At 60.8% G+C, this 57239-nt stretch carries 49 protein-coding genes and 9 pseudogenes; 39 read left to right on the top strand and 19 right to left on the bottom strand.

Going from position 1 to position 57239, the window contains the following annotated elements:
• Positions 1 to 201 precede the first annotated feature (201 nt).
• The 6 genes from ACSQ3Z_RS35275 (at position 202) to ACSQ3Z_RS35250 (ending at position 6617) form a co-directional block, all read left to right on the top strand.
• Positions 202 to 798, top strand: coding sequence for a NodA family N-acyltransferase (locus tag ACSQ3Z_RS35275; protein ID WP_436175700.1), 597 nt, complete (start codon positions 202 to 204; stop codon positions 796 to 798).
• 128 nt (positions 799 to 926) lie between these two features.
• Entirely contained in the window at positions 927 to 2201 is a 1275-nt protein-coding gene (gene nodC, locus ACSQ3Z_RS35270) for a chitooligosaccharide synthase NodC (RefSeq protein ID WP_436175699.1), read from the top strand.
• 49 nt (positions 2202 to 2250) lie between these two features.
• A complete protein-coding gene (gene nodI, locus ACSQ3Z_RS35265; RefSeq protein ID WP_436175781.1) occupies positions 2251 to 3273 on the top strand; it encodes a nodulation factor ABC transporter ATP-binding protein NodI in 1023 nt (340 codons plus the stop codon).
• 3 nt (positions 3274 to 3276) lie between these two features.
• Positions 3277 to 4065 carry an ABC transporter permease gene (locus ACSQ3Z_RS35260; RefSeq protein ID WP_010913823.1) on the top strand — a complete coding sequence of 263 codons (789 nt, stop codon included), beginning with the start codon at positions 3277 to 3279 and terminating at the stop codon, positions 4063 to 4065.
• A 302-nt stretch (positions 4066 to 4367) separates the two neighbouring features.
• A complete protein-coding gene (locus tag ACSQ3Z_RS35255; protein ID WP_436175698.1) occupies positions 4368 to 6389 on the top strand; it encodes a carbamoyltransferase family protein in 2022 nt (673 codons plus the stop codon).
• Positions 6390 to 6473: 84 nt separating this feature from the next.
• On the top strand, positions 6474 to 6617 hold the full coding sequence (locus ACSQ3Z_RS35250; protein WP_425453796.1) for a nodulation protein NodZ: 144 nt from the start codon (positions 6474 to 6476) through the stop codon (positions 6615 to 6617).
• Here ACSQ3Z_RS35250 and ACSQ3Z_RS35245 read toward each other — a convergent pair.
• The gene (locus ACSQ3Z_RS35245) at positions 6608 to 6844 is read right to left on the bottom strand and encodes a DUF6398 domain-containing protein (protein ID WP_244748460.1); all 237 of its coding nucleotides are present in this window, start codon (positions 6842 to 6844) and stop codon (positions 6608 to 6610) included. The two genes, ACSQ3Z_RS35250 and ACSQ3Z_RS35245, sit on opposite strands and share 10 nt — an antisense overlap.
• The gene (locus tag ACSQ3Z_RS35240) at positions 6845 to 6997 is read right to left on the bottom strand and encodes a PLP-dependent transferase (protein WP_244846079.1); all 153 of its coding nucleotides are present in this window, start codon (positions 6995 to 6997) and stop codon (positions 6845 to 6847) included. It lies immediately after the preceding gene.
• Between the two features lie 318 nt (positions 6998 to 7315).
• Here ACSQ3Z_RS35240 and ACSQ3Z_RS35235 point away from each other — a divergent pair, with 318 nt between their 5' ends.
• Positions 7316 to 8785, top strand: coding sequence for a PLP-dependent aminotransferase family protein (locus ACSQ3Z_RS35235; protein ID WP_436175780.1), 1470 nt, complete (start codon positions 7316 to 7318; stop codon positions 8783 to 8785).
• Positions 8786 to 8807: 22 nt separating this feature from the next.
• Here ACSQ3Z_RS35235 and ACSQ3Z_RS35230 read toward each other — a convergent pair.
• Positions 8808 to 8968: pseudogene (locus tag ACSQ3Z_RS35230) on the bottom strand (LysR family transcriptional regulator); the annotation flags it as partial.
• A 329-nt stretch (positions 8969 to 9297) separates the two neighbouring features.
• Here ACSQ3Z_RS35230 and nodB point away from each other — a divergent pair.
• The 4 genes from nodB (at position 9298) to ACSQ3Z_RS35210 (ending at position 12855) form a co-directional block, all read left to right on the top strand.
• A complete protein-coding gene (nodB, locus tag ACSQ3Z_RS35225) occupies positions 9298 to 9957 on the top strand; it encodes a chitooligosaccharide deacetylase NodB (protein ID WP_069091164.1) in 660 nt (219 codons plus the stop codon).
• 490 nt (positions 9958 to 10447) lie between these two features.
• Entirely contained in the window at positions 10448 to 11071 is a 624-nt protein-coding gene (locus ACSQ3Z_RS35220; protein WP_006328898.1) for an FMN-binding negative transcriptional regulator, read from the top strand.
• Between the two features lie 27 nt (positions 11072 to 11098).
• Positions 11099 to 11749, top strand: coding sequence for a LysE family translocator (locus ACSQ3Z_RS35215; RefSeq protein ID WP_436175697.1), 651 nt, complete (start codon positions 11099 to 11101; stop codon positions 11747 to 11749).
• Positions 11750 to 12042: 293 nt separating this feature from the next.
• On the top strand, positions 12043 to 12855 hold the full coding sequence (locus tag ACSQ3Z_RS35210) for a TIM barrel protein (protein ID WP_161633554.1): 813 nt from the start codon (positions 12043 to 12045) through the stop codon (positions 12853 to 12855).
• Between the two features lie 14 nt (positions 12856 to 12869).
• On the opposite strand, the gene ACSQ3Z_RS35205 is transcribed toward ACSQ3Z_RS35210, so the two are convergent.
• Positions 12870 to 13814: a LysR family transcriptional regulator gene (locus ACSQ3Z_RS35205; RefSeq protein ID WP_436175696.1), complete on the bottom strand. Its 945-nt coding sequence runs from the start codon at positions 13812 to 13814 to the stop codon at positions 12870 to 12872.
• A gap of 76 nt (positions 13815 to 13890) precedes the next feature.
• Here ACSQ3Z_RS35205 and ACSQ3Z_RS35200 point away from each other — a divergent pair.
• Positions 13891 to 14538, top strand: a pseudogene (locus ACSQ3Z_RS35200) (hypothetical protein).
• Positions 14531 to 15652, top strand: a complete 1122-nt coding sequence (nolL, locus tag ACSQ3Z_RS35195; RefSeq protein WP_436175695.1) for a nodulation factor fucose acetyltransferase NolL — start codon at positions 14531 to 14533, stop codon at positions 15650 to 15652. The pseudogene ACSQ3Z_RS35200 and the gene nolL overlap by 8 nt, the downstream one beginning before the upstream one ends.
• Positions 15653 to 15687: 35 nt before the next feature.
• Here the strand turns inward: nolL and ACSQ3Z_RS35190 are convergent, their stop codons facing one another.
• On the bottom strand, positions 15688 to 15843 hold the full coding sequence (locus tag ACSQ3Z_RS35190) for a hypothetical protein (RefSeq protein WP_272481108.1): 156 nt from the start codon (positions 15841 to 15843) through the stop codon (positions 15688 to 15690).
• A gap of 43 nt (positions 15844 to 15886) precedes the next feature.
• On the opposite strand from ACSQ3Z_RS35190, the gene ACSQ3Z_RS35185 reads away from it, so the two are divergent.
• Positions 15887 to 16792, top strand: a complete 906-nt coding sequence (locus ACSQ3Z_RS35185; protein WP_006328916.1) for a LysR family transcriptional regulator — start codon at positions 15887 to 15889, stop codon at positions 16790 to 16792.
• A 119-nt stretch (positions 16793 to 16911) separates the two neighbouring features.
• Positions 16912 to 17023, top strand: a pseudogene (locus ACSQ3Z_RS35180) (nitrogen fixation protein NifQ); the annotation flags it as partial.
• Positions 17024 to 17639: 616 nt separating this feature from the next.
• Here the strand turns inward: ACSQ3Z_RS35180 and ACSQ3Z_RS35175 are convergent.
• Positions 17640 to 18866 carry an MFS transporter gene (locus tag ACSQ3Z_RS35175; RefSeq protein WP_436175779.1) on the bottom strand — a complete coding sequence of 409 codons (1227 nt, stop codon included), beginning with the start codon at positions 18864 to 18866 and terminating at the stop codon, positions 17640 to 17642.
• 56 nt (positions 18867 to 18922) lie between these two features.
• Positions 18923 to 19329 (bottom strand): annotated as a pseudogene (locus tag ACSQ3Z_RS35170) (RNA polymerase factor sigma-54); the annotation flags it as partial.
• Positions 19330 to 20200: 871 nt separating this feature from the next.
• Here ACSQ3Z_RS35170 and ACSQ3Z_RS35165 point away from each other — a divergent pair.
• Complete coding sequence (locus tag ACSQ3Z_RS35165) at positions 20201 to 21319, top strand: DUF3363 domain-containing protein (protein ID WP_436175694.1); 1119 nt, start codon at positions 20201 to 20203, stop codon at positions 21317 to 21319.
• A 49-nt stretch (positions 21320 to 21368) separates the two neighbouring features.
• Here the strand turns inward: ACSQ3Z_RS35165 and ACSQ3Z_RS35160 are convergent, their stop codons facing one another.
• Genes ACSQ3Z_RS35160 through ACSQ3Z_RS35145 form a run of 4 tightly spaced genes read right to left on the bottom strand, consistent with a single transcriptional unit; the run spans position 21369 to position 24320 of the window.
• Positions 21369 to 22928 (bottom strand): E2 ligase fold family C protein, encoded by a 1560-nt coding sequence (locus ACSQ3Z_RS35160; RefSeq protein WP_199201279.1) that lies wholly within the window; start codon positions 22926 to 22928, stop codon positions 21369 to 21371.
• Between the two features lie 3 nt (positions 22929 to 22931).
• The gene (locus tag ACSQ3Z_RS35155; protein ID WP_244748463.1) at positions 22932 to 23408 is read right to left on the bottom strand and encodes a Mov34/MPN/PAD-1 family protein; all 477 of its coding nucleotides are present in this window, start codon (positions 23406 to 23408) and stop codon (positions 22932 to 22934) included.
• Positions 23409 to 23416: 8 nt separating this feature from the next.
• Positions 23417 to 24034, bottom strand: a complete 618-nt coding sequence (locus ACSQ3Z_RS35150) for a putative metal-binding protein (protein ID WP_097577013.1) — start codon at positions 24032 to 24034, stop codon at positions 23417 to 23419.
• A complete protein-coding gene (locus tag ACSQ3Z_RS35145; RefSeq protein ID WP_199201282.1) occupies positions 24027 to 24320 on the bottom strand; it encodes a DUF2604 domain-containing protein in 294 nt (97 codons plus the stop codon). The genes ACSQ3Z_RS35150 and ACSQ3Z_RS35145 overlap by 8 nt, the downstream gene beginning before the upstream one ends.
• A gap of 532 nt (positions 24321 to 24852) precedes the next feature.
• On the opposite strand from ACSQ3Z_RS35145, the gene ACSQ3Z_RS35140 reads away from it, so the two are divergent.
• Positions 24853 to 25746, top strand: coding sequence for a DUF1403 family protein (locus tag ACSQ3Z_RS35140; RefSeq protein WP_436175693.1), 894 nt, complete (start codon positions 24853 to 24855; stop codon positions 25744 to 25746).
• A 2-nt stretch (positions 25747 to 25748) separates the two neighbouring features.
• Entirely contained in the window at positions 25749 to 26453 is a 705-nt protein-coding gene (scpB, locus tag ACSQ3Z_RS35135) for an SMC-Scp complex subunit ScpB (protein WP_436175692.1), read from the top strand.
• A 34-nt stretch (positions 26454 to 26487) separates the two neighbouring features.
• On the opposite strand, the gene ACSQ3Z_RS35130 is transcribed toward scpB, so the two are convergent.
• Positions 26488 to 28194, bottom strand: coding sequence for a peptidoglycan-binding domain-containing protein (locus tag ACSQ3Z_RS35130; protein WP_436175791.1), 1707 nt, complete (start codon positions 28192 to 28194; stop codon positions 26488 to 26490).
• Between the two features lie 70 nt (positions 28195 to 28264).
• Positions 28265 to 28519 (bottom strand): annotated as a pseudogene (locus ACSQ3Z_RS35125) (integrase core domain-containing protein); the annotation flags it as partial.
• Between the two features lie 148 nt (positions 28520 to 28667).
• Between ACSQ3Z_RS35125 and ACSQ3Z_RS35120 the strand changes: the two are divergent.
• A pseudogene (locus ACSQ3Z_RS35120) lies at positions 28668 to 29964 on the top strand (IS110 family transposase).
• 217 nt (positions 29965 to 30181) lie between these two features.
• Here ACSQ3Z_RS35120 and ACSQ3Z_RS35115 read toward each other — a convergent pair.
• Positions 30182 to 30841: pseudogene (locus ACSQ3Z_RS35115) on the bottom strand (leucine zipper domain-containing protein); the annotation flags it as partial.
• 279 nt (positions 30842 to 31120) lie between these two features.
• Between ACSQ3Z_RS35115 and ACSQ3Z_RS35110 the strand changes: the two are divergent.
• Entirely contained in the window at positions 31121 to 31852 is a 732-nt protein-coding gene (locus ACSQ3Z_RS35110; protein ID WP_244748464.1) for an XRE family transcriptional regulator, read from the top strand.
• Entirely contained in the window at positions 31853 to 32461 is a 609-nt protein-coding gene (locus ACSQ3Z_RS35105; protein WP_019856492.1) for an RES family NAD+ phosphorylase, read from the top strand.
• A 23-nt stretch (positions 32462 to 32484) separates the two neighbouring features.
• Here ACSQ3Z_RS35105 and ACSQ3Z_RS35100 read toward each other — a convergent pair whose 3' ends face one another.
• The 3 genes from ACSQ3Z_RS35100 to ACSQ3Z_RS35090 form a co-directional block, all read right to left on the bottom strand.
• Positions 32485 to 32754 (bottom strand): DUF6527 family protein, encoded by a 270-nt coding sequence (locus ACSQ3Z_RS35100; RefSeq protein WP_436175778.1) that lies wholly within the window; start codon positions 32752 to 32754, stop codon positions 32485 to 32487.
• Between the two features lie 143 nt (positions 32755 to 32897).
• Positions 32898 to 34157, bottom strand: a complete 1260-nt coding sequence (locus ACSQ3Z_RS35095) for a HesA/MoeB/ThiF family protein (protein WP_019856493.1) — start codon at positions 34155 to 34157, stop codon at positions 32898 to 32900.
• Positions 34158 to 34292: 135 nt separating this feature from the next.
• Complete coding sequence (locus ACSQ3Z_RS35090) at positions 34293 to 34964, bottom strand: multiubiquitin domain-containing protein (protein ID WP_199201287.1); 672 nt, start codon at positions 34962 to 34964, stop codon at positions 34293 to 34295.
• Positions 34965 to 35095: 131 nt separating this feature from the next.
• Here ACSQ3Z_RS35090 and ACSQ3Z_RS35085 point away from each other — a divergent pair, with 131 nt between their 5' ends.
• From ACSQ3Z_RS35085 to ACSQ3Z_RS35070, 4 genes are all read left to right on the top strand, one after another.
• The gene (locus tag ACSQ3Z_RS35085) at positions 35096 to 35689 is read left to right on the top strand and encodes a hypothetical protein (RefSeq protein WP_019856495.1); all 594 of its coding nucleotides are present in this window, start codon (positions 35096 to 35098) and stop codon (positions 35687 to 35689) included.
• A complete protein-coding gene (locus ACSQ3Z_RS35080) occupies positions 35682 to 36077 on the top strand; it encodes a hypothetical protein (protein WP_020628768.1) in 396 nt (131 codons plus the stop codon). Before ACSQ3Z_RS35085 ends, ACSQ3Z_RS35080 begins: the two co-directional genes overlap by 8 nt.
• 88 nt (positions 36078 to 36165) lie before the next feature.
• On the top strand, positions 36166 to 37602 hold the full coding sequence (locus ACSQ3Z_RS35075) for a hypothetical protein (protein WP_199201288.1): 1437 nt from the start codon (positions 36166 to 36168) through the stop codon (positions 37600 to 37602).
• A 1182-nt stretch (positions 37603 to 38784) separates the two neighbouring features.
• Positions 38785 to 38976, top strand: coding sequence for a hypothetical protein (locus ACSQ3Z_RS35070; protein ID WP_109671438.1), 192 nt, complete (start codon positions 38785 to 38787; stop codon positions 38974 to 38976).
• 16 nt (positions 38977 to 38992) lie between these two features.
• On the opposite strand, the gene ACSQ3Z_RS35065 is transcribed toward ACSQ3Z_RS35070, so the two are convergent.
• Complete coding sequence (locus ACSQ3Z_RS35065) at positions 38993 to 39172, bottom strand: hypothetical protein (protein WP_436175691.1); 180 nt, start codon at positions 39170 to 39172, stop codon at positions 38993 to 38995.
• Positions 39173 to 39475: 303 nt separating this feature from the next.
• Between ACSQ3Z_RS35065 and ACSQ3Z_RS35060 the strand changes: the two genes are divergently transcribed.
• A complete protein-coding gene (locus ACSQ3Z_RS35060; RefSeq protein ID WP_244748465.1) occupies positions 39476 to 40108 on the top strand; it encodes a ProQ/FINO family protein in 633 nt (210 codons plus the stop codon).
• Positions 40109 to 40386: 278 nt separating this feature from the next.
• Here the strand turns inward: ACSQ3Z_RS35060 and ACSQ3Z_RS35055 are convergent.
• Positions 40387 to 40832, bottom strand: a pseudogene (locus ACSQ3Z_RS35055) (Tn3 family transposase); the annotation flags it as partial.
• A gap of 370 nt (positions 40833 to 41202) precedes the next feature.
• Here ACSQ3Z_RS35055 and ACSQ3Z_RS35050 point away from each other — a divergent pair.
• The 13 genes and pseudogenes from ACSQ3Z_RS35050 to ACSQ3Z_RS34990 all read left to right on the top strand — a co-directional run.
• Positions 41203 to 41376, top strand: a complete 174-nt coding sequence (locus tag ACSQ3Z_RS35050) for a hypothetical protein (RefSeq protein ID WP_199201290.1) — start codon at positions 41203 to 41205, stop codon at positions 41374 to 41376.
• A gap of 126 nt (positions 41377 to 41502) precedes the next feature.
• Positions 41503 to 42705, top strand: coding sequence for a cytochrome P450 (locus tag ACSQ3Z_RS35045; RefSeq protein WP_436175690.1), 1203 nt, complete (start codon positions 41503 to 41505; stop codon positions 42703 to 42705).
• A gap of 94 nt (positions 42706 to 42799) precedes the next feature.
• The gene (locus tag ACSQ3Z_RS35040) at positions 42800 to 44086 is read left to right on the top strand and encodes a cytochrome P450 (RefSeq protein ID WP_436175689.1); all 1287 of its coding nucleotides are present in this window, start codon (positions 42800 to 42802) and stop codon (positions 44084 to 44086) included.
• A 1-nt stretch (position 44087) separates the two neighbouring features.
• Positions 44088 to 44369, top strand: a pseudogene (locus tag ACSQ3Z_RS35035) (ferredoxin); the annotation flags it as partial.
• Between the two features lie 18 nt (positions 44370 to 44387).
• The gene (locus tag ACSQ3Z_RS35030; protein ID WP_342216827.1) at positions 44388 to 45212 is read left to right on the top strand and encodes an SDR family oxidoreductase; all 825 of its coding nucleotides are present in this window, start codon (positions 44388 to 44390) and stop codon (positions 45210 to 45212) included.
• Positions 45212 to 46555, top strand: coding sequence for a cytochrome P450 (locus tag ACSQ3Z_RS35025; protein WP_199201294.1), 1344 nt, complete (start codon positions 45212 to 45214; stop codon positions 46553 to 46555). The genes ACSQ3Z_RS35030 and ACSQ3Z_RS35025 overlap by 1 nt, the downstream gene beginning before the upstream one ends.
• A 145-nt stretch (positions 46556 to 46700) precedes the next feature.
• Positions 46701 to 47708: a polyprenyl synthetase family protein gene (locus tag ACSQ3Z_RS35020; RefSeq protein WP_436175688.1), complete on the top strand. Its 1008-nt coding sequence runs from the start codon at positions 46701 to 46703 to the stop codon at positions 47706 to 47708.
• 307 nt (positions 47709 to 48015) lie between these two features.
• The gene (locus ACSQ3Z_RS35015; protein ID WP_436175687.1) at positions 48016 to 49566 is read left to right on the top strand and encodes a hypothetical protein; all 1551 of its coding nucleotides are present in this window, start codon (positions 48016 to 48018) and stop codon (positions 49564 to 49566) included.
• A complete protein-coding gene (locus ACSQ3Z_RS35010) occupies positions 49563 to 50465 on the top strand; it encodes a terpene synthase family protein (protein WP_436175686.1) in 903 nt (300 codons plus the stop codon). The genes ACSQ3Z_RS35015 and ACSQ3Z_RS35010 overlap by 4 nt, the downstream gene beginning before the upstream one ends.
• Positions 50466 to 50550: 85 nt before the next feature.
• Positions 50551 to 51603 (top strand): type 2 isopentenyl-diphosphate Delta-isomerase, encoded by a 1053-nt coding sequence (gene fni, locus ACSQ3Z_RS35005; RefSeq protein WP_436175685.1) that lies wholly within the window; start codon positions 50551 to 50553, stop codon positions 51601 to 51603.
• Positions 51604 to 52008: 405 nt separating this feature from the next.
• Positions 52009 to 53661, top strand: coding sequence for an MFS transporter (locus ACSQ3Z_RS35000; protein WP_436175684.1), 1653 nt, complete (start codon positions 52009 to 52011; stop codon positions 53659 to 53661).
• 1499 nt (positions 53662 to 55160) lie between these two features.
• Positions 55161 to 56906: a type IV secretion system ATPase VirD4 gene (virD4, locus tag ACSQ3Z_RS34995; protein WP_436175683.1), complete on the top strand. Its 1746-nt coding sequence runs from the start codon at positions 55161 to 55163 to the stop codon at positions 56904 to 56906.
• Positions 56907 to 56918: 12 nt separating this feature from the next.
• Positions 56919 to 57239 (top strand): hypothetical protein (locus tag ACSQ3Z_RS34990; RefSeq protein ID WP_436175682.1); only part of this gene is annotated, 321 nt, incomplete at its 3' end.

The raw sequence follows: 57239 nt of genomic DNA, 5'->3' as shown, positions 1-57239 counted from the left end.
ATCGGGCCAATCGAGCACGACCAGATGGTTCAGATCAGGGCCTTTGAAAGGCACGGTTTTAACATCCATAGCGTGGATGCTCGCGATCTAAACAATCAATTTTACCAATCCGGGAGGGTCGTTCATAGACCCATGACATGCACCGCCATTGCTCTACCGCGTGAGGTGCACAAAAGAACCCGAAAAAGAGGAAGTCTTCGCATGCGCCCTGACGTGCAGTGGAGGTTATGCTGGGAAAATGAGTTGCAGCTTCCCGATCACCTCGAACTCTCTGAGTTCTTCCGGAAGACCTATGAGCCGACCGGAGCCTTTAATGGGAAGCAATTCGCAGGCGGTCGAAGTTGGGCCGGTGCAAGGCCGGAGCTCCGCGTAATCGGCCATGATGTGCACGGGATAGCGGCTCACTTGGGCCTGCTGCGCCGATACATCAAAGTTGGCGACGTTGATCTGCTTGTCGCTGAACTCGGTCTATACGGCGTGCGTCCGGATCTTGAGGGGCTGGGAATCGCCCATTCGATTAGCGTGATGTATCCGGTGCTGCAGCAGCTTGGCGTTCCATTCGCTTTCGGCACGGTTCGGCAGGCGCTCCGGAACCATGTTGGGAGGTTCCGCCGCAAAGGCTTGGCGAACATTTTGACAGGCGTTCGCGTGCGTTCAACCCTTCCGGACGTGTACCCCGATCTGCCTTCCACGACGCGAGTCGACGACGACGTGCTCCTCATTGTGCTGCCAATTGGACGCTCAATGAGCGAGTGGCCGGCCGGCACTTTGATCGATCGGAACGGTCCAGAGCTATGAAGAACACCCGCAATGATATCAGTCAGCCCGACCCGGCCCTCATGGCATTGATCGATCTGACTCCAGCATTGGCCGCGGATTTACTATCCGCCCGCTTCCCTCAAATTCACTGAAAAATCTGACATCTCATGACCCTGTTTGCCACAGCCAGTACTGTTGCCATCTGCTCTTATGCGCTGCTGTCGACCGTCTACAAAACCGCGCAGGTGTTTTATACCCTGCCTACAAACGTACCGCCGACCTCGGGCGACCCGCCCAGCGGTGAGCCTTGGCCGAGCGTCGATGTCATTATCCCGTGCTACAACGAGGCGCCTCGCACCCTCTCGGACTGCCTGGCTTCCATTGCAAGTCAGGACTACGCCGGCAAACTGCAGGTCTATGTTGTTGATGACGGTTCTGCAAACCGCGATGCCCTCGTGGGTGTACACGAGGAATACGCGGGCGACCCGAGGTTCAACTTCATTGCGCTCCCAAAGAATGTCGGAAAGCGCAAGGCGCAGATTGCCGCCATTCGCCGCTCGTGCGGAGATTTGGTGCTGAATGTAGATTCGGACACGATACTCGCCCCGGACGTCATCACCAGGCTTGCGCTAAAGATGCAAGATCAAGCGGTCGGCGCCGCCATGGGCCAGTTGGCGGCTAGCAATCGCAGTGAAACTTGGCTGACGCGGTTGATCGACATGGAATACTGGCTCGCCTGCAACGAAGAGCGGGCAGCGCAGGCTCGGTTCGGTGCCGTCATGTGTTGCTGCGGTCCGTGTGCCATGTACCGGCGATCCGCGCTTGTTTCGCTGCTGGATCAGTACGAGACGCAGCGCTTTCGAGGGAAGCCGAGCGACTTCGGCGAGGACCGCCACCTTACGATCCTGATGCTGAAAGCAGGCTTTCGAACAGAGTATGTCCCGGAGGCCGTCGCGGCAACAGTCGTTCCCAACAGCATGGGTCCCTATCTGCGCCAACAGCTTCGCTGGGCCCGGAGCACTTTCCGTGACACGTTGCTGGCGTTCCAACTGCTGCGCGGCCTTAATATTTATCTCACATTGGACGTGATTGGCCAGAATATTGGCCCATTATTGCTCTCTTTGTCGATTCTGGCGGGGCTCGCGCAATTCGTAACGACAGGTACTGTGCCTTGGACGGCATGCCTGATGATTGTAGCCATGACTATAGTTCGCTGCAGCGTGGCAGCGTTTCGTGCGCGCCAACTTCGATTTCTCGGTTTCTCGCTCCACACACTCATCAACATCTTTCTCTTGCTCCCTTTGAAAGCATACGCGCTGTGCACATTGAGCAACAGCGATTGGTTGTCGCGAAGCTCTGCGGCCAATGTGCAAGACACCGGCGGCGCCCTTCCAAAGCCAAACTTGGTGGAATCTGACGCAGCTTGCTGCGAACAGCAATAGTTACTTGATCGCAGGTGGAAGAGTTTTGAGCCAGGACCAGAAACATCAAGTGTTGAAGCGTAAGTTGGGCCCAGAGGATTTGCGGCGATTCGAGACTCCTGCGATCGAACGGGAGTCTCACGGGCAAACAAGCGCGAAAAGCTCCGTGCATGACTCTTTGTCGACGGTGGCAGTCGATTTTGCCGGCGTAACCAAGTCGTATGGGAACAAGATCGTTGTCGACGAACTGTCGTTCTCCGTTGCGTCGGGAGAGTGTTTCGGCCTCCTCGGACCAAACGGGGCGGGCAAAAGCACGATTGCGCGTATGCTCCTCGGCATGACATGCCCTGACGCGGGCACGATCACGGTGCTCGGCGTCCCGGTGCCGGCGCGCGCTCGGCTGGCACGTAGGGGCATTGGCGTGGTCCCGCAATTCGACAATCTTGACCAGGAATTCACCGTACGCGAGAACCTGCTGGTGTTCGGACGCTACTTCGGCATGAGCACACGTCAGAGCGAAGCGGTCATCCCGTCGCTTCTCGAGTTCGCTCGCCTCGAGCGCAAGGCGGATGCGCGCGTCTCGGAACTGTCCGGCGGCATGAAGCGATGCCTGACAATGGCGCGGGCGTTGATCAACGACCCCCAGCTCATTGTGATGGACGAGCCGACCACCGGCCTCGATCCGCACGCGCGCCACCTGATCTGGGAGCGGCTGCGCGCCCTGTTGGCACGTGGCAAGACGATTATCCTAACGACGCATTTCATGGAAGAGGCTGAGCGATTATGCGATCGGCTGTGCGTGCTCGAAAAGGGCCGCAACATCGCCGAAGGCGGCCCGCAGGCGCTGATCGACGAGCATATCGGATGCCAGGTCATGGAGATTTATGGCGGCGATCCGCACGAGTTGCTTTCGCTGGTCAAGCCACATTCCCAGCGCTTCGAGGTCAGCGGCGAAACCCTTTATTGCTATGCGCCAGACCCTGACCAGGTGCGCATGCAACTGCAGGGGCGAGCAGGTCTGCGTCTTCTTCTGCGTCCAGCCAATCTCGAGGATGTTTTCTTGCGGCTGACCGGGCGCGAGATGGAGGAGTGAACGATGATTGAAGGTTTTGCGGCGGCGCTGCCGGCCAATGCGTGGAACTGGGTTGCGGTATGGCGACGCAACTATCTGGCATGGAAGAAAGTCGCACTCGTGTCGCTTCTCGGTAACCTCGCCGATCCTATGATCTACCTTTTCGGCCTAGGCACCGGTCTCGGCATAATGGTCGGCCGCGTCGACGGTGCGTCGTATATCGCCTTTTTGGCGGCCGGCATGGTCGCGGTAAGTGCGATGACCGCATCTACCCTGGAAACATTGTACGCGGCTTTCGCTCGCATGCATTCTCAACGCACATGGGAAGCCATGCTGTATACGCACGTTACCCTCGGCGACATCGTTCTGGGTGAACTGGCGTGGGCAGCCACAAAGGCCTTCATGGCCGGTACGGCTATTACCATCGTCACCGCAACCTTGGGCTATGCCGCCTGGCCTTCCGTCCTCTATGCGCTGCCAATCATTGCTCTGACAGGGTGCGTATTTGCGAGCCTCGCGATGATCGTCACCGCACTTTCGCCCAGCTACGATTACTTCGTGTTTTACCAGACGCTTGTCCTCACACCTATGCTGTTCCTGTCGGGCGCCGTTTTCCCATTGAACCAGCTGCCTGGCGCCTTTCAGCAGATAGCGCGATGCATGCCGCTGTCACATGCGATCGACCTCATTCGTCCGGTTATGCTTGATCGCCCGATCAGCGGCATCGCCCTGCACGTCGGTGTGCTCGGCCTGTACGCGCTGTTGCCATTCTTCCTCTCGATGGCGCTGTTGCGCCGCCGACTAATGCGCTGACGAAAGAGAGTGAGATAAACAATGCGCTACGGACTTCGTGCTGCAAATAAAAACGACATCGCAACGCAAATCGGCATCCAACCCAGGGTCTTCGTGGCATCCACTCAATCTCTCAACGTTATGGAACGCCCGGGACCTCGATCACAGGATCTCATGTTGATCCAGGCGTAAGAGAATTTCTTTGAGGTTGGTGATGTCTGACTGGCGTTCGCGGCGGCGAACGACAACGCAGCCTGTGTTTTTGATCAAACGGCCTTGAGACAGGCCAATTCAGTCTTCCTGTACGATAAACGGAGAGCGAGATGCTGTGTCTAGGATTGAGCGGCGGATTAGACAAAGTCTATGAAAACCGATTCCAGATTGCGAATACATTCATGCACGATGGCGCTGCGGTGCTCGTCCGAGACGGACAGGTCATCGCGGCCGTAGAAGAGGAGCGCCTCAATCGGATCAAGCACTCCAACAAGCTCCCAATCAGTTCGGTTCAATACTGTCTTTCAGCCGCTGGGGTTCAGCTCAGCGAAATCGATCATGTGGCGTACTACGCTACCGAAGCCTATTGCAACGCCATGCTCGAAAACATGCTTGCTTCCGAGCCGGACGCCTCCATTCCGTTGGATGCCAAATTTTTGGTGCAGCAGCTGTTGGCGCAGGAGTTCGGTAGCGAGCTCGACCCTTCGCGTATCTCATTCGTAAGTCATCATCAGGCGCACGCCGTGAGTGCTTTTGCAATGTCGGGCTTCGAGCAAAGTCTGATTTTCGCGATTGATGGCTCTGGTGATTTCCAGTCGGGTCTTGTGGCGGTAGGATCTGGTGCTGAAATTTCGCAACTCGCGACTTTCCCAGAGAACAATTCCCTTGGGCTATTTTATCTCGAGGTGATCCGGTATCTCGGCTACGGCTTGTTCGATGAATATAAGGTAATGGGGCTTGCCCCCTACGGCGATCCCGTTCCCTATCGCGAGCTTTTCGAGCAGTTCTATGAACTGTCTGCAAACGGCGAGTATCGCGTCCACCTGGACCGCATCGGTCCGACTTTGCTTCGCACCATTCAGGTCCGGCAAAAGGGAATGCCATTCACTCAGCAGCACAAAGATGTGAGTGCGTCGCTACAGGAAGCACTCGAACGCATCGTGTTTCACATTCTTCGGCATCATCGTGAGGCCACAGGGATGACGCGGTTGTGCCTGGCCGGCGGCGTTGCGCACAATTGCTCCATGAATGGCAAGCTGCTCTATTCAGGCCTTTTCGAAGACATCTTCGTGCAGCCCGCATCGCACGACGCTGGCTGCGCATTGGGCGCTGCACTCATCGTGTCTGGTGAGCTGGGCCGCCCCGCGCCGCGTGCGCGATTGCAGGAGGTTTATTGGGGGCCGGATCTCGCGAGCGATCATGCTGTCGAAGAGGAACTAAAGGCATGGGCGGGGCACCTGGAGTTTGAACGCACTGAGGCGGTGGCGGATAGGGCAGCCGAGTGGATGGCCGGTGGCGCCGTGATCGGCTGGGTGCAAGGTCGTTCGGAGTTCGGGCCGCGCGCGCTCGGAAATCGCAGCATTCTTGCCGACCCCAGGCCCGCCACAAACAAGGACCGGATCAACGCTATGGTCAAGAAGCGGGAAGGGTATCGCCCGTTCGCCCCATCAGTGCTGGAGGAGGATGCGCGCGAATTTTTCGACCTCCCAGGTAGTGCGTGCGAATTTCCCTTCATGAATTTCGTGGTCCGTGTGCGCGACTCCAAGCGTGGTTTGCTCGGCGCCATCACGCACGTCGACGGTACGGCTCGGCTGCAAACAGTATCGCGCAAGGCCAGTCCGGCCTACTGGGACGTCATCAATGCCTTCAAGCAGCGCACTGGCATCCCAATTCTGCTCAATACGTCCTTTAACAACAATGCCGAGCCGATCGTGGATTCAGTTGCAGACTCGATTGCCACGTTCCTGACGACAGGGTTGGATGGACTTGTGGTCGGGCCGTTCCTCGTCAAAAAACGGGCCGCAACGCTGGAGGATTGGACTGCGCTAGCGGTTTCATTGCCGCCTTATGTATCCCTGTATAAGGTCCGCGCTCACACGGCGCTGGATCGCCAGGAGACCATCTGCGAAATCCGAACGGATCACTCCAGCCGTGACGGTGTGCGTATTTCACCTGAATTGTTCGATCTGCTGACGCGAATCGAGGGCGAAGCCGTGCTCGCGGATCTCCTCGATACAATTACGCTGGATCAGGCCCAGCGCGAGGCTCTCACAGGAGAACTGCGACGGTTGTGGGAGCAGCGCCGCGTTCGGATGCGTCCCTCGCAAGCTGCTCGCGTCCATCAAAACTGATGCCAAAAGCTGGACGACAGATAACAGTTGCCGAAACACCGTTCTGTCCAAGCATCTCCATATGACTGTGCCCAGGCTGCGAGCATGCATAACGCCTATGGCAGTCGAGGATCAGTAATGGATTTGCTTGCCGGTGGCTCAAGACAGCACCAATTCGTCGTTTCTCGACGGCGGACCCGGTTCGGTGACTGCCTATGGTCTCCGGCATCAGCCTGGTGTTACGCATAGCGGACGGGACGTGCGAGCGGGCTGCGCCGCTCGCGGGATAAGGCGGCGGCCCTACGGCGCGCCAAGCCGGCATATTCGTCGTTGAGATGCTTTTGGCAAAATGCGTTGGTGAGGCGACGATCATGTCTTAGCGCGCCTTGACCCTTCGGCCCCCTCGTTGGCGATGCCCGACATCTCCTTTCGGGCAATCGCCTGATCGGGATGCGAGTCGAGGAAGGGGAGCTCACCTAACCCACGGCCGAATGCCCGTCGCGCACCTGCGCGATCGCAAGCGCCGTGGTGCTGTGCCATTCCATGCGAAGCGTGAGAGTCCTTTTCAGCCCGCGCAGAACCAGGAAGGAGGACATGGTCGAGAGCGCCGCGCCGGTGATGTAGCGCAAGCCCGTTTCGTACAGCGTGTGGAGGCTTCCGCGTCGCCGAGGATTGCGCCGCCAAGGCGGCGGCCTCATTCGCCGCAACACTTTCGATCGTAGGTCGAGCTCAGGAAGACGCGTGGTTGACCGGCATTGGGAAAACCAGCCGGATCGTAGCCGTGATGGATGGCGCGGGTAGCGAAGCCGAATTTGGCATCGTTCGCAGATGTGCCACTTTCCGGTCTTGGATTGCGGTCTCGGGCATCGGCTTCAGACGTGCCTTGGCTTTCGGAAGGAGTGGCTGCAAACTGGTTGATATGGAATGTCCAGTTGGCAGGAAAAGAAATGGTCCAGTCTCCAGGTCCCGGTGCTTCAACCCGCTCGCATGGCATGGGCGCGCGCCAGATCTACGAAGCGCTTCGCGAGCAGATCCTCAGAGGCGTTTACGGCACCGGCAGCCAGCTGCCGTCCTCCCGTGGTCTCGCCGAGGAACTTGGAGTCTCGCGAACGACCGTCACCGTCGCCTACGAGCAGCTGGCCGCGGAAGGTTTCATCGACATCCGTCAAGGCGCGCGCCCTCGTGTCGCATCCTCATTGCTGGGACATGAGCTGACCGCCAATCCCCCAAAACGGTTCGGCCCGGTTCACTTGTCAAGCTATGGCGAACGGCTGCGTGGTACTCCGCGCTGGCCGGATTACCTGCCGAACACGCTGAAGGTTGATTTCCGATATGGCGTCCTGGCGCCCTCAGATTTCCCCGCATCGGTTTGGAAGCGCGCGATGAACGCGGCGATGGCGCAGCGGCCGGCACGGCTCGCCTATGACGATCCGTGCGGTTCGAGCCGGCTCCGCCAAGCGCTTCAGGGCTATCTCTGGCGCGCCCGTACTGTGCGCTGCGACCCCGAGCAGATCGTCATCGTCAATGGTTCGCAGCAGGGCCTCGATCTCTGCGCGCGCCTGCTGCTCGACCCCGGGGACAGCTTCGTCATCGAGGACCCCTGCTACAGGATGGCGCGCCAGGTCTTTGCCAGTACAGGTGCCACGCCCGTTCCCGTCGAGGTTGACGATCACGGCATGCAAACGGAGCAACTGGCGGGGGTCGCGGCCCGGCTGGCCTATGTGACGCCCTCGCATCAGTTTCCGCTCGGCGGCGTCATGCCGATCCCGCGGCGGCATCAGCTTCTGGAATGGGCGCGGGATCAGGGCGCCTATGTCATCGAGGACGACTACGACAGCGAATATCGCTACGATATCAGCCCCGTTCCCCCGCTGCATAGCCTCGAGGATCATGGGGCCGTCATCTACCTCGGCACCATCTCCAAGACGCTCTCGCCGATGCTGCGGATCGGTTATCTCGTCGTCCCGGCGGAATTCCTGCAGGTTTTCGAAACCGCCAAGCAGCTTGCCGACCGGCATTCTCCGATGGCGGGGCAGGAGTCATTGGCCTCTCTGATCGAGAGCGGTGGCTATGAAAGCCATGTGCGCCGCGTGCGCCGCATCAACGGCGAGCGCCGGGAGGCATTGCTGACCGCCCTGAAGCGGAGTTTTCAAGGTCGGATCGCCGTCCAGGGGGCAGAGGCTGGACTGCACGTCGTCATATGGTTCAACGACCTGCCGCGATCGCGTGAAACGGCGTTGGTCGAAGCTGCCCAATACGCGGGTCTGGGTCTGCACCCGATTTCGTCGCTTTATCATCGGCAGTCGGGAGCAGGCGAAGCCGACCGCGTCGGGCTTGTCATGGGCTATTCCGCCCTGAGCATCCGGCAGATCGAAAAAGGCGTCGAGATGCTGCGGGACGTCGTCGCTCGACTCTGAGACGCTGACGGTTCCGCACGCGGGTTAGAACGCATTCGCGGCCGCTCATCGTAAACAGTTCATCGTTGAAATAGTCGCGCGGCCGGGCGACGGCCGCGCTCATGGCCGGCTGACTAAGGTTGATGCTGCTGCCGCCGCCGTGAGGTTGCACGCGATCCAAGCCTTTGTCTCATCTATCCGCAACGTGGATGCTTGTCATCGAAACAATCGATTTTGCCGATTCGACAGAACGTCCCATAGGAAGAATTCAAGGATGCAGCTCTAAGGAGATTGTCGATGCATGCGTTGGCTCCGAGGAGCATTTTCTGGTGTGTCCCTCCTGGTCTGCGCCGAACATCAAGCGAGCCGATCCCCTTTTCGACCAGGTACATCGGTGATCGGCGCAAGCTGCATCGCGTCGGCTCTTCGCGACAAGCTCCCCCCGATAGCGTAGGCCCCTACCTCAAGGATCGGGGTTATGCCGATTGCGAATGGCCGACCGGTACAACAATTGACCGCAAGGGTTCGCAGCTATGAGACGTCTCGATGACAGATGGAAGGTGCAGAGTGAATGCGCTGACGGCACCGGGCGTCGAAGCGTTTATCTGACGTTTGACGACGGTCCCAATCCATGTTTCACACCACAGATACTCGATGTGCTGGCGCAAAATCGGGTGCCAGCGACATTCTTCGTCATTGGTGCTTACGCCGCAGAGCATCCGGATCTCATCCAGCGAATGATCGCAGAAGGGCATGAGGTAGGCAACCACACGATGTCTCATCCGGACCTGTCCAAATGCGGTTTGGGCGAAGTGCAACGTGAGGTATCTGAGGCGAACCAGGCCATCATGCTGGCATGCCCGCAGGCCTCGATCCGCTACATTCGCGCGCCATACGGCGCCTGGAGCGAAGAAGTGTTCACTGCCTCAGAGATCGCGGGGCTGGCGGCCCTTCATTGGTCGATCGACCCAAGAGACTGGTCGCGCCCCGGCACCGACGCGATCGTCGATGCAGTGCTCGCCTCGGTACGCCCCGGCGCAATCGTGCTCTTGCACGACGGATGCCCTCCCGACGAGTCGACACGGAGCACTCAAGCCAGTCTGCGCAACCAGACCGTTATGGCGCTGTCCAATCTGATTCCTGCATTAGATGCCTGCGGATATGAAATTCGCTCGCTTCCAGAACATCACTGAAATGCGAGATCCCATGGACCTGCTTTCCCAGCCAGTACCTGTGTGGTCTCGCTTATGAAGGCTTACAGGCCGTTTACGCCCTGCGAACAAGCACTTCGTCGACATCGGACGAACTGGTCGGCTCCGACAGTTGGCTAGACGTCTGTTGTCACCTGCTACGATGAGGACCCGCGCACGCTCTCGGCATGGCCCAGCACCGCCGGTAGGTTCACTCTTCGACGATTGTTGAATGTATGGTTCACTTCGCGTTGGATCGATTTCATTGGGCTTGTCACAGGCTCACATAGCGCGACCCTGCGGGATCGCTGGCTGCGTCCAAAAGGTTTGGCAGGCAATTCGCATACCGTGACCGGCACCGGGGATTCCGGTGCTCTGATCCGGCGCGCGATGCCATCTTTCACCAACTGGACTACCTCAATAGCTTCTGACTGGCTGTTTCCAACAGGCCAGCTTGCCGATACCTGACTTGGGTAACGCAAGGAGTTTCGCGATGTACATCCCTCCCGCTTTCCGCGACGACGACAAGGAATGCCTGCGCGCGACCATTCGCGCGGCGCTGCTGGCGAACTTCGTTACCGTCACGGCGGAAGGGCCGCTCGCAACGCCACTGCCCCTCTTCCTTGACGAGAGCGAGGGCGAGCACGGCGTGATCTACGGGCACCTGGCGAAGGCCAATCCCCAGTGCCGTGTTCCGCCGCTGGGCGACGGCTTGGCCATCTTCATGGGGCCGGACGCTTACGTGACGCCGGCATGGTATGCGACCAAGCGGGAAACCGGGAAGGTCGTCCCGACCTGGAATTACGTCGCCGTCCACGCCTATGGCCCGGTCGAGTTCTTCGAGGATGCGGGAAGACTGCTGGACGTCGTGAATCGGCTGACCGACCACCACGAGGGCGAGCGCGCCTCGCCTTGGGCCGTGTCGGACGCGCCGCCGGATTTTGTACAGGCGCAACTCCGCGGTATCGTCGGCCTGCGCATGCCAATCACGAGGTTGGAGGGCAAGCGCAAAATGAGCCAGAACCGGAACGCGGCCGACCGCGCTGGCGTGGCGGCGGGCCTTGCGGCGAGCGAGCGGGCATCTGACCGCGACGTCGCCGCTCTCATCCCAAAATAATCATGAACTTCGTCGGAATCGACCGTCATGCCAGAACTGACCCCACTCGCCCTGTACCTCGCCGCGGCCTCCGTGCTCGCCATCACCCCCGGTCCGGGCATCTTCTACGTTGCCGCGCGCACGCTCGCCGGTGGTCGTCGGGAAGGTATCGCTTCCAGCTTCGGCACGGGGTTGGGGGGCATGATCCACGTCCTCGCCGCAAGCTTAGGTATTTCCGCGATCGTGCTCGAGAGCTCGGAACTGTTCTCCGCATTAAAGCTGTTCGGCGCGGTCTACCTCGTCTGGCTCGGCTTTCGCACCTTTCAAGCCGCCCGCCTCAAGGGAGCGACTGGCGGCGATGACGGCGCCGCAGTGGGTCCAGTCGGACCCCGGCGGGCGTTTCGTGAAGGGGTACTGGTCGAGGCGCTCAACCCGAAGACGGCAGTCTTTTTCCTCGCCTTCATTCCGCAGTTCGTGAATCCGAGCGCAGGGCTCGTGGCTCTGCAATTCGTGGTGCTTGGCTCCGTGTCCATTGCGCTCAACACGCTCGCCGACATCGTGGTTGCCGTCGTGGCCAGCGGCATTCAAGACGGCGCGGCAGCGCGTCCCGGGTTGATCCGCCGCCTGAGGGTGGCGTCAGGTGGCGCGATGATCGCGCTGGGCGTCGGCCTCGCTCTGGCGAAACACCCTGCTGCCTGACTTTGAATCTGATCGATTGGGCATCTTTCAGGGTTGGCGGGTACCTTGCGGAAGCAGTTGGATGGCTGCGAGTCAGTTCGGTCATTGCACCTATTCAAGTTGTCTCAGGAGGCGCGGCACCGCCGTTTGGGTGAACGTCGGCTCATAAATGAGAGAAAAACATAGCGTGAGAGAAACGTGAGTACGACTGCCTCGCCTCGCTCATGCCCATCATTTCGGCCCTCGCGAATCAACGCACGGTAGAAGCCAGTCAGCCGAGAATGACGCCCGTTTCATGGAAGGAAAGCCAAGCCATGCGCCAAGCATCGCCCCGCTTTGCACTCGATTATTTGGCGACGCCCGGACTTGACGTAAGGGCACTTTTCGCTTTTGCCCGCGACCAGGGCCTAACCGATGTCCAGATCCGCAGCCAACCGGGCAGCAATGCTATTGCACGCGGCATGCCGGCGGCGGACGTCCGGTCTGCGGCCGCCGACACAGGCGTTGGGATTATTTCCGTCAATGCCCTCCAGCGCTTCAATGAGTGGACCCCCGCCCGCAGGGCCGAGGCGAGCAAGCTCGCCGATTATGCAGCGGCCTGCGGAGCCAAGACGCTCATGCTGGTGCCGGTCAACGACGGCTCCTGGCCCGCCAATGTCGAGCGCCGGGGCGATCTCCGCGTCGCCTTGAAGGCGCTCAAGCCGATCCTCCAGTCGCGCGGTCTGATCGGTCTCATCGAGCCGCTGGGCTTCCGGACCTGCTCGCTTCGATCGAAGAACGAAGCGGCTAAGGCCATTGCCGCCATTGATGGCCAATCCGTCTTCCGCCTCGTGCACGACACGTTCCACCACACGCTTGCCGGGGAGACGTTCTTCTCCTCCGAGCTGACCGGTCTCGTCCACATTTCAAGCGTGAACGATCCGATCCACTGGATTTACCCGGATCGCGTCCTAGTCGGTTCCGACAATGGCAGCCAGATCCGGGCGCTGCTTGATGGCGGCTATGGGGGGCCCTTCTCATTCGCACCGTTTGTCGACGCAGCCCACCCGCTGGACGACCTCGCAGGCGCACTTGCCGCGAGCATCGCTCTCTTCCGACACGGGCTATTGACGCGAGTGCCGGCGTGAGACGCGGGAGTAAATTAGGGCTGCCTGGGGCGCCTTTTGGCGTCCCCCGGAGAAGTCATTCGAGACGCCTCCTGTAGCAATATCTCTCGCAGCCAGATGCTTGCCGGATCACTGTTGTGAAGGGCGGGCCATTGAACGGCCTCGGTGAACGTGGGTAGTGGCAGCGGAAGGTCGATGATCCGCAGGGGAAAGGTTTTTTTGAAATGCTGAACCAGCCGGAAGGGCATGGTCGCTATACGAGCTGTGCCTGAGACCATCGGCGGGATCATGCTAAAGGCCTGCACAACGATCTCGACACGTCTCTTGAGACCATGCTCAAGAAAAAACTGTTCCTCGATGGAGGGCTTCAGCGTCCGCCCGAACTTGACCGCAACGTGCCTCATCGACATGTATCTCTCGAATGTAAGCTGCCGTGGCAGCTGCTTGTTCGTGGAGCAGCCCACGCACACGAGCGTGTCGTCGAACAGCGCCGCTCTTGGATGGGCACTTGACATGAACAATTCTGGAAAAATCAGAAAATCGACGTCACCGCGCCGGAGAAGCTCATCGGGGTCGTCGTCGATAGGCAACAATTCGAAGCTGACGGCGGGTGCTTCGCGTGCAACCCGCTCCACGACCTTTTCAAAAAACACGAGTGTGGCGAAATCGGAAAGAATGATCCTGAAACGGCGATCGGATTGAGCCGGATTAAACGGATCCCAAGAGATAATCGAGCACTGGATTTTCAGCAGTGCGCTGCGAACTGCGGGGGCGAGTGTTTCCGCACGCGGGGTTAGAACACGTTCGCGGCCGCTCGTCGTAAACAGTTCATCGTTGAAATAGTCGCGCAGCCGGGCGACGGCCGCGCTCATGGCCGGCTGACTAAGGTTGATGCTGCTTGCCGCCGCCGTGAGGGTTCGCTCGGTCAGCAGTGCGTCGAGCACGACGAGAAGGTTCAGATCAAGGCCTTTGAAGCGCATGGCTTTCACTTATCCATAGCGTGGATGCTCGCGATCTAAACAATCGATTTTACCAAACTTCCAGGGCGCTGCATAGATGACCGCACTTGGCATGCGCCCGACCACGCCACTGCTTCTGCAGCGTGTGCTGGGAAATGACTTGCAAGTAGCCGGTCATGTCGAACTCTCCGCCTTCTTCCAAAAGGCCCATGGGCGACAGGGGCTTTCAGGCGGTAGTAGCTGGGCCGGTGCAGGGCCGAAGGTTCGCGCAATCGGCTCTGATGTGCACGGCGTAGCAGCTCACTAGGACCTGCTGCGCCATTTCTTCACGGTTGGCGAGGTTGATTTCTTGGTAGGCGAACTCGGATCGTACAGGATGCACCCGGATCTTGAGAGACTCGGAATGAGCCATTCTATCCGCGTCATGCGTCCGGTGCTGCAGCAGCGTGGCATTCCATTCGCTTTTGGCATGGTTCGGCACCCGCTGCGAAACCATCTTGAGAGGTTCTGCAGAGACGGCCAGACGACCATAGTGCCGGGCGTTCGCATCGCCACACATGATCGCGACCGCCAATGCGCTCGAGGTTTGCGATCAGGCACTGGGATTTTGTCCGCTCGGTTGCAGCCAATCGGCCCTCCATACCACGCCGCGATCCGCGTGATTTTCGATCCTTTGCACCGCGCTCGCCGTGCCCAGAAACGGCAAGTAGCAACTGCAACAGATAGGCTGGAGTCTGATGCTTGATCACATAAGAGCCGGAGCGAAGGGACGCGGCTCGTGCCCAGCAGGGACAAACAACCGAGACCTAAGCTTTGATTTCGCCAAAGGTATACTCATTACATTGGTGATAATTGGGCACCTGTTACAATATTTAATCTACCAGGGCACCGACGCTTTCTGGCTGTCGCCGTATTTCAAGTCGATCTACATGTTTCATATGCCTCTCTTTATGGCGATAGGCGGATATCTTTCTTCTGGGGCAATTTTGCGAAAATCGTTCACCCAAGGTGTCGGTGAGCGGGCAGTGCAGCTAATACTGCCAATGCTTTTTTGGTGTATTTTGATTTGGACGTTAAAGTCCGTAGTGATTTTTCCGACGAAGAGTTTAACCGAAACATTGCTGGACTTGTCGACAGAAGTTATTGGAACATACTGGTTCATATGGGCGGCATTTATTTCGTTCATTCTGATTAGAGTTCTTACAACTTTCAACCGTCTATCGATATGGATCATAAGCGCATCTGCAATTGCGGTCGCATTCACACCCATCACGTTATCAATAACCCCGTTGTTAAAATACACTTACCCATTTTATTGTTTAGGGTTCCTGTTTGCCCAGCCGATCGGATGGCAGAATGGCGTCATCTGGCGTTACAAATCGATTTTTGTTGTCTTACTTTCGATAGCGGCTTTCATATGCTTCCTCGGGTGGGGCAAGGAGACTTATGCCTACAACAATCTCGTTTTAATTCATGATGAACAGTCAGCTAAACAAGTTTTCCTGATGTTCGCGGGCTCTTTAGCGGCTTCTGCGGTAGCAATGCAGTCTATGTTCCAAAGCTGGAGACTTGTCTATTCGACTAGAGTAGGCCGCTTTGTCGCGGTGCAGCTTGGTCAGAGCACGCTGCTGCTTTACCTGGTCCAGGGTGCCGTGTTTCGCCTCATGGATTTGATACAGTTTGGAGAAGTCTGGAATCTCACGACCAGAATCGCCTTCGCAACTGTGCTTGGAGTGGCGATTGTCGTCATAGCGATGGCAATTCGCAGTATTGCGCGCAACCTCGGATATGTGTCGCGGATCGTTGTCGGAGCGCCGCCACGCCCAAGTCTGCTCAAATCTCAATCTGTAATCAATTAGCCACGTGAAAAATTCGCATCTGTAATCGACATGTTTCATAGCTCCGGACCTATCCGATCGACTGTTGTACCGGTCGGCCATTCGCTCATCGGCCGCGCTATCCCCATAACTACGACGAGCACGTCCTCCACGCGCGCGGGCGGCAGGTCGGGACACAACACCTCTGAGTGGGACCGTAAACGAGCGCCCATAATGGTCACGATGACAAACAACCACGTTACGGACAGATGAGGCATGCGTTTCAAAGGCCTTGATCTGAACCTTCTCGTCGTGCTCGACGCACTGCTGACCGCGCGCAACCTCACGGCCGCGGCAAGCAGCATCAACCTTAGTCAGCCGGCCATGAGCGCGGCCGTCGCCCGGCTGCGCGACTATTTCAACGATGAACTGTTTACGATGAGCGGCCGCGAACGTGTTCTAACCCCGCGTGCGGAAACACTCGCCCCCGCAGTTCGTGGCGCACTCCTGCACATCCAATGCTCGATTATTTCTTGGGATCCGTTTAATCCGGCTCAATCCGATCGCCGCTTCAGGATCATTCTTTCCGATTTCGCCACACTCGTGTTTTTTGAAAAGGTCGTGGAGCGGGTTGCACGCGAAGCACCCGCCGTCAGCTTCGAATTGCGGCCGCTCGACCACGACCCCGATGAGCTTCTCCGGCGCGGTGACGTCGATTTTGTGATTCTTCCGGAATTTTTCATGTCGAGCGCCCATCCAAGAGCGGCGCTGTTCGACGAGACATTCGTGTGCGTGGGCTGCCCCACGAACAAGCAGTTGCCACGGCAGCTTACATTCGAGAGATACGTGTCGATGAAGCACATTGCGTTCAGGGTCGGCGGTGCCCAGATGCCATCCATCGAAGAACAGTTTTTGCTTGAGCATGGTCTCAAGAGACGTGTCGAGATCGTCGTGCAGGCCTTTAGCATGATCCCGCCGATGGTCTCAGGCACAGCTCGTATAGCGACCATGCCCTTCCGGCTGGTTCAGCATTTCAAAAAAACCTTCCCCCTGCGGATCATCGAACTTCCGCGGCCACTACCCACGTTCACCGAGGCCGTCCAATGGCCCACCCTTCACAACAGTGATCCGGCAAGCATCTGGATGCGGCAGATAATGTTGCAGGAGGCATCCCGCATGTGAAGTCGCGGGCACTCCTGGTCTTAGTCTCGATTTACTCAGCGCCTCATACGGGTGCGAACCGGCGTGCAAAATTGGGTCTGACTCAAATTCGATGATTTTGCATGACGGCGTGCCACGTGTTTCCCACGCTGACAGCCGGCAACACCAAAAACATGAAGTGGAAGAAGTACTTTACCGCAAGCTATGCGAGGCTGAAGGTTTTCGCCATGCGCCGCACCGAATTGCCGGGATCCTGAGCGTGAGATAACTCGTCTCGTCGTCCTGCCGACTTCCGGTAAGCCGCCTTACCAAGGGCAGGCGGCGCTTGAGATTCCGCCGCTGGAAAGCCGCCGCGCGGGGCTGTCGACGTTCAATCGCGGCTGGATCACAGTTGGTGAATACAACTACGATATCGCCGAACGATCCTCTATTTCGGGCCGTATCAGAAGCTGCGGGGCATGTTCGGCCCCGAGCTTCATGTAAGAGATCAGGCGCGCGATCCGCCCGATGCTCGCCGCAGACAAAGCCGCATAGACCGCACGTTCTGACCGTTAGCAGCGGCCTTTGTGGCCACGTAGCGTGTTCTCGCCTGTTGGAGGATCTTTCAGAATTCAGGTGGTTGTACCCACACTGCAGCGACATTGTCGCCATGCCAGAGCGGTCGACGGCGAGGCGGTCCGGTTCGGTCCGGCACTCTTAGGTTCTCTCGTCGGCACCATAATTCGAAACGCCCCCGCCGGTCGAAATCGACCGGACAACAGCGTCCGATCACCCGGAGTGAGGCCGGCAACCGCCAAAAATCGTGCGTAGGATCGCACCGCGCGGCTGATGATTGCATCTTTCCCGCGCTGCACTGATGGCCTCTCTGTCAGGTGGTCTGAGCTTCGCGCTTCGGGCCGAGCAAGAACACTATCAGGGCGGCGAGGAACGAGGCAACGGCGCTGTAGGCAAGGGAACTGGTGACGCCGGCATTGTCCATCAGCAGTCCGCCGAAAATCGCGCCCGCTGCGATGGCCACCTGGAACGTTGCGGCCATCAGCCCACCGGCGCTTTCGGCCTGCTCGGGAGCGGCGTGCAGCACCATCCATGTCTGCAGTCCCACCGGCACCGCACCGAAGGCAAAGCCCCATACGGTAACCGCAATCGCCGTGGCCCAAGCCGATGCTCCCAGCGTCAGCAACGAGACAGTGGCCATCGCTATGAGCAGGGGCGGCAGGGCCGCGGCTGCCTTGAGGCTGTGCTCGGCCAGGAATCCGCCGGCCAAATTGCCGAAGAAGCCGCCGATGCCAAAGGCGAGCAACACGAGCGAGATCGTCTCGATATCAAGCGCGGGAAACTTCTCAAGGAAGGCGCGGATATAGGTGAAGCCGGCGAAGTGCCCGGAAGCGACCAGCAGGACGACCAACATCGCGACTTTGATCATCGGATTCTTGGCCACATCCAGCAGACTGCGGAAGCTGGCCACTCCAATCGGAGGCAGCCTCGGAATGGTTATGAGTTGCACTACCAGCGTAACGGCGCCGACGACCGCAGCGATCATGAAGGCGGTTCGCCATCCCCAGATATCGCCGACATAGGCGCCGATTGGAGCCGAGCAAACGGTAGCGCAGGTAACGCCGGTGAGGATGATCGACATGGCGCGCCGCAGGAGGTGACTTGGAACGAGCCGCATCGCCAGCGCTGCCGAAATCGACCAGAACCCTCCGAGTGCTATGCCAAGCACGACGCGGGCGGCTAGGAGAACCGGCAGCGACCCCGCGACGGCCGATAGAACGTTCGACAGGATCAGCAGCAGCGTCATCGCCCATATGACGATCCTGCGGTCCAGGGGCCTTGTGATGACGGCCATCGTCGGCGCCGAGATCGCCCCCACGATGGCGGTCGTTGTCAGCGCCTGTCCAACTGCACCCTCGGTGATAGAGAGATCATGCGCGAGCGGCGTCAGCACGCTGGCAGGCAGAAACTCTGCCGTCACAAGCCCAAAGGTGCCTAAGGCAAGCGAAATGACTGCACCCCATGCGGGACCAGACCGTTGATCTGGCTGTTCTGGGTCATGCAGAACTCCGTCCATGAAGCCCGTAGCGGATTCGGTCATCAACAGGGTCTCCAGTTTGGATGTGCTGCAAACTCGGGTTGCTGCGTTGACCCGCATTAACGCCAGAAGCGCCATTCCCTGCGGCATTGCACGGACGAGGGGATGTTCATCGCTTCGCGATATTTTGTGACGGTGCGGCGCGCAAATCGATGGCCCTTTCCTTGGGCCGGACGACGATGTCGTCGTCGGAAAGCACGTCATCTTGCGATTCGTCGGCGATTGTCGCCTTGATCCGATGGCGGCCAGCTTCGGGGGGCACCGCGCGTCGCCACCTTGGGAGGACGCGCTCGCGACGGTGAAAAAATACTTCAGTTCGAACACTTCGCGCGGCGTCTGCATGTATGTGTTCGACGTCACCCGGCTTACCGTCGCCTGATGCACGTTGATCGCGTCGACGACAGTCCTGGGCCCGAGAGGCCGCACTTGGTCGATGCCGTGTTCCAAAAAAGGCATCCTCCTGGCGGAGGCGGGTAAGCGACAATTGGGCGAGCGCCGCGGCTCCGTCAGTCTCGAACCAGCCATCGCAAATCAGATACCGGAGGAGGGACGTCTGGAGGGGACGTTCGGCGCCAATGTGCACGGTCTCCTTGGGCGCTTGTTTGGAACTTCGCGTTTTTGCCATGGTTCTGTTCATAGCTTTCTACGTGCTTTGGTGGGCTCTAACGGATAACAGCAAGCGCTATGCCATTTCACTTGGGGGCACCGAATCGGACTATCTTTTGCCGAAGCCCTGTCGGCTTGAGCAGGGCGCGGTGCCTTGACCGAGACCGCGCGCGCCGCACAATCGCTTGGTCATCCGGACCGAGCAAAGGTGCTGTACTGTCGGAGTAGTCAGAACTACCGCACCGGCTAGGGAAGACGAAAACCGTTCCCGACGGGCCTAGCCGATGCATTGCCGCACGCCGGCGGGCACTGATCGACCGCGTAAGGCTTTGTCTCTAGCGTGTAATTGCGTGCGCAGGCTGGCAACTTGCGAAGACGCGGCCGTCGCGCCTCTACCATCGCGCTGTTGCTGTTCCCCCTGTCGAGGAAGGTCTTTGACACCCTTGAGCTCTTCATCACGGCGCGCCGGTCTCCACGCGGAGAGGATCGATTCCGGCTGGGCTGCTCCCTCGTGCGCGCCTATCCGAAAACATTGTTGTGTCCCGAAGGCGGACAAGAATGTCGCAAGCGCGACCAAAAGATCGCCACGGCCCGCAGGGGCAATTGCGACCCGTGGCCTTCTTCGGAAATCGGTGGAGCAATACCCTTTCCTCGTCGACTTCGGATGCGGGCTCAGCTGTGCCCGCCGCGCCGCTACGAACAACGCTAACCATGGCGCATGGCGGCTGGGCTTGGCCGAGGAGGTCGACCCGGTCCGCTGGCGCCTGGATGATGAGCTGGAAGCCACGCTGCGCCGCACCGGCGAACGCGGCGACATCATCAAGACCATGCACCGCGAGCTGACTGGCAAGGGGCTCGCTCGCAGTGCCGCCGATTACCTTGTCCACGATCGACGTGAAGAGCCCTCCCCACCGGTCGTCGGCCGCCTCGTCGCGCGCGGGCTCGCCGACGAAATCAACGATCGGCATTACCTCATCGTCGACGGCGTTGACGGCAAAAGCCATTGGATAGACATCGGCAAAGGCGAGTTGACGGAACCGACGCCCGACGGCTGCATCGTGCGTGTCACGTCGAGGGATACCAAGCCCAGGCAAGTCGACCGTACAATCGCCGACATCGCTACCGCACACGGCGGCCGTTACAGCGTCGATATGCACCTCAAGCATGATGCGTTCGCCACCGAAAGCTTTGCCGAGACGCATATCCGCCGGCTGGAGGCGATCCGGCGCTCCACCGGCGGCGTGGAGCGCGAGCCGAATGGCACCTGGATCATCGCGCCGGATCATCTCGATCGTGTCGCGGAATACGAGCGCCTGCGGGCCAGGGTCGAGCCTGTGATAGTCGAGAAGCTCTCATCAATGCCGCTGGAACGCCAAGTCAGCTTCGAAGGCGCCACCTGGCTCGACCGGAACCTGGTTGCCGAGAGACCGGAGCCGTTGCGCAACTCAGGCTTCGGGCATGAGGTGCGGGAGGCGCATGCCCGTCGGCGGCAGTGGCTGATCGCGCAAGGCCTCGCGCACGAAGAACAGGACCGGGTCGTCTATCGTGCCAACATGATTTCGATCCTGCGCCAGCGCGATCTGAACCGTGTCGCCGGCCAGCTGTCGGATCAGCTCGGTCTCTCGTATGCCGAAGCGCAGCCTGGAGAACGAATAGAAGGCACGCTGCGCCGATCGGTCGAGCTTGCCAGCGGCAAATATGCCGTGATCGAGAAGTCGCGCGAGTTCACGCTCGTGCCGTGGAGGCCGGTGCTTGATCGGTACATCGGAAAGGAGGTTTCCGGTGTGGCGCGTGGGGAGGCTATCTCATGGACCCTCGGACGGCAGAGGAGCGGACATAGCGTTTCGTAGTGGCGCGCACATCGCCGCCCGGCGGCAACGGAGACATTCGCGCGTCTGCTTAGGCGGCGGAGACATCGCTTAGCTGTACGACGCTCTTGCCGTATTTGCGCCTGTAAGCTGCAATGAAATCGTCATCGCTACAGATGCAGCGGCCGCTGGAATCCTTGGCCTTCGGATCGTGCAAGTGGGAGCCAAGTGGGCGCAGAAGATTCACCCGAGTGCTCGTCGTCGGGCCCACGGGAAAACCCGCGCTATGTTTGACGAGCTCGGCGGCAAGCATAATCCCGGCAAGCGCTGACTGGAAGGCCATCGGAACCACGGTTCGACCGCGGCGACTTCCATCACTGAGCTGGAACACCAGACCGCCGCAGATAGCCTGCTGATAAAAGGAACGCAGGGGCTGGCCAACAAACGGGGCTAGCGGTTCAAACGGCACAGCCATCGCTGTAGCCACCCGAACTACAAAGTCGTTGGGAACTCCGGCATTGGTCTGCAGGAGCGTTTTCACCTGCTCGTGTGCTTCCGGTATTCCGAGTTCCTCGGCAATCAGCTGGTGCTCGTCCTTGGATTTCCCGGACGGCAGGTACATGCAACAAAGGCAAGCTTGGCCGTCATCGAACCCGTGCCGCGAGATGCCGAGGTCGTGCTCCTGCGTCCAGGCATTCGCGATCCATCGGGGCAGAGCACCTTGGACCGCCAGACGGTCGGCGGCGGTGTCAAGCGCCACACCCACTCGGTCGAAGACCCAGTCGCCCTGGCGCGCAACATATTCTGCCCACGTCAGCGGGTGCGCCTCGACCCCAAGGGCCGTCGATCTAAGGGCGGTGGCTGCAAGAACCGCCTTGGACATGCCAATCTCCGCCTGGCCGGCCAAGGCGTAGCGCTGCAGGTTTGAGAGTTCGATTGCTTCGTGATCGATTACATGCAGACGACCCGTGAGACCGGGTTGTCTCGCTAGCGCCCAAAGCGAGCCATGGCCTATCGCACCGAGCCCAACGAGGTGCGTTTCGCCAAGGTCGACAGGTATGTCGATCGGGCCTGCCTCGCCGGCTTTGGTCTTGTCGTAACTGTATAACGAGAGGTCGATGGTTTCGTCTAACTCGGCGCCGGTCAGCTGAGCGGCGAAGATGGTTCGAAAGACGTTGGCGGCGCCGAAGCAACTGGCGGCGCCAGCTCCATAGGGCAGCAAACTCGAGCCGGAGCTCACCGGGTCCGTACGCGACAGCTTTGCCGCCCAACCTTCCGATCCCATGAAAAAGGTCGGGCACCGGAGTGGTGGGCGCGTCAGCCCTGCAGCTACGCAGATGGTGGCAGACTTGCCGGAACGCCGGATGCCAACTTTTGGATTTATCGACTTTGCCAAGCGCTCCAGCGCTTGGGCTTGAGAGCTTGCCGCGCTGCCCAGCGGGAGTATCGCCAGAACTGGATAGAGCCTGGCGAGCAACCTCACCGCAAGATCTAGTGTCGCCTGGCCTTCGGCGCAGGAAGCGGCTTGATCGTCAAAGGCGACGGCCACGACCTGCTTTTCAAGAGCTGCTTTAAAGTCCTCCAGATGAAAATCGGCTAGGACCTGAGATGCCGCCGTGGCGGCGCGGTCGATGAAGTTAGCGAGTGCCATTGTTCAACTCGTTATTGTGATCATTCGCGACAGTGCCGCGGAAGGGAGCGCATTCCAGTTGGCTTTTCCGTCGAGCCGATAGGCGGCGACTCGAGCAAAATCGAAAGGCTCGCGGGCGAAATTCGGCACTACCAGCGACAGACACCCAACCGTGGTAGCAACCGCATAAGCATCGTCGGTCGTCGAATGGTAGGCTCGGCCCGGATGGCTATGGATCTGGGCCAAGAGTTTCAGGCCGCTATTGTAGAGCCAGACATTAAGCCGGTGCAGTTCCTCGGCCGGAACCATCACGCAAACACCATCGCCCGTCCGAATGTGACGCTGCGCCGGGATAACGGTCTCTGTTACGGCAAAATGCTGGTCTTGCTGAACGCCGACCCAGAGCGCCATCCCCTCATTGCCTTCGCGACCAACCGAGCGCAGATGCGCATGCACAGTCGAGATACAGTGGCGCGGGAGCGTCACGGCCGTTACATCCATCAAAACGCTCATTCCGGAATGGCGGATGGGGGTACTACCATCGCTCCCACTGAGATTTGGAACTGATACTGTATCTGCTCCACGGGGCCGGTCCCGTACTTGATGATCTTGTCCAGGATAAAGGCCAAACAGCCTTCGCCAGAACCCCGGTGGAGAAGCCATGAGTCACCTGAATGGGCTGGATTGTCGTGGTATTCCCGGACGCCTGCCATGCACAGGAATGGCGTATGTTCCGCACTGTTGGCCTGGAGGAAGTCCGATAGCGACAGAGCTTTCTGCTGCATGAGGACCGAAATCATATCCGGTGGGGTTCCGGGTAGATGCGGTCGTCTGAGCATACTTAGCAGTAAATCCTTGCGGGCAACCGGCCGGCGGGTAAAGGGGTCGACGAAGACTACCGACGGAGGTCGGAGGTCGTAATTGGAGAAGTCGATCTCGACAGCTGCACCGATTATCTGTGGCCTTATCTTGGGCGGTGCGAAGATGAAGAAGGCAGTAGGGAATCTCGCCTCGATCAGGAAACAACCCTGAGCCCGGTAAGCGCCCGCTTGTGTTTGGAACCAGCCGATCTGCCGATCGAATTTCGCTCGCGAGACCGCAGGGTCCACAGTCTGGATTTCAGGCACCTGCTACACCCGCCTTCAGGCTGAGGAACAGGGTCACAAAGTTCGCGAAACCGAAATCGCCAACTTTTTTGTCCACGTCGAGCAGGTTGCCGGCCTCATCCTTGAATTCCCAATTCTCGGCCGGCTGGGCGACGTTCTGCGTGTTCTCAAGGGCTTTGGCACGAACGACGTGAAGCGGCTGGTTGGGATTGGCTTCGACCTGCGTGGGCTGGCCGTTCACCACCACCGTGATCTCAATCTTGCCTGGCCCGCCGCCGTGATCGCCCTTACCCGAATCCTTCGACATTTGTCCTACTCCTGTGGCTTGCCAACCGGCCCCAGGCGCTTGTGCCCACCTGCTAGTGAGACCGGCGATCTTCAATCGTCCACTCGGCGCCACGGGCCGCGAGTACGCAAAAGACAGGGGATAAGCTACCGAATCGGTGCTACCTTCTTTTATGCGTGACTTGAGCGGCAAGTAAACGGGCTGAAATTGCGCTTCACAACTATAATCGATTAGAGCAATACGAAAATATTGGCGATACACCTATTTCATGTGCTCTTTCACGCGCCTGCTCCACTGACAGCCCCCGTGCAAGTCCGCCGGCCGGTATGATTTCAGGTTCGATTGGGCGGACGCTGTGACGGTTCGGCTGCGGCGGCTTCTAGCCGCTGCAATCTTGACGGAGGGTTTATCGAATAGGCAATCACGCGGAGCTTTAGAGTTGGTGATCCGAGCTCGGCCTATTCGAAAGGTGGCTCGGAAGCAGGTCGCCGTGACCAACTCCGGGTACCGGGATAGTCGCGACGAGAAGACGGGACTGTCCGGATTGACGTGAGTGGCGCTCGCGCCCGGCCGCGATACCAGCGACGCCGACGCCGCCTTCCAGGCCGGCGCCGCCCTGAGCGCGCTCGACACGCTGGCCCGCGCGCAAGCCAGCTGGGCCGGCGCCTGGCGCCAGCGGCTGGCGCTGAGATGCGCCGCCGCCAGCATGCGGCTCGCCGGCCGCTCAGAGGACGAGGCCGCCCTGCGCGATGCCTGGCACCTGCGCCCGCCCGGCGCCGATCCCGGCCCCGCCGGCGCCATCCTTGGCGCCTGGCGGCAGTTGGCCGGGCAGCCGCCCGTTGCCAGCGCCGATCAGCTCGAAAAGATCGTCGACCAGCTGGGTCTCCATTGGGATGTCGAGGCGCTGGCCGCGCTTTGTGAACACATTGACGACCTGCCGCGCTCGGGGCGGCCGGCGCCGTTCGCCGCGGCGGCGATCGCCGCCCACGTCGTTGCCATGCGGCCCGATGCCGAGCTTTTTGCCTGGTGGCTGGCCGACCTGGTGCTGGCGCAAAGCCTGCGCTGGCCGCGGCCGCTACCGCTCCTGATGGCGCAGGCCTTTGGTCCGGCCTTTCGCGAGGCCGGCGGCAAGCGCATCCGGCCCGGCGAAAAAGGGTTTGAGCGCGCGGTTTGCCTGGCGCTGGTTCACGCCGCGGCGGAGTCCTGCCGGCTGGCCGCCGAGTTGTCGCCCCGCGCGGAGCGGCTCATCGCCGTCGCACCGAAGCTCAGGGCAAAGGGGGCGGGCGAGGTGATCCAAAGACTGCTCGACGAAGAAGCCGTTTCAGGCTCGCTGACGACCAAGAACCTGTCGCGCTTTGCGGCGCGGCGCCTGTTCGACCGGCTGCAGCAACTCGATGTCGTGCGCGAGCTCTCCGGCCGCACCAGCTTTCGGTTGTTTGGGCTTTAGCGATGAGCGAAGCGTCTGCCCGCCGCAAGCCAAACGAACAGCCGGCGTTGCTCGACACGGAACTGGACCACCTGCCGCCGGAGCTGCGCTGGCGCGAATGGATGGGCCGCGTCGAAGCGGTGATTTTTGCGGCAAATGAACCCGTGCCACGCAGTGTGCTGGCGCGGGTGGTGGGAAGAAATTGCAATGTCGAGCTGATCATCGACGACATTCGCGCCGAGCTCGCCGGCCGCCCCTATGAGCTGGTCGCGGTCGCCGGCGGCTGGCAGCACCGGACCAAAAAAGGTTTTGGCGACGCCATCCGCGCCGCCTTCGGCACGGCAGCGGGCGAGGGGGCAAAAGAGGCAAAAGAACTGTCGCAAGCGGAGGCTCTGGTTTTGATGTGCATCGCCTATTTCCAGCCGATCACCCGGGGTGAGCTGTCGAGCTTCTTCGGCAAGGAGGTGTCGCGCGACCTGATCGGCGTGCTGCGCGCGCAAGATCTGATCGCCTCGGGGCCGCGCTCGCCGCAGCCGGGCGCGCCCTACACCTATGTGACGACCAAAAACTTCCTGTCGCATTTCGGGCTCGACACGCTGCGCCAGCTGCCGGATTTCGAGATGCTCGAGGACGCCGGGCTGCTGTCGAAGGAGAAGCTGCTGGCTGGCGACATCATGCCCGACTTTTCCGATGGGGATGAGGGACAGGTTGGGCAAGAAGGGCGGTGAGGACCTCCGGGGGTGCCGACGCCTCGGAGCTACTTCAGCGCGCTATGGAGGGGAGCCAATCCTCGACGGTCTGAATGAGATTTGCAGGTAGGATCGAACACGCGGATCGTCTTGGCTTCCATCGCTTCGAGGTAGGCCGCTTGAAGCGTTGGCGGGGCCTCCAGGAAGGTTTTGCGCTGGACATGAAGAGGTCGGCGCTTTCAAGGCCGCCCGCCCCGCAGTCCGAGCTGACGTTTATTGCCTTGCCTCCCATCGGGTCGATGGCCTCGAGCAGGGCCTTATCCAAGGCAGGCGTTCTTTGAGGACCGAGTAGGCAGATCCAGGCTTGATTCTTCGTCAGAGAAAATTGGCCCGATATCGTGCGCAGGAGCGAAGGCGCCTTCGGGCCTGCGTTGTAGAGGACGACTACGTCCTCCAGCGGGCCGCGAAGGAGGGCCTTGTTCAAGTCTGTGACCGCATAAGTCGCGCTGTCGCTTTCCTGGCTGGCTCCGCTTCCCGACTGGCTGTCAGCGGCCTTGCCTGTATCCAGTTCATCCGCCAGCGCCTGCCTGGCGATCATGGCGCGCACGGCTTCTCGTGCATCGGCCAGCGTGTCCAGGTCATTCGTGTCGGTGATCTCGTCGAGCGCCTTCACCTCCTGAACGACCTCGGGAAGCTTTGCCGATGTCAGATGGCTGCTCATCCAATGCTTGAGCGCCTGACGTTCGGCCTGTAGCTCGGCGAAGATTTCGGCCTTCCGCTTTTCAATTTCCCGGGCGCGCTCCTTGTCCCTCGACGCCGAAAACTCGGAATATCCCGGCACGGCCATGAGCAGGTTGCTCAGCCGCAACGCCGAACTGTCCAGCGCATCGGTGGAATCTGTCTGGACCTGCGTGTTCAGCGCGGCGGCCTGACCGGCGATCTCGACGAGGTTCGAGGTCTGAGGGTTCAGCTTCAGGAATGTCTCGGCATCAGAGAGCAGTGCCGTCGCGGAGGTTCTCGCCGCCTTCAGTTTGCGGGCCTCCGCCTTGTCGTAAGAGGCCTTGTCGCCAAAGCCCTTCTGTTTGGCATCGCGGAACGCGGCAGGATCGGAAAATCCCGATGCGCGATAACCGACCAGTTCCGCGTTTGTCTGTATGCCAAGCTGGACGGCCGCTCGATACTCGTTGGCTGCCGTGAATCCACCTGTCTGGGCACTTTGGTATTCATCGCGGTTGCGAAAGCCGCCTGACACGGCGGCATCGTAGTCACTCTGCGTCGTGAAACCCATGTTCTTCGCCTGCGCGAATGCGCTAGCCGAGGTAAAGCCGCCGGACCTTGCATCGTTGAAGCTCTGCGCGTCCGTATAGCCGAGCGCGCGGGCGGCGTTTCGCTCCTCGTCGCTGTGGAAGCCGTCGCCGGCGTTACGTTCGATCTCGGCCAGGCTGTAGTCGGTGAGAACTGCACCCGGCTGCAGGTCGAAACGCGCAAGGTATGACCTGAAGGCCTTAACGGTCGTTGGCCCAATCAGGCCGTCCACAGGGCCGGAATATAGGCCAAGCTTGGACATCGCCGCCTGGAGCCTTTGGACGAGCCTCAGATAGTTGGGCTGGGTCGCGAAGTCGAAAGAGGCTCCCCTCTGGTAGGACATCCAGATCAATCCATCCAGACCGTCCCCGCGCGAGAGAAACGAATCCTGAGGGATGATGTGCAGTTCCTTGAGCGCGGTCAGGTTCGCCTTCGCCTTGTCCTGGTAAAGCGTCCCGGCCACGACAGCAAACACGCCGTTCCGGCTGTGAAGGACAAGTGTCGGCCCCAATGTCGGCGCATAGGATTGCGCAAGAGCGATGGCCTCGGCTGATAGGTGTTTTGGACTTTAGGCTCCCGTGGGGACGGTGCCAATTGTAGCGATGCAGCCAGACCGGCAACTCTGCGGCACGATGATCTGAAGTCGGATAGGCGATGGCATAGGCCCATTCGCGCAGTGCTGTCTGGATGAAGCGCTCGGCTTTGCCATTGGTCTTGGGCGTGTAAGGCCTTGTCCTGACATGCTTGAGGCCGAGATCGCGGCAGGCCTTAGCGAAGGCCTTCGATCTGTAGCAGGAGCCGTAGCACCTACGGAATGAAGGAGCGGCGGCAGCCGAGACAGCGGTGCGCGCAGCATTTCGCTGCGGGCGCGCACCGCTCGAGGCGGCCATGGCCAGTCAAAGTTTCTCTAGAATGTGAATGTCACAACCCATTCCGGAGAGACCGACCATGACCATTTCCAATTCTATACCTGCCGATGTCGTGCTGGTAGCGATCGATATCGCCAAGGTGCGCAACGAAGTCCTGATCGAAGGTCCAAGCCATAGCCGCCGGCGCCGGCTGCAGGTCCTCAACAATCGTGCCGAGCATGATCGGCTGATCGAGGTTCTGCAGGCGTATGATCGGCGCGTGGTCTGCGGATTTGAAGCAACGGGCAATTATCACCGACCCATTGCATGGCGCCTGGCCGAGGCAGGTTTCGAGGTACGGTTGATTTCGTCGCTGGCGCTGGCCCGAACCCGCGAGGCCTTGCACAACAGCTGGGACAAGAACGATCCCAAGGATGCACAGGTGATGCTGCACATGCTGAAGATCCAGGCGACCCAGCGCTATCACGATCCGCTGCGCGCCGGAATCAACGACGTGCAGGAGCTGTCGAAGACGCATGAAGCGATCGCAAAGGCCAAGACCGAGATCCAGCACCGCATCCTGACGCACTATCTGCCGCTGTACTTCCCCGAGATCGATCGCTTCCGTGGAAACAGCCGCAGCGATTGGTTCTTCGCTTTCCTCGACGCCTTCCCGACACCGGCGAGCATGATGGCGCTGACGAAGGACGAGTTCGTAAAAGCAGCTTGGGATGTCGTCGGCCGCAAAGTCAGCAAGACACAGATTCTCATGGATATTTACGAGACGGCGCGCACCTCGATCGGACTCCCGTTGCCACTTGATGCCCCCGCCATTCGTATGTTCCGGATGGTTGTCGCCGAAGCACGAAGCCTGATCCGACAGCGCAATGAGATCGAAGAACAGGCCGATGAACTGCTGCGACACAGCCAGGATTACCAGCTCCTGCGACAGATACCCGGCATCGGGCCGATCAATGCGTTGACGATTATTGCCGAGGCTGGTGACCTACGCCGTTTCCACCACCATCGCCAGTTTCTCAAATTCTGCGGACTGGATCTTTCGACGCAGCAGTCTGGTCAATATCGCGGCCAGACCCGGCTTTCCAAGTTCGGCAATGCCAGGCTCCGCCGTACCCTGTGGATCGCGGGACAGGTTGCCATCCGTCAGCGCGAGAATGGCTTCAGGCACAAGTTCGAGCGCTACATCGCGAGGGATCGCGACAATCCAGACCTGCGTCGCAAGGCGATGACCGCAATTACCGCCAAGATGGCCCGCGTCGTGCACGCCGTCGTCAAGAGCGGTTCAGACTACCGGCCCTTCGTTGAAGGGCGGGTACCGGGTGGAAGAACCTCTGTCAGTTAGGGCCGTGAGGGCATCGCAAACGATGACCCTTTAGATAATGTTCGGGTCTTCCACTTGGATCAGAAGCTCGTGTTGAGGACGGTGAGGGCCGCAATCAGCGTACCCTGTGTTTGCTATGGACGAGACCTTTTCCCTTGCCGGTGGAAGCCGCCTGGTTCGACCATCCAACTTGACGAGCGTCATGCGGCGAGAGCATGCTGACGCACAGAGAGACTTTGACCGTCTGCTCCATTTCCTTCCGCTCTTAGGACGTTGTCAGTCATGACGCGGGCTATCGCGACGCCGAGGCTGGCGTAGTAGGCGACCGCCGCCTTGAGGAAGGCGATGGCGCTTTCTTTTTTCTCATCGGGCAGTATCTGCGAGAAGGCGATGCGGGAGGCGTCGTCGATGCAGACATGGACGAACTCCCAACTGCTGCCGCGCGAGCTGGCATTGCCGGTGCGCTTGCCGGTAATGCGATGACCGATGCGCTCGAAACGACCGAGCTTCTTGATGTCGATATGGATCATCTCGCCGGGATGCTCGCGCTCGTAGTGTCGGATCGGCTCGGCCGGTTCGATATCCCGCAACCGCGACAGTCCGGCACGCTTGAGAACGCGGCTAACGGTGGCGGGCGAGACGCCGACCTCATGGGCGATGTGCTTGCCGGTCCAACGTTGCCGCCGCAGCGCCATGATGCGCTCGGCGATCAACGCAACGGTGGCCTGTGGCATATGGGTGGGCCGCGACGAGCGGTCGACCATGCCTTTGCTACCCTCGGCCCTGTAGCGCTCGACCCAACGAGCCACGATCTTGGCCGACACGCCATACGTCCGCGCCGCATCGGCTTTGGAAAAGGCGCCTTCTATCACCGAAAGCGCCATCTCCTCTCGACGCAGCGGCGTGAGACGGGCATTCTTGTGGATGTTCATTCGGACCCTCCGATGAGTGCTGAAGCCTGGTAACTCCAGTCTCCTCGGTTCGGTCCGAATGGACAACCTCCTGAAAGCTCACAGCTAGCTCCCCACGCGTGGCAGGGCAGTCTGTAGGATTTAGGGCCGGGAGCCGCGTGGGGCAGAGGCATTGTTCCAGCATCCTCCAAAACGAGCGCGCGGTCCGAACGGTCACACAACCCTAAAGAAGACTAGATCGATTCTTACGAACTTGACGAACTTGACGAAAGACGCCATATGGCATCCAAGAGGTACGATATGGTTCAAGCCAAAAACAAACAGAGCCGCAGCACCAAGAGGCCCAAACGAGCTTCTTCGCAAGAAACGCTCACGACCGCCTTCATGACAAGTGCGGGCGCGGCTCTGCCTAAGGGCACTGCCGGAGTTACCTTCCGTGCTCCACGTAACATTGTCGATGTGATCTCCAAGAAACCTGCTAAGATAAAGGCCCTTTTGGCTGGTTACGGCAGGGCGATGGCCGAAAGTCAGGCGGCGGGCCGAGCTGTCAGTTTCCGTGTCAACGTCGATCCGACGGGCGATACTACTGTCACCCGACTGACCAATATGCCGGCGGATGCCGCCCAAGATTTGACAGTAGCGCTCGATCAGGCGCGCGCGCGCGGCAAGATTCACGCAGCAGCAATCTTGGCTCAAGCGGACATGCTGAGCGCGGACAGGTTCGCGTCGCTGTTAGGTATCAGCCGAATGACCGTCAACACCAAACGTCAAAACGGTCGGGTGTTGGGTCTCGACGGCGCTAAGCGCGGCTTTCGCTTTCCTTCGTGGCAGCTCGGTGAGGACGGAAAGCCGTTTGAAGCGCTTCCAGGTCTCTTCGAGCGATTGGGTGGAGGGCCGTGGTCAGTATATCGTTTTCTCGTACAGTCGCATCCAGAACTCGATGGGCTGACGGGTCGTGAGGCATTGCGACGCGGCAAAACGGAGGAGGCGTTAGCCCTCGCCGACAGCATTGCCCATGGCACCTTCGCCTGAGTGCCGCGGCTCCATCCACCATCTGGGTTCGCGGCCGTTTCGCTCGATAGCGCGACAGTCGACGTCGGTCTGCAATTCGGGCGCATTCTGCTCACACGCTTCCGGGACCCGCTTGGATTTGGTAAAGGCCCAAGCCGATTTAGCGATCCTCGCCGTCGATCGCCCGATCGTCGCTTCGGTGTCGTCTATCTAGGCAGCAGCATAAAGGTCTGCTTCGTCGAGGCGGTGCTGCGCGACCAAGGCGATGGCCGGATCGGCGATCTCCTGTTGGACGAGTACGATCTTGCAGCACGCAGCTACGCGTTGGTCGAGGTCACCGCAGCGCTGTCACTCGTAGACTTCCGGGGCGACGGACCATTGAGAATGGGCATTCCCAGCGATGTAGCCCGAGGCTCGAGACAGAGTTTGGCACGCCGATGGTCGCTCGCCATATATGAGCACCCAGCTCGACCGGACGGAATAATTTATCCCTCACGTTTGAATGGTGAAACAAATCTGGCGATCTACGACCGCGCAATCCCGAAGCTTCATTCGATTAAGCATGGTCCACTTCTCCAGGAAACCGGGATCGCGACAATCCTGAGCGACCTGAAGGTCGGACTACAATGAGAACTCGAGATTAGATGCCGCGCCTACTTTTCAACGCGTATCTCTCCATTATCGGCGGACTGGCTACGAACGTGGCCGAGTTCCATGTCGGGGGGCTGCGCAATGCCACTGTCTCGAGCCCAAACGATACGACCGGCTCGAACAAAGAAATGTGCTCGACAGTCTTTCACTCGCCAAATCGATGGCTTGAGTGTAACCACACCAGCGCATCCCACTTCCGCCTTCCAGCTTGGCTTGTCGCGAGGGACCAAGCTCAGTTGGATGCGTGCGCGACATCCACATGGGCAAATCATAGCCGCCTGCCACGAATCTCGATCTTCACCCACAAGGTATATCCGGCGTTCCTTCAGTCGATCCGGCAAATCGTCTACGAATACCGCGCGGTAGCGCGGTAATAACCGATCGCCAAGGGACCGAAAAAGGCGTCGAATCCAGTTCAAGCAGCCTCCCTCTGTTCACTCAATTCGGCCCAATCGAGCAATGGCGTCACGTCGCCCCGACCGATGTGGCGTTCAAGGGCCAAACATGGGCTGCCGTCCTCAAGGTGCTCGAAGATACCGTGGCTCAAGGAAATCCGGTGGATCGCGTAGTCACTGTTCGGGTCGATGCGATAGGGGTGCAGTCGGGCGAGCAGCTCGTTAACGGCTAGGCTCGCAATCAACATATTCAGCTGGATAACCGCCGGCCGGTCTTCAGCCACACCTCGTATGTAGCCTTGTGCAAGTTGAGCCTGATACGCAGCACGGTCGGTGCGAAACAACCCAGCAGCGCGGACCTGCTCCATCGTATAGACGTTTCGGCTCAGCAAGCTGGATCCGCCAGGTTGCAGATAATGAACCGTGCCACAGACTTGATCGACGCTTCCTTGCCCATCGGCCTCAAGCTTTACGCCGAGATCGAAGTAGGGGAGGAGATAAAAAGTCGCCAGTTTGTTGAGCAGGTGCCGCCCATCAATGCTGTCCATACATCCAAACACAATGTCGCAACCTGCAATCGCGCGAACGACGTCCGGGTGGAACAAATCGGCGCAGTATGTCTCGACTTCGGTGCCAAGGCCGATTGAGCGGATTGCTTCCGCAAGAACATCCACTTTCGGTCGCGCCGCTGCGGCATCGGCCATGGTTGAGTTAAGAATGCGATTTAGGTTTTTGTCTTCGACGTGATCGGGGTCGACGAGAACGAGCCCTCCGACACAGTTTCGCGCAAGCTGCTCGACAACAGGGCTGCCGGTTCCAGAACATCCCACCACAGCAATCCGGAGTCGACGCAGTCGCGAGTAGGTGCCGGCGCCGAAGGCCTGGGCGACCCGCTTGCCAAAGGTCTCAACACAAGTTTCGCCATCAGAATACCAAAAGGAGAGGTCGTCTCCGACGACGTTCACATGAGAAAACGGTTCGAAATGACCTGCATCATCCACCACGCGACCGAAAATGCGGCCGTCATCCATCAATATCGCGCTGCCGTGCGGACCGCCATCGGTCCAGCTGTAGATGCTCGGGAATAGTTCCTTATCCGAAGCGTCATCGACGCTGGAAAATTGATCGTAGCCAAAATGGCCGTGTATCTTGACGACCGCCAAGTCGCGTTGCGCTGCTTCGTTGAGGAGCGGCTCAAGTTTGGCTGTTGACCAGGTTACGCGATCAGGTAGTCGAACACTGCATTGATCATATGGGATAGTAACGACCTTCTGGACCATCAGCCGATGACGGGATTGGCCCGCTCGGCGACCGCACAGCAACAGCGCGACGGCTTCACACCGGTCACTGGGAAAGAGATGCTGCACAAGTGCGTCCCTTTGAGCAGATGTAAGGGTAAGCGAAACAGCCATCGTTTAAGCTTTCGCAAGTTCACGTGACAGCCAGCTGTCGACGAGGCCAAAATGGGTGGAAAGATTGTCGACTCCCGGACGCCAGGGGTTAGCGGGCGTTCGATGGCGACTCCACCTCTGCCATACCTTTCCATCGAACGATTCTGCAGCGAGTGCGCCAATTGAGCGGCCGTCGCTCCGTTGCAGTTCTGGGTAAAAGTAGGCCATATCGATTTGCGCTTCGGGGTAGCCCGTGTCGATGCGCACGTTCACGTCCACTGCGCTTACATTGTAGCCAGGCGGCAATGGGTAACCGTAAATAACAACCCTAAGCACGCCCCCTTCTCTTACCAGTTCATAGCGAAGACCGGTTGCCACAAGCCACTCAACGTCCTCCGCCGGGAGGTCAAACTCCCGGCGGTCGGTACCCAGTCCTTCAGTTTGATCGAGCGGCAAGGTTACGAACCGTTCGACGCCAGGCTCGCGCAAGTCGACTTCCTTGTCGATCTCGATCCGCTCGGGCGCCCCGCGCTTGGGTTTGAAGTAGAGCGCGAAATGCTCCGGAGGCGACTTTCCGGCGAGAACCAACAGCTCACGGGCTGTTGGTTGCGCCTTATTGCTCTCGTAGTGTTCCTTGTCGATCTGGACCTTATAGGACTTCTTGTCCTTCACGTCCTTCTCATCATCATCGCTCATCGCGCAGCTCCTTGCTATTTTCTCTGCATCAGATGATGCTGACGGCGCTTCGTGTTGCAGACAGCAAAACGCCGCCAAATTTTTTTCAGGGCGGCTGTCCGAGACCCGCGGCTTCGTCAGCATAGGGAAGCATGCGCACGCAAGCTAAGGTAGTATCTGAGGGCGACGAGGTCGCAACAAGCGATGAAGTCGCGCAAGCTTTGGCAGCGCTTGACATCACTGAAATCGCTCGCCTCAACCTGATTGCCAAGCTTCGGGCCCGTTATGCTCCCGGGTTCGAGTGGCGGGATTTGCTACATGACGCGATCGACAAGGCTCTGGATGGCACACGCAAATGGCCGCGTAGATTGCCCTTTCTTCTGTTTATGCGGGAGGTGATGAGAAGCCTCGCAAGCGAACACCGCCGCAAATGGCAGTTTGGACCGATTACCATTGAGGCCGATCTCCTGACCCGCTCGGGTCAGGAATCGGTCCTCACGACAACTGCAAGTGACTGTCCTGGACCTGAACGGGATATCCACGCGCGTCAGATGATCAGCCAAATCTTGTCGCTTTTCGATGGGGACGCTGCGGCACTCGCAATCCTTGATGGCCTAGCCAAGGGACTTGAGCCGCATGAAATCCAGGCGCAAGCCGATCTAACGGCAAAGCAATATGCGTCGGCGCAGCGTCGAATCCGACGCTGTCTTGTCCGCGCATATCCGGAAGGAGTTGAGCATGAGTAATTTTGATCCTGCAGATCGCCTCGACGCGCTGTTGCGAGGCTGTGAGGACATTGTTGCTGGCACTGTCAATGGCGACATGACGGCGACTGCGCGAGGCGAGGCTGATGAAACCTCTTCTTTCATCGCAATGAGGCTAGCGCAGTTCAGATCCACCGTTTCACACGCATCGGTCGGGCACGCCCCAGCCTACCCCAAAGTAGCTGCGAGGCGCGCGGTTCCCCGTGACGCGGCTGGACGACGTCGGCTTCTCGGTCGCCTTATCGCTTCGCGACCTGAACTGCCGACGCGGATCAGCATGGCATTCAAGAGTCGAGAGCCGGAGGATGCCGAAATTGCAGAAATGCTGGATGAGTTGTTGCGCACGGACGACGGGTCAGCAATGGGATGAGCGAGCTGTTTAGGCGTTATTATTTCCAAGCCCGCGCTTTGCCGCGGGCTGTGGCGTTTGGGTATCGGTGGTTTGACGAGCCCACCCGATGACATCCGAGGTCGTCGTAATGAACAGCCTTGGCGTCGCGCTTGCCAGCGATAGTGCTGCGACAGTCAACAATGGCGAGGGTGACAAAGTCTTCAACTCTGCCGACAAGCTGTTCATGCTATCTAAGCGCCACCCTGTCGGAGTGATGGTTTATGACAACGCAGCCCTGCTTGGAGTGCCGTGGGAAACGATCATCAAGGTGTTTCGGCGGCAGCTCGGCAACTCCAGGTTTGCGACGTTAGAAGAATATGGCAGCGCGCTGATCGGCTTCCTTGATAGGAACGAAAGACTGTTTCCTGCGGCGTTGCAGGATCGTTTTTATCTTCGCTCAATTGAGACGCTTTTCGCATTACTTGAGAACCGCATCGAAGACGCAATCTACGCATCGTTCGTTGATGGCACCGATCCGCCGCCGGCCTCGAGTGACATCGCGCGACAGATCATCAATAAAGAGCGAAACAGCTGGAAGAGCGAGGCGGAGGCATCGTGTCTCGCTGAGGGTGTTGGAGCGCGCCTTACCGGTCGCTTCTCGGGCGAAATAAGCAAACGTATTGCGGCTGCGTTCGGTCCATTTCGGATCGATTCGGAGACCATGCAGGCGCTTTACGAACTGGCGAGGCTGATCGTCTCCAAGGAGAGAATTCCCAGCTTTTCGCTGAGCGGCATCGTGGTTGCAGGCTTCGGAGAAGATGAGCATTTCCCTGTGATGCAGTCTATGGAGATCGGCGACGTTTTCGAAGGTCGGCTCAAATATCGCTGCTGTGAGGTTCGAAGGATCGATTGCGATACGCCATCGGTTATTGTCCCTTTCGCTGATGGCGACATGGTCAACACCTTTCTCCATGGGATGAATCCCGGCTTTGAACTTCGTATGACGAAGGAGATTGCAGACCTCGTGACCAATCTGCCGGACGCCATCGTCGATGCGATCGCGGACTTGACTGATGAACAGCGCGCCAAGTGGAAAAGTCAGTTTCGTCCCGAAAGCAAAAAAGCCATCAAAAGCTTGATCCAAAAGTTGAATGAGCAGCGAGAAGAAAAACACCTCGGCCCTATCAAACAGGCGATTGCGAATATGCCGAAGGATGAGCTGGGTTTTGCAGCCGCGCGGCTAGTCAGCTTGAACTGGTTTCAAAAGCGCATGTCATTAAGCACCGAGACGGTCGGCGGACCGGTTGATGTTGCTGTTATCTCCAAGGGAGATGGCTTCATTTGGATCGACCGCAAGCACTATTTCCGACCGGAGCTGAACCAACATTTCTTCGACAACTATCACTTCGACCAGGAAACGAATGGAGCCTCACATGATCAAGGAGAAAAAGCCCGTAAGCACAAAAATGCCCGGACGCGAGAAAAATCTGACGGACGAAGTGCTGGACGAACTGATCGAGCGATATCCTCACCTCAAAGCCGCCCGCGACGCGATGCGGACTGAGGGAGTATCATGCAATGAATTCTCACAGGACGCGTTGGGTGTGTTCCGTCAGCGTTTCCGTGTTTGACAGGACGTCGTGAGCCGTAGGAGATACGGTTTCAACGACCACAATTAGGTGGTCTTGGAGACGGAATTCGCATGCCTTGGCGTCGGCGAGGGGAGACGTCAACACAGGAGGATCTGTGCTGGTGCAAACCTCTTAATGTTCGCGTTCTGTGCTTCTAAAGTCGCATAAAAGGGCATTATCGAATTGGGAGTGATGTCCCGAATAATTGGCATCGTCCAGTTGCCGCCCGGATAATCATTGGCGACGAACACCTCGACATGGTCGACACCCTAAGCTTCATCGGTGAATCATATTTAAGCGGCAAGGGATCCTTCCCGAAATCGAGCGGCAGCGCGGGTTTTGGCCGGCCGCATCGACTCGCCACGCCTCCGCTAGATCGAGCGGCGTAGCGCCTCCAACATTGAGTTCGCAGTGCCGCTGTCCTAGCCGGCGAAGATCGTGTTCGTCATCCCCGCGGTTCCGGCGGCGATGCACCCACCGCTGGCCCTCATCTGATGCGCGCTTCGGCTGCGGACAGCAGACAGCGAAGCCGCCACGGCCGCGAAAATCTCGCAATGTCGGCTCGATTCCAGGTCCCGTCCGCCACTTTTGCGGGGTGATCCGTGCAGGTGCCTGGCGTGGATCGTGCCAACCATCCCCTGACCGCATCATTGCCAGCGTCCTCCTTCAGCCGGCCGAGCCTCGCGACGCCGGATCGATCATAACGATACTCTTCGAAGAACATTCTCTTTGTAGCAAGCGTGACGGTCTGCGCTGTCTTACCGAGTTTCAGCCTTTGCCATCGCCTCCTGTCCTCCCTGCCGCGCGTCACTCTAACCTGCTCTCATCACCTCACCTCACGCGGGAAAGAGTGTCATTAACGTCATCCTGTGCGGGAAATGTCACAGCGATAAGACAGAACGCAGAAAAGCCATAGTGGCGTCCTGCCAAGCAACCCTATTGCAGAGTCCACCGGGCCCGCCGGCGACATAATCAAGGAGCTCTCGCATAGGACAAGCCGGTGTTTGGTTCTCCCGGGTCATCTGCGATTTAAATCAAATCCGTCTGTGGATATTGACGATTGCGTGACCCTCACCTCGTAGACGGCTAACGCGGGCGGCAACTGAGAGGGTCATATGACAAGCGATTTTTCCGCCGCGCGAGTGCATCTAGATCGAGCATATCATTACCTGCGAGGCGATGACCCGATCAGCCAGAGAGGGCGCGAAGCCTTGGATCTGCTAATTGAGGCAGTTGCCGTCGAGGAGTTCAAGCAGCCGAGCCAAAACGCGGAGGTGCTAATGTTTCCGATTGGGCGCCGCTTCTGAGGCCGAATATTGCCCGTCAAGGCATGAGCCGAGTCGGCAATCGAATGGGAGTCCGAAGCCTGTCGCCCACAACCTTCTGAATTTCGCTGCGCCTATTGTCATCGGCGGCAGCTATTCCGGAATGGCCGCCGCCCGGCAGTTCCGCCGCGCCCGCGCCAGGTGCCGGGTTGTGGCGGAACGCTTTTTTTTCAGCCATTCGCCTGCCTTCCTGTCCCAGGACGGCGTCGATCCGGCCGAGATCACGGAACGGTCGCCTGAGTAGCTTTCGCGCTACGCGACGCCCTGGTACGACGGAACGGCCGAACGGGTGAGAGGAGCCGCGACGGTTTCGGGTCCTACTCGCTGACGGCCCTCCGCGGAGGGCCGTCGAGTCTTTTTCGCTGCCGGCGTTTGATATGCGCTGCCAAGGGTCAATGAGCTGGCGGAGATATTGGAGAACAGCATTCCACCGACCCTGATGTATGGCTGTGAACTCTAACGGGACGGCTCGGCGTGATTGGTGCCGATCCTGCTCGGCTCACCAGGCACCTCGCGTGTCCGAATGAGGAGGTCTTTGCCCTGCGGAGCGAATGCTCATTTTTCCATAATCATTGCATATATCAGTGCTAGGAAGGTCCGAATTGGAAACGAAAACAATGGGGCGAGGCTTATGATGTTGAGCTGTAGCCGAGGCAAATCGCCTGCACAGCTTTTCCGCTATCTATCGGCCAAGTGGCCTGCGGCGTTCAATCCGAAAGCGCCCAGGCCGCTCAAGATCGGCATCCATCATGACATTCGGGTGCTCGACGGCGAACTGTCTGATGATGAATTGAGGAGAGCCCTGCTGGCGTATACCAAGATGGCCAAATACTTGGCGAGACTGGATGCCGGCGCCGCACGGGTCAATCTCGATGGCAAGCCGGCCGGCGTGGTCTCGGATGCGGACGCCGCGACCGCCAAGGCTTTGCTTTGCTCCCGCAAGGACAAACAAAAGGGCAAGCAAACGCCGGAGCCAAGGGTTGAGCCTCAAGCGCCACCCAAACCAAAACCGAAGCGAACCGCCGTGTTCAAGGCGAAGAATACGGCCGACAGCCCGACCGGCATAATCGTTGAGACGAAGCGTCGCCGGTCATTCCGAAAGCCGATGACTTGATCGCCGCTGAGCGATAGCTCGCGCCGACCGGGACAGCCCTCAGGGTCGGAGCACATGGCGCCCCGCGCCAATCCGAATTGCCGCGATCGCAATGGAGTTGCCGCATTCGCGCTGGCGAAACGGAGTGGTCGGTCAACCCTTCTTCGGGATGAACGAAGGCCGGAGGCTATTCCGATGGTCGTTCTGGCTACCGCTGCGACCGTGATATTTCGGGATGGCAGTCAGATCGATGCCGGCCCAGATTGACTGTGGCCATACTGCTGCTCAACCTCCTCTCAGTTGATGACGTTGGAAAGAATGGGAAGCAGATTGGGAAATTCAGCGCGCAGGCATGGCGGCGCCAGCTTCTGCTGGGCGATCGCCTTCAGGCGTGGCGGCAGGTGAACCCGAGCAGGCGGCAAAAAGCGACGCCGACGGCGGTCGAATATTGGCCCTGAATCTCGACGTTGGTGCAGTGTCGCAGAACGCCCTTGATCATCGCGGCGACCTCCGAAGACGAACAGCGCTTGAGCTGCGAGAAAATGCAGGTCGAGCCCTTTTCGACATGCCATTAGATCATCACGCCACGACCGCCATAGCGGACATGCCATTCCGTCATCAGGTTGCCGTCCCAAGCGCCGAACTTCTTGGAGTCCGACGCGCAGGCCGTCCCGGCTTCGCCCCAGATGGCGGTGTTGCGGATAGCCAGTGTTGTATTGGCAACGCGCCCGCAAGCCGCCTCGAGCGCGCCCCTTAGCAAGCACGTGAACCCTGAGCCAACCTCCTATGGGTCAATATAGGGTCAGGTGGCCTGCCATCATTCCAGGACAGGACAACTGACAAAGAAGGTGTCGCCTATCCGACACTCTTCTGTCGTCTTTGTTGGGTCCGCGACACCGGCCTATTTCGCCGAGCTCTTGTCTAGCCTCAGGCTAATCCGCTGAAAAGTAATCACAATGTTTTTCTTCTGCTGGGTCGCCAAATTGGCACGAGTTTTGAAACTCCTTCGTTGGGAGCCGGGAGCCGCGGACCGACCTTCATTTCGTGGATGACACCGCGATTGATGAAACGGAGAAAGAAAAGCAAAATGTCAAATCCGCATCAGATAACATTCTATGCAAGGGGGCCTCGGCGAAACCGCCCCGTACCCAAACAGGCTGCCGCCCTTGTCGACCCTTGCGCAGGAAATCTTGATGGCCGGCTGCGACTCAAAGGCCCACCACACTCGTCTTATCCTGAACTCGAAGGCGCAGGATAAAGTTCTGCATCTCGCCGCGCGGTATGCCTAGGCAGTTACACGTTGGCCGATCTTGATAATCGAGTCGGGCTACGCCGCGGAGGACGTCTACATGCCATCGTCATTCGCTGCCTGCAGCGCCTTCCGCCCTTCCATCGCTAGAGAGTGAAGTGCCACCATGTCCGAACAACCCTTGCCGACGCTGCCGATGTGGCGCGTCGACCACATCGAGCCCTCGCCTGAGATGTTGGCGCTACGCGCCAACGGTCCGATCCACCGCGTGCGCTTCCCCTCCGGGCACGAAGGCTGGTGGGTGACAGGCTACGACGAGGCCAAGGCGGCGCTGTCCGACGCGGCGTTCCGGCCGGCGGGAATGCCGCCGGCGGCATTCACCCCGGATTCGGTGATTCTCGGTTCGCCGGGGTGGCTGGTCTCGCACGAGGGGGGCGAGCATGCCCGGTTACGCACGATCGTGGCGCCGGCCTTCAGCAACCGCAGGGTGAAGGTGCTCGCGCAGCAGGTCGAGGCGATCGCCGCGCAGTTGTTCGAGACGCTGGCGGTCCAGCCCCAGCCCGCCGACCTGAGGCGCCACCTCTCCTTTCCGCTGCCGGCCATGGTCATCAGCGCGCTGATGGGCGTGCTCTACGAGGATCACGCCTTTTTCGCCGGGCTGTCCGACGAAGTGATGACGCACCAGCATGAAAGCGGCCCGCGCAGCGCGTCGCGCCTGGCCTGGGAAGAACTGCGCGCCTACATTCGCGGCAAGATGTGGGACAAGCGCCAGGATCCGGGCGACAACCTGCTGACGGATCTGCTCGCGGCGGTCGAGCAGGGCAATGCGACCGAGGAAGAGGCGATCGGCCTGGCGGCGGGCATGCTGGTGGCGGGGCACGAGAGCACCGTCGCGCAGATCGAATTCGGCCTGCTGGCCATGTTCCGCCATCCACAACAGCGCGAACGCCTAGTCGGCGATCCATCCCTGGTGGACAAGGCGGTGGAGGAAATCCTGCGCATGTACCCGCCGGGCGCGGGCTGGGACGGCATCATGCGCTATCCGAGGACCGACGTGACTATCGCGGGCGTGCATATTCCCGCGGAGAGCAAGGTGCTGGTCGGCCTGCCGGCGACGTCGTTCGATCCGCGCCATTTCGACGACCCGGAAATCTTCGACATCGGACGCGACGAAAATCCGCACCTGACGTTCTCGCACGGGCCGCACTACTGCATCGGCATGGCGCTGGCCAGGCTGGAACTCAAGGTGGTGGTCGGCTCGATCTTCCAGCGCTTTCCCGCGCTGCGCCTGGCCGTGGCGCCCGAAGAACTGAAGTTGCGCAAGGAGATCATCACTGGCGGGTTCGAGGAGTTCCCGGTGCTCTGGTGACGCGCGGACGCCGCCCGGAATCGCGATCTTATCCGCAATTTGCCGGCGCGCCTAGCACGCGCCGGTCAGATCAGCCAGCCAACGGGTAACCAAGATGGACGTGCAAGAAACCAAGGCAGCATGCCGGGACGCCTTCGCCGAACTGGCGTCGCCAGCGTGCATCCACGACCCGTATCCGTTCATGCGGTGGTTGCGCGAGCACGATCCGGTGCATCGCGCGGCGTCGGGCCTCTTTCTGTTGAGCCGCCACGCCGACATCTACTGGGCACTCAAGGCCACGGGCGATGTGTTTCGGGGACCGGCGCCGGGCGAACTGGCGCGCTATTTCCCGCGCGCGGAGACCAGCCTGTCACTCAATCTCCTCGCGTCCACGCTAGCGATGAAGGATCCACCGACGCATACGCGTCTGCGCCGGCTGATCTCGCGCGATTTCACCATGCGCCAGATCGACAACCTGCGGCCGAGCATCGCGCGCATCGTCGCGGCGCGCCTGGACGGCATGGCGCCCGCGCTTGAGCGCGGGGAGGCGGTGGACCTGCATTGGGAATTCGCGCTGGCCTTGCCAATGCTGGTCTTCGCCGAACTGTTCGGCATGCCCCAGGATGACATGTACGGGCTCGCTGCCGGCATCGGCGCCATTCTGGAAGGCCTGAGCCCACACGCCAGCGATCCCCAGCTCGCCGCGGCGGACGCGGCCAGCGCCAGGGTGCAAGCCTACTTCGGCGATCTCATACAGCGCAAGCGCACCGATCCCCGCAACGACATCGTGTCGATGGTGGTCGGCGTACACGACGACGATGCCGACACGCTGTCGGATGCGGAGTTGATCAGCATGCTGTGGGGCATGCTGCTAGGCGGCTTCGCCACCACTGCTTCGACCATCGACCATGCGGTCCTGGCGATGCTCGCGTATCCCGAACAGCGGCACTGGCTGCAGGGAGACGCCGTAGGGGTGAAGGCATTCGTCGAAGAAGTCCTGCGCTGCGACGCGCCTGCCATGTTCAGCTCCATTCCGCGTATCGCCCAGCGCGACATCGAACTGGGCGGCGTGGTGATCCCGAAGAACGCGGACGTGCGCGTGCTCATCGCGGCCGGCAATCGCGACCCGGACGCCTTCGCCGATCCCGACCGCTTCAATCCCGCGCGGTTCTACGGCACCACTCCTGGCATGTCGACCGACGGGAAGATCATGCTGAGCTTCGGCCACGGCATCCACTTCTGCCTCGGTGCGCAACTGGCCCGGGTGCAGTTGGCCGAGAGCCTGCCGCGCATCCAAGCGCGCTTCCCCACACTGGCATTGGCCGAGCAGCCGACCCGGGAACCGTCCGCGTTCCTTAGGACGTTCCGCGCGCTGCCGGTGCGGCTGCATAAGGGGGGCTGAGATGCGCGTCGTGATCGACCAGGATCTATGCGGAACCACCGGGCAGTGTGTGCTGACGCTGCCGGGCATCTTTCGCCAGCGCGAACCGGACGGCGTGGCGGAAGTGTGCGTGGCGAAGGTCCCGCAGGCGCTGCACGCCGCCGCGCGGCTCGCGGCCAGCCAGTGTCCGGTCGCCGCCATTCGGGTCATCGAAAGCGACGCTGGCGAGCGCGCCAGCGCCGACCCTGCGCCTTCTCCGGCGCAGGCTGAGCGGCATGCCGCGAAAGACCAACGCAACCCAGGAGGACGGTTTGAAGGCAAGGTGGCCGTGGTGACCGGCGCCGGCGCCGGCATCGGCAAGGCATGCGCCCTCGCCATCGCGCGCGAGGGCGGCAGAGTGGTGGTGGCCGACATTGATGGCTCGGCGGCCATCGCCTGCACCGCGAAGATCGCGGCCGAAGCGGGCCACGCGCTGGCCCTGGCCATGGACATCGCCGATGCGCAGGCGGTGGCAGCGCTGTTCGAGACGGCGGAGCGGCACTTCGGTGGGGTCGACCTGCTGGTGAACAACGCGAGCGCCATGCATCTGACACCGCGCGACCGCACGATCCTCGACCTGGACCTGGCGGTCTGGGATCAGACCATGGCGACCAATCTGCGCGGCACGCTGCTCTGCTGCCGGCAGGCCATCCCACGAATGATCGCCCGCGGCGGTGGCGCGATCGTCAACATGTCGTCGTGCCAGGGGCTCAGCGGTGACACCGCGCAGACGTCCTACGCGGCGTCGAAGGCGGCGATGAACATGCTGTCGGCCTCGCTCGCCACCCAGTACGGTCATGCGCAGATCCGCTGCAACGCGGTTGCGCCGGGTCTCATCATGACCGAGCGTCTCCTCGCCAAGCTGGACGAGTGCATGCAACGGCATCTGAGCCGGCACCAACTCCTGCAGCGCGTCGGCCGCCCCGAGGACGTGGCCGCGCTGGTGGCGTTCCTGCTCTCCGACGATGCTGCGTTCATCACCGGCCAGGTCCTGTGCATCGACGGCGGCATGCTGGCGCATGTGCCGACGTACGCCGACGGTGGCAACAGCCGCGCCGCGCGGCCTGCCGGCGACACCGCCGAAGCGGCCGCGGCGCCGCGCTGCTGATGGACATGCTGCTCAACCCGCTGGACCGTCGGCACCGGCTGCGGGACGACATCCCGGTCGTGCCCGGCGCTTTCCCCCTGGTCGGACATCTTCCCGCCATCGTCTGCGACCTGCCGCGCCTGCTGCGGCGCGCGGAACGGACGTTGGGCAGCCACTTCTGGCTGGATTTCGGCCCTGCCGGACACCTGATGACCTGCGTGGATCCGGATGCGTTTGCACTGCTCCGGCACAAGGACGTGTCCTCGGCGCTGATCGAAGAGATCGCCCCCGAATTGCTTGGCGGAACGTTGGTCGCCCAGGACGGCGGCGCGCACCGGCAGGCGCGCGACGCGATCAAGGCGGCGTTCCTGCCCAAGGGGCTGACCCAGGCCGGCATCGGCAACTTGTTCGCGCCCGTCATCCAGGCGCGGGTGCAGGCGTGGCGCGACCGCGGCGACGTAACCATCCTGCGCGAGACCGGCGACCTGATGCTCAAGCTCATCTTCAGCCTCATGGGAATCCCAGCGCAGGACCTGCCGGGATGGCATCGCAAATACCGGCAACTGCTGCAGTTGATCGTCGCGCCCCCGGTCGACCTGCCCGGACTGCCCTTGCGGCGCGGCCGCGCCGCCCGCGACTGGATCGACGCGCAGTTGCGCCAGTTCGTCCGCGACGCGCGCGCCCATGCCGCGCGCACTGGGTTGATCAATGACATGGTGAGCGCCTTCGATCGCGGCGACGATGTGCTCTCCGACGACGTCCTGGTCGCCAATATCCGCCTGCTGCTGCTTGCCGGTCACGACACCACCGCCTCGACGATGGCCTGGATGGTGATCGAGCTGGCGCGGCAGCCTGGGCTGTGGGACGCCCTGGTCGAGGAGGCGCAACGCGTGGGCGCGGTGCCGACCCGGCACGCGGACCTGGCGCAGTGTCCGGTCGCCGAGGCGCTGTTCCGCGAGACGCTGCGCGTGCATCCGGCGACCACGCTCCTGCCGCGTCGCGCGCTGCAGGAATTGCAACTCGGCCAACGGCGCATTCCTGCGGGCACCCCTCTGTGCATCCCGCTGCTGCATTTCTCGACCTCTGCGCTGCTGCACGAGGCGCCTGATCAGTTCCGCCTGGCACGGTGGCTGCAACGCACGGAGCCGATCCGGCCGGTGGACATGCTGCAGTTCGGTACCGGCCCACACGTCTGCATCGGTTACCACCTGGTATGGCTGGAAATGGTGCAGTTCTGCATCGCCTTGGCACTGACCATGCACAAGGCCGGGGTGCGGCCGCGGTTGCTGAGCGCCGTCGAAAAAGGTCGGCGCTATTTCCCGACCGCACATCCGTCCATGAAAATCCGCATCGGATTCTCATGAGCTGGCATCGCATGCCCCGTGTGGCGAGGCAGCGGCGCCGGCGACCCGCAGCATTGCTCCACTCGGCGCGCGCGCTCGGTGCGACGCCGGCAACGCCGCGGCGGCTCGCCGCTCGCCGTGGCCGTCTCCTGTCAGGTACAAGGACATGAAAAACATCCAGACCGGTTCCACGCGACACGACGACCGAACTGGCGTTTCCGCGCTCGGCGGATTGGGCGCGCAGGCGCGCGGCGCATCCGGCAGGCTGCCGCCGGAGATCTGGATGCAGGACGGCGCAAAGCGGGTCGAACAGGCGCTGGCGCGTCTTCTCTGCGCCGAAGACGACGGTGAGACCGAGCTGATGGCGGCGATGCGCTACGCCAGCTTGCATGGCGGAAAGCGCACCCGCGCCTTGCTCTGTCTGGCTACCGGCGCACTGGCCGACACGCCGACGCACATGCTCGACGATGTCGGCGCCGCCATCGAGATGATGCACGCCTGTACCCTGGTCCACGACGACCTGCCCGCAATGGACGATGACGTGCTTCGCCGCGGCCTTCCGACCGTGCACGTCAAGTTCGGCGAAGCCACTGCGATCCTGGTCGGCGATGCGCTGCAGGCGCACGCCTTCCTGACCCTGGCGAACCTGGATGCGCCGGGCGACAACCGTATCGCGCTCGTGCGCGAACTGGCGCAGGCGGTGTCCGCCGAGGGTGCCGCAGGCGGGCAGGCCATGGATCTGTCGCTGGTCGGAAAGCACGTCGATCTGGACAGGATCGTGGCGATGCACCGGATGAAGAGCGGAGCGCTAGTGCGCGCGTCCGTTCGCATGGGCGCGCTATGCGCCATCGCGGAGGATGCCGCCCACGCTGCGCTGTACTGTGCGCTCGATCGCTACTCCGCCTGCTTCGGCCTGGCGTTGCAGGTGGTCGACGACATTCTCGACGCGACAGCGGATACCGCGACGTTGGGCAAGACCCCCGGCAAGGACGCGGCGGCGCAGAAGCCGACCTGTGCGTCCATCATGGGGCTGCAGGCAGCGCGCCAGTTCGCGCTGGATCTGTTGCGCGACGCCGGGGAGGCCATCGTCCCGCTAGGGCCGCGTGCGGAACGGTTGGCGCAGATGCTGCGGCGGGCCAACGCATATCTGTTAAAGCACGCGCCATGCGCATGAGCGCGCCCGTCCGCATGGAGTCGCCCCTGTGCCGCTGCGATCGGCCGGCGGTAGCGGTGCATGCTGCACTGTGTCCGAATCCGCGGCACCGCTCGCAGCGGTTGCCCAGCACGGCCGCGGCGCACGCGGCGCGCTGCGCGCAAGCCTATGCAGCGGACCGGCGCCAGCATCGGGGTGCGTCGCCGCGCCGGAGCAGGGCGGCCGTCCGGCGCTGCCCATGCGCCGGGCCGCGACGGGCCTGCGGCGACGTGCGCGGAGTCTGCCCGATCCTGGTTCCCGTCAACTGTCTGCAGAAGGAACATACCGCGTGAACGCGCTGTCCGAACAGATCCTTTCCGAATTGCGCCACCTGCTGATCGAGATGAGCGACGGCGGCAGCGTCGGTCCGTCCGTCTACGACACGGCGCGAGCTCTGCAGTTCCACGGCAACGTCGCCGGTCGGCAGGACGCATACGCGTGGCTCATCGCGCAACAACAGGCCGATGGCGGATGGGGAAGCGCGGACTTCCCGCTGTTCCGCCATGCGCCCACCTGGGCGGCGTTGCTGACATTGCAGCGTGCCGATCCTCTTCCCGGCGCTGCCGACGCAGTCCAGGCTGCAACCCGGTTCCTCGAGCGCCAGCCCGATCCCTACGCGCATTCGGTGCCGGAAGACGCGCCGATCGGCGCGGAGCTGATCCTGCCGCAGTTGTGCGGCGAGGCCGCATCCTTGCTGGGCGGCGTGGGGTTTCCGCGCCACAGGGCGCTGTTGCCGTTGCGGCAGGCGTGCCTTGTCAAGTTGGGGGCGGTGGCGACGTTGCCGAGCGGCCATCCGTTGCTGCACTCCTGGGAAGCCTGGGGAACGTCGCCGACCACCGCATGCCCGGACGACGACGGCAGCATTGGCATCAGTCCGGCGGCCACCGCCGCGTGGCGTGCGCACGCCGTAACACATGGGAGCACGCCGCAGGTCGGGCGCACCGACGCGTATCTGCAGGCGGCATCGCGGGCGACGCGCAGCGGCATCGAAGGTGTCGTTCCCAACGTCTGGCCGATCAATGTGTTCGAGCCATGCTGGTCGCTGTACACCCTGCATCTGGCCGGGCTGTTCGCGCATCCCGCGTTCGCCGATGCCGTGCGCGTGATCGTCGCGCAGCTCGACGCCCGCATGGGCGTGCGCGGTCTGGGCCCGGCCTTGCACTTCGCAGCCGATGCCGACGACACCTCAGTTGCGTTGTGCGTCCTGCGCCTTGCAGGTCGCGACCCGCCGGTCGATGCGTTGCGCGATTTCGAAATCGGCGAGCTATTCGTCACCTTCCCCGGCGAGCGCAATGCCTCGGTGTCGACCAACATCCATGCCCTGCATGCGTTGCGACTGTTGGGAAAGCCCGCCGCCGGCACCAGCGCCTACGTCGAGGCCAATCGCAACCCGCACGGTCTATGGGACAACGAAAAATGGCACGTTTCGTGGCTGTATCCCACCGCGCATGCGGTCGCTGCACTGGCGCAAGGCAAGCCCCATTGGCGCGACGAGCGCGCGCTGGCGGCGCTGCTGCAGGCGCAGCGCGATGACGGCGGCTGGGGCGCCGGTTGCGCGTCCTCATTTGAGGAAACCGCCTATGCGCTGTTCGCGTTGCACGTGATGGACGGGAGCGAAGAGCCGACAGGGCGCCGGCGCATCGCGCAGGCGGTGGCGCGTGCGCTGGAGTGGATGCTCGCTCGCCATGTGGCGCATGCATTGCCGCAGACGCCGCTGTGGATCGGCAAGGAACTGTATTGCCCCACCCGGGTCGTGCGCGTGGCCGAACTCGCCGGGTTGTGGCTGGCGCTTCGTTGGGGGCGGCGCGTCCTGGCCGAGGAAGCAGGAGCGGCGCTATGATCCAGACCGAAAGCGCGCTGCAGCAGGTGCTGGAGTGGGGGCGTTCCCTGACAGGGTTCGCCGACGAGCATGCCGTGGAAGCGGTCAGGGGCGGCCAGTACATCCTGCAGCGCATCCACCCGAGCCTGCACGACACCAGCGCCCGCACTGGCCGCGATCCGCAGGACGAAACGCTGATCGTGGCGTTCTATCGCGAACTGGCGCTGCTGTTCTGGCTCGACGATTGCAACGACCTTGGCCTGATCGCGCCGGAGGAGCTCGCCGCGGTGGAGCAGGCGCTGGGGCAGGGCGTGCCGTCCGCGCTCCCCGGATTCGAGGGCTGCGCTGTGCTGCGCGCTTCGCTGGCCGCGCTCGCCTACGATCGTCGCGACTATGCTCAGCTTCTCGACGATACCCGGTGCTACTGCGGGGCGCTGCGCGCCGGACACGCGCAGGCGGCAGGGGCGGAACGCTGGTCCTACGCCGAGTACCTGCACAACGGCATCGATTCGATCGCCTACACGAACGTGTTCTGTTGCCTTTCGTTGCTGTGGGGGTTGGACATGGCGACCTTGCGTGCGCGTCCGGCGTTTCGCCAGGCCCTGCGGCTCATCTCCGCGATAGGGCGCCTGCAGAACGATCTGCATGGACGCGACAAGGACAGGTCGGCCGGCGAGGCCGACAACGCGGCGATCCTGCTGCGGCAGCGCTATCCGGCTATGCCTGTGGTGGAGTTCCTCAACGACGAGCTGGCCGGCCATACGCGCATGCTGCACCGGGTGATGGCGGAAGAACGCTTTCCCGCGCCGTGGGGACCGTTGATCGAGGCCATGGCGGCCATCCGCGTGCAGTACTACCAGACCTCGACCAGCCGCTACCGCAGCGACGCTGCGGGGGGAGGCCAGCGTGCGCCCGCCTGAACGGCGTGATGTGGCTGCGTGCGCGCCGCTGCCGTCGGTCGGATCCGACGCAACGCCGTCGCCCGATGCGACGGATGGAGCGAGCATGAGCAATAGCGACACCGCCCCGAGCCGGCGCAAAGACGACCATCTGGACATCGTGCTGGATCGGCGAACGGCGCCGGCCACGGTCGCCGCCGGCTGGGAGTACATCCGTTTCGAACACTGCGCATTGCCCGAGTTGGACCTGACGCAGATCGACCTGCGCGCCTCGCTGCTGGGCAAGACCATGCGCGCCCCGCTGCTGATCAGCTCCATGACCGGCGGCATGCCACGCGCCGAGGCCATCAACCGGCATCTGAGCGAGGCAGCGCAAGCCTTGGGGATCGCCATGTGCGTCGGTTCGCAGCGCGTGAGCCTGCAATCCCGCAACACCCAGGGGCTGACGCGCGCGCTGCGCCGCATGGCCCCAGACATTCCCTTGCTGGCCAATATCGGCGCCGCGCAACTGCGCGAGGCCGACGGCCTGGACCTGGCGCGCCGGGCGGTGGATGCGCTGGAGGCCGATGGACTCATCGTCCATCTCAATGCGCTGCAGGAAGCGGTACAGCCGGAGGGCGACCGCGACTGGCGCGGCGTCCTGGCGCAGATCGCTCGCGCCGCGCGAAGCGTGGACGTGCCGATTGTGGCCAAGGAAGTGGGGTCGGGCCTGTCCGCCTCGGTGGCCTGCGCGCTCGTCAAGGCGGGCGTGGCGGTCATCGATGTCGCCGGCGCCGGCGGCACCAGTTGGGCCGCGGTGGAGGGCGAGCGCGCCCGCGATGCCGCCGACCGTGCAGTGGCGATGGCGTTCGCCGACTGGGGGATTCCGACCCCCGCCAGCGTGCAGGCGGTACGTCGGGCGCTGCCAACTGTGAAGCTGATCGCGTCGGGCGGGATCCGCGACGGCGTCGACGTGGCCAAGGCCATCCGCCTGGGCGCGGACATCGCCGGGCAGGCGGCCGGCGTGCTGCGCGCGGCGACGGTGTCCACCGAGGCGGTTGTCGCGCATTTCGAGATCGTCATCCGCCAGTTGGCCGTCGCATGCTTCTGCACCGGCTCGGCTGATCTGGCGGCGTTGCGTCAGGCGCGCTTGTTGCCCTCTCATCTGCCCGCCGGTTAATACCGGCGTCTCCCGCACGTGGCGGCGGGCGCCTAGCAAGCTGCTGAATACCTACGCCAAAGATAGACTACTGATCCACCTTGGCGAGGCGGTTCAATGCGCGAGAGCTCGTGGTCACCAGAAGGGAAGTCGATGCCCAGGACGTGGCTTGGTTGGAGACGCCAAGGATCGTCAAACTGACGATCCTTGTAACGTGGTCGGGGATCGACAACGACAGGATCGAACCGGTCTCGTCACGCATAGCGGAACGATCGCGCCAGAGGAAGCATTCGGTTCTGTCGCAGCATCGGCCAGGCAAAAATAACTTGCGTTGCGCAGATAAAATGCCCTGATCCTGCCATTCCTCCAGAGCAAGTGGGCGGGGAGAAATCTCATACAACTGGCAGCGAAGGGAGGCTCGGCCCAATGAGCGGGGTGGCGCGTGAAGAAGTTAATCCGGTGTCATCGGCAACGTTTGCGCCGCTCGAGAATTCAACTTTCCGTCCGATCTGGATTGCCACGCAGGTATCCAGTCTAGGGTGGCTGATTCAAATGGTTGCCATCAGTTGGCTGATGGCGACCATTTCGACATCGGATGTGATGGTCGCCTTGGTGCAGGCTTCGACAACCTTGCCCACATTCCTCCTGTCAATTATCGCCGGCGCCCTAGCCGACAATTACAGCCGCCGCAATCTCATGTTCGCTGGCTGGTGCGTGATAGCATTGTCCTCGACGATGCTGACTGTTCTTGCAGGTCTCGGAATTTTCAATCCATGGATAGTTCTTGCATTCAGCTGTTTGGCCGGAGTAGGCGCCGCTTTCACCGACCCCGCCTGGCACGCGTCGGTTGGCGATATCCTGCGAAAGCGCGATGTTCCGGCCGCCGTCACGCTTATCTCGGTCGGATATAACGCCGTCCGAAGCATCGGTCCCGCTCTCGGTGGCGTCGTCGTTGCTTCCTTTGGCCCTTTGACGGCTTTCGCAGTGGCGACGCTTACATATCTGATGCTGCTGTGGACCATAGGGCGCTGCAAATGGCATGTTCGCTCGTCACCGCTGCCGAGTGAACCATTGACCACGGCGATCCATGACGGAGCGCGCTTCACTGCCCTGTCATCCGAAATCAAGGCAGCAATTGCCCGCGGTGCCCTTTTTGGGCTGACGAGCATCTCTATACTAGCGCTCTTGCCTCTCGTCGCCCGCGATCAGCTGGGGGGAGGGCCAGTCGTTTACGGCATCCTGATGGCCGGCTTCGGGACCGGCGCCTTGTTCGCCGGCATCTGCAACAACATTCTGAGACGGAGGCTGTCCCAGGAACGTTTGACGACACTGTCGTGCATCGCCTGTGCGGCTTGTTGTCTATCGCTTGCTTTCACCCCCTCGGTGGCGGTGGCGGCTATCGCGCTGGCGCTCGGCGGCGCGGGCTGGGTCGTGACCTGGACCGGGCTGGACGTAAGCGTCCAGTTGGCGAGTCCAAGGTGGGTCGTTGGTCGCACGCTCTCGATCTATTATGCCCTTTCATCCGGCGGCATCGCGGCTGGCAGCTGGCTGTGGGGTACGGTGGCCGAGAGCTATTCGCTGAGCTCGGCTCTGGAGCTTTCAGGTGGCGCGCTGGTGCTGGTCGCTGGCACCGGCTTCCTGCTGCCCATCCGTCAATGGAAAGATTCCGATCAGGCTCCTCTTGGCTTCGAAACGCCTCAGGTTGCCCTGGATTTGAAGCCCCGAAGCGGGCCGATCGTCGCCAAGATCGAATATTCAATACCCGAAGCAAATGTCGAAGCGTTCCTGGAGCAGATGCGGGAACGGCGGCGAGTACAAAGCGGCGTTGGTGCGCGACACTGGAATCTCCAGCGCGACCTCCAGCAGCCTTCGCGTTGGACAGAAACCTTCCGCACCCCGACCTGGATGGACTACCTTCGCCTGAACCACCGCCTTACGGCAGCCGACAAGGAGTTGGACCAGCGTCTCCTCGCATTGCACCTGGGAGAGCTTCCTCCTCGAATCACGCTTGCGATCGAGCGGCCGACTGGAGCTGGCCGCAAGCGGGACCAATCGATGCGGTTCTTTTTCCGGCGTTGACATCCGTCCAGGCGTCCGCGCTGGTGAGACAGGATGGGTTGGAAACGAGCCAACGCTCTCACCATCCGTTTTGCAGATCGGCTTCGATCCATTCGGGTGGTTGCCGAGCCGGCATACTGGGCGGCTCAGACGTATCCTTGTCGGAGAGATTCCTCGGCACTCGAGCACTCTCTTATACGAGACGATCCTGATGCGTCACGCAAACGGTGAATCACGAACGCTCTCGCCGCAAACCCTTCCGCCCGGAAATCTGCCCCGGTTACGGCTCTCGGCGTATCCCAGAGTTGGGAGAAGCTTCTGCCAGACTACAACTGTAACCTCATATCGGTTTAGCAGGTCAAGCGTCGGTGGTACCCTGATTGGGTAACTTAACGACTTTGGAGGCCGAGCAATGGATCGCGATAACAAACGGGCACGCGCAGCTGCAAGTTCATCCCAAGACGTGGGGAATCGCAGTACCCTCCGTGACCTTCCATACGGACCATTGACCGATGTTGCAGAACGGCTGGTAAGCGCTAACCCGCGCGATACAGCGCGAAATCTTGGGAACTTCAAAGAACTCGGGAGGCGAGAGCGCATAGCCGTTCGGGGCACTCAAACCGAGCCAGAAACTGACCTCGCGAGATTTGAAACGCGGACCAATCAGCTTGGACGATCAGCCGTCGATCTGGGGGACAGATTGACTGCCGGGTTGGGGCACACCCCGGATGAAGTAGCATTGGAGCAATTCAGAGCAGTCAGTAATGTGTCCCATTACCTTCGGCCAGAGACACAAGATAGTATTGTTAATCGCATTGGCAACATGGACCCACCTTCGCAAGCTATCGGAGCGCTTTACGCTGCGCAAAACTTCAGCAAGTTTAACGCTGAAAATAAAGCTCGCATTTTTGATCAGGCCGCTGAATTGGCTACCGATCCGGATGGCCACGTCAGGTCGACAGCATCCAATGCTATGTACGCCATGTATCACCAGTTAGATCCAAATCAACAGGCCCAAGCTCACTCAATTCCCGGCATGCACGACATCTTGCCGCAGATGCCTCCTCCGCGGCATGCAGCAGAGGAACGCAGTGCGGATCTGGACGCCCACATAGCAGGTATTGGGGCTGCAGTCCGTGATACAGTTGGCCCGCAAACCTCCCACGAACAGCTGCAGCGGGGTGGTCAAGTCGGCCGGGACATAAGCCACTCCTACAATCACGCCCGAGAGGATCTAATGGAGGCCAGGAGAAGCAGGGATCGCACCGGCCGTTGAGGTCTTGGCCATGGCAGTAACGTTTCCTCTCCCGAATTCCGTTCACGGCCTTGCCGTTTCCAATTCGCTGGCCGTCGACGTACCTGCTTCGTGAAACTTTCAAAATCCACGTCTGCCGGGTGGCGCGATGCAAGCATCGCACCACCCGCTGCGGCATCGATCTGTCGAGCGTCGGCATCGCGCGACCTCGGTTCGGTGTCTAAAGCAAGCGCAGCATCAGCACGGCTAATTCGGCCATGGAACAATGTCTTCTACAAAAACGACGTCCCCCAACATAGCCATTAGCATCGCGTGCTCACTCGCCTTGGGGTTCTGTGCGGCAAGTCTGTACGCAACCTTCCGCCACGGGGGTAGCGGCGAGGCTCTGATGGCGTTTGATGTCCGTGCCTTTTGGTTTGAGACGCCCTTCTATTTGGGTTTCGCAACCCCCGTTTTCTATCAGGGCGCGGCTATCGTGCTCTCGACGTCTGCGGTTGTCTTGCTGATTCAGCAGGTCGTATTGCGCCGCAAGCTCGAACATCACGGGACCGCTCGTTGGGCTCGAGTGGATGAAATGCGACGCCCGGGATATCTGCGACGATACCGTGGCGTGACAGGGCCGGTCTTCGGGAAGACGAGTGGTCCTTTCTGGCCTGGCTATTACCTGACCAATGGCGAGCAGCCTCACAGCCTCATCGTTGCGCCGACCCGCGCTGGCAAGGGTGTCGGCATAGTCATTCCAACGCTACTTACATTTAAAGGCTCTGTGATAGCTCTGGACGTCAAGGGGGAGCTCTTTGAGCTCACATCGAGGGCGCGTAAAGCCGCAGGCCACGAAGTGTTCAAATTCGCGCCACTGGATTCAGAGCGGCGCACAAACTGCTACAATCCACTGTTGGATCTCATAGCACTGCATCCACAGCAGCAATTCACCGAAGCCCGCCGCTTGGCCGCGAACCTGATTACGGCCAAGGGGGAGGGGGCGGAAGGTTTCGTCGCCGGCGCCCGAGATATCTTTGTCGCGGGGATCCTTGCCTGCATCGAGCGGGGCACGCCAACAATCGGCGCCGTCTATGATCTGTTCGCTCAGCCGGGGGAGAAGTTTAAGCTCTTCGCGCAGCTCGCCATGGAGACCCGGAACAAAGAGGCACAACGCATCTTCGACGACATGGCGGGGAACGACACGAAAATCCTAACCTCCTACACGTCCGTGCTCGGCGATGGCGGGCTCAACTTGTGGGCGGATCCGGCTGTCAAGGCGGCTACAAGTCGCTCGGACTTTTCGGTCTATGATCTTCGCCGTCGCAGAACGTGCATCTATCTTTGCGTTGGTCCGAACGACCTTGAGGTGATCGCGCCTTTGATACGCTTATTTTTTCAGCAAATCGTTTCAATTCTACAGCGGTCGCTGCCCCGCCAGGACGAAAAGCACGAGGTTCTCTTTCTGCTCGATGAGTTCAAGCACTTGGGGAAGCTGGAGGCGATCGAGACCGCAATTACGACTATCGCGGGCTACAAGGGGCGTTTCATGCTCATCATCCAAAGCCTTTCGGCACTGACGGGGGCTTATGGAGAGGCTGGTAAGCAGAATTTTCTCAGCAATACCGGACTGCAAGTGTTCATGGCCACGGCCGATGACGAGACTCCGAACTACATTTCCAAAGCCATCGGTGAATACACGTTTGAAGCCAAATCGATTTCCTACAGCCAGTCGCGAGCGTTCGACCGGAACATTCAGAATTCGTTTCAAGGTGCGCCGCTGCTGCGTCCCGAACAGGTTCGGCTGCTCAATGACGAGTACGAGATTGTTCTCATCAAAGGTCTGCCGCCATTGCAACTGAGGAAGGTGCGATATTTTTCGGACCGCATTCTGAAACGCATCTTTGAAAGCCAGACAGGCGCCCTCCCGGAGCCGGCGCCCTTGACGGAAGCAGAGGAGGGATTCTCCGCAGAATCTCGACTCGATGAGCCGCTGCGCGGATTGGCGCAAGACTTTGACGATACAGTTTGATGCGAGGCTAATGTGGACCAGCGAAAAAATCCATCCCGTGTAACAGCTTTGCCGCAGGTGGTGCAGGACGCCGGCTTGGAAGAGGATCAAGCGGTCCAGGCCAGGCAAGTGGGCGTTGAGCAGCACCTTGCCGAGGCCCGGAGGCTGTTCGATCAAGCTGACGAGTCGCCAACCAATCCAGAGGAGCTTCAGCGACTGGACCAGGGGTTCCGCGAAGTGCTTCAGCAATGGCAGGATGAGCAAGCCGCCTCGTCTTCTTTCAGCGCTGAGGTTCCCGAGGCGCTCCGGCCGCTGTTCGATGATCGAGCTCACCAGCCGCCAACCAATGCAGAG

The organism is Mesorhizobium sp. LjNodule214 (assembly GCF_964252735.1).
Taxonomy (GTDB): domain Bacteria; phylum Pseudomonadota; class Alphaproteobacteria; order Rhizobiales; family Rhizobiaceae; genus Mesorhizobium.
Note: the sequence above shows the minus strand (reverse complement) of the source record. Positions and strands in the feature narration are given on the sequence as shown.

Coding starts and splice junctions, on each gene's coding strand:
- ACSQ3Z_RS35275 (WP_436175700.1), top strand. CDS start 202: ATGCGCCCTGACGTGCAGTGGAGGTTATGCTGGGAAAATGAGTTGCAG.
- nodC (WP_436175699.1), top strand. CDS start 927: ATGACCCTGTTTGCCACAGCCAGTACTGTTGCCATCTGCTCTTATGCG.
- ACSQ3Z_RS35260 (WP_010913823.1), top strand. CDS start 3,277: ATGATTGAAGGTTTTGCGGCGGCGCTGCCGGCCAATGCGTGGAACTGG.
- ACSQ3Z_RS35255 (WP_436175698.1), top strand. CDS start 4,368: ATGCTGTGTCTAGGATTGAGCGGCGGATTAGACAAAGTCTATGAAAAC.
- ACSQ3Z_RS35250 (WP_425453796.1), top strand. CDS start 6,474: ATGCATAACGCCTATGGCAGTCGAGGATCAGTAATGGATTTGCTTGCC.
- ACSQ3Z_RS35235 (WP_436175780.1), top strand. CDS start 7,316: ATGGTCCAGTCTCCAGGTCCCGGTGCTTCAACCCGCTCGCATGGCATG.
- nodB (WP_069091164.1), top strand. CDS start 9,298: ATGAGACGTCTCGATGACAGATGGAAGGTGCAGAGTGAATGCGCTGAC.
- ACSQ3Z_RS35220 (WP_006328898.1), top strand. CDS start 10,448: ATGTACATCCCTCCCGCTTTCCGCGACGACGACAAGGAATGCCTGCGC.
- ACSQ3Z_RS35215 (WP_436175697.1), top strand. CDS start 11,099: ATGCCAGAACTGACCCCACTCGCCCTGTACCTCGCCGCGGCCTCCGTG.
- ACSQ3Z_RS35210 (WP_161633554.1), top strand. CDS start 12,043: ATGCGCCAAGCATCGCCCCGCTTTGCACTCGATTATTTGGCGACGCCC.
- ACSQ3Z_RS35205 (WP_436175696.1), bottom strand. CDS start 13,814: ATGCGCTTCAAAGGCCTTGATCTGAACCTTCTCGTCGTGCTCGACGCA.
- nolL (WP_436175695.1), top strand. CDS start 14,531: ATGCTTGATCACATAAGAGCCGGAGCGAAGGGACGCGGCTCGTGCCCA.
- ACSQ3Z_RS35190 (WP_272481108.1), bottom strand. CDS start 15,843: ATGGGCGCTCGTTTACGGTCCCACTCAGAGGTGTTGTGTCCCGACCTG.
- ACSQ3Z_RS35185 (WP_006328916.1), top strand. CDS start 15,887: ATGCGTTTCAAAGGCCTTGATCTGAACCTTCTCGTCGTGCTCGACGCA.
- ACSQ3Z_RS35175 (WP_436175779.1), bottom strand. CDS start 18,866: ATGACCGAATCCGCTACGGGCTTCATGGACGGAGTTCTGCATGACCCA.
- ACSQ3Z_RS35160 (WP_199201279.1), bottom strand. CDS start 22,928: ATGGCACTCGCTAACTTCATCGACCGCGCCGCCACGGCGGCATCTCAG.
- ACSQ3Z_RS35155 (WP_244748463.1), bottom strand. CDS start 23,408: ATGGATGTAACGGCCGTGACGCTCCCGCGCCACTGTATCTCGACTGTG.
- ACSQ3Z_RS35145 (WP_199201282.1), bottom strand. CDS start 24,320: ATGTCGAAGGATTCGGGTAAGGGCGATCACGGCGGCGGGCCAGGCAAG.
- scpB (WP_436175692.1), top strand. CDS start 25,749: ATGAGCGAAGCGTCTGCCCGCCGCAAGCCAAACGAACAGCCGGCGTTG.
- ACSQ3Z_RS35110 (WP_244748464.1), top strand. CDS start 31,121: ATGGTTCAAGCCAAAAACAAACAGAGCCGCAGCACCAAGAGGCCCAAA.
- ACSQ3Z_RS35100 (WP_436175778.1), bottom strand. CDS start 32,754: ATGATTTGCCCATGTGGATGTCGCGCACGCATCCAACTGAGCTTGGTC.
- ACSQ3Z_RS35095 (WP_019856493.1), bottom strand. CDS start 34,157: ATGGTCCAGAAGGTCGTTACTATCCCATATGATCAATGCAGTGTTCGA.
- ACSQ3Z_RS35090 (WP_199201287.1), bottom strand. CDS start 34,964: ATGAGCGATGATGATGAGAAGGACGTGAAGGACAAGAAGTCCTATAAG.
- ACSQ3Z_RS35085 (WP_019856495.1), top strand. CDS start 35,096: ATGCGCACGCAAGCTAAGGTAGTATCTGAGGGCGACGAGGTCGCAACA.
- ACSQ3Z_RS35080 (WP_020628768.1), top strand. CDS start 35,682: ATGAGTAATTTTGATCCTGCAGATCGCCTCGACGCGCTGTTGCGAGGC.
- ACSQ3Z_RS35075 (WP_199201288.1), top strand. CDS start 36,166: ATGACATCCGAGGTCGTCGTAATGAACAGCCTTGGCGTCGCGCTTGCC.
- ACSQ3Z_RS35070 (WP_109671438.1), top strand. CDS start 38,785: ATGACAAGCGATTTTTCCGCCGCGCGAGTGCATCTAGATCGAGCATAT.
- ACSQ3Z_RS35065 (WP_436175691.1), bottom strand. CDS start 39,172: ATGGCTGAAAAAAAAGCGTTCCGCCACAACCCGGCACCTGGCGCGGGC.
- ACSQ3Z_RS35050 (WP_199201290.1), top strand. CDS start 41,203: ATGCAAGGGGGCCTCGGCGAAACCGCCCCGTACCCAAACAGGCTGCCG.
- ACSQ3Z_RS35045 (WP_436175690.1), top strand. CDS start 41,503: ATGTCCGAACAACCCTTGCCGACGCTGCCGATGTGGCGCGTCGACCAC.
- ACSQ3Z_RS35040 (WP_436175689.1), top strand. CDS start 42,800: ATGGACGTGCAAGAAACCAAGGCAGCATGCCGGGACGCCTTCGCCGAA.
- ACSQ3Z_RS35025 (WP_199201294.1), top strand. CDS start 45,212: ATGGACATGCTGCTCAACCCGCTGGACCGTCGGCACCGGCTGCGGGAC.
- ACSQ3Z_RS35020 (WP_436175688.1), top strand. CDS start 46,701: ATGAAAAACATCCAGACCGGTTCCACGCGACACGACGACCGAACTGGC.
- ACSQ3Z_RS35010 (WP_436175686.1), top strand. CDS start 49,563: ATGATCCAGACCGAAAGCGCGCTGCAGCAGGTGCTGGAGTGGGGGCGT.
- fni (WP_436175685.1), top strand. CDS start 50,551: ATGAGCAATAGCGACACCGCCCCGAGCCGGCGCAAAGACGACCATCTG.
- ACSQ3Z_RS35000 (WP_436175684.1), top strand. CDS start 52,009: ATGAGCGGGGTGGCGCGTGAAGAAGTTAATCCGGTGTCATCGGCAACG.
- virD4 (WP_436175683.1), top strand. CDS start 55,161: ATGTCTTCTACAAAAACGACGTCCCCCAACATAGCCATTAGCATCGCG.